The organism is Gardnerella sp. CCPDSM (genome assembly GCF_056754715.1).
Genome location: NZ_JBQEQO010000002.1, coordinates 57,672 through 115,342, shown reverse-complemented (window position 1 = coordinate 115,342; position 57,671 = coordinate 57,672). Strand labels below are relative to the sequence as shown.

Here is a 57,671-nt window from a genome sequence, read left to right as displayed (position 1 = left end):
TTATGCGACGACCCTGTTGAAGCAGCTGCAGCATTAGACGCAACCGGCTGCTGGGATGACGAACTGGATTAAATAACGAAAGGATGCGAAATGGCTGGCGAACCTGTACGTAGACATACTAAGCAAAAAGAAATAGTGCTCTCACATTTGCGCGAGTCTCGCAATTTTGTTTCAGCGCAAGAGTTACATAGGCTTTTGGCACAAGATGGCGAAATTATTGGCTTGGCTACAGTGTATCGTCAGCTTAATTCGCTTACTCAAAGCGGCGAAGTAGACACAGTGCGTTTTAACGGTCAGCAATTATTCCGTATTTGTGACGAGAATACGCACCACCATCATTTAGTTTGCGAACGTTGCGGAAAAACTGTTGATATTGAGCCGCCTGACGACGAAGGCTGGATTCATAACGTTGCGCAAGCGCACGGATACACAGTTGTTGACCACACGCTGGAAGTATTCGGCTTATGCGAAAACTGCCGCGAGAAAGATAAGTAATCTCTGCTACATTTGCCGGAGATTTTCCGGCAAATGTTCCTCTGTAGCTTTGCAGTATTGCTCCGCGGACGTTGAGTATTTATTGTCTAGAGAACGCTAGCGTTATTGCTGCTGCACACATCACGCCAAGCACTCCTACCACACCACAAAACACTAGCGGTTTAATTGCGCGTCATTCATTAGCGTAGATATTCGTGAGGTGAGATTTGAGATTTTTCGCACTGAGCGCGGCGAACGTCAGAGCCGCAGGCTGCTGATTCGCCAAGCGAAGAAGAAAAATCGAAAAATCTCTGCGATAAAGCACGGTTATTAATGGTTAGCACGCAGAGTTTGGGGGATTTCTCTACGAGTACTAAAAGAGGACTGAGAAGCTACATTCTTTAAAGATAGGCGAACACACTAAACTCTTTTAGCAGCCAGAGCGCACGAAGGACGGGACGTACGAGGAGAGAAATCCCCCAAAACTCGCGCCACAGCAAGCAAGAGCTGAGCGCTGTCCTCACGGCTAATCGCCATTCGGCTGAGCTTGCGTTGAAAGCACGCCGCGATTTCAAGATTTCATAGTGCCCCCGACGCGACTCGAACGCGCAACCAACGGATTAGAAGGCCGTTGCTCTATCCTTTGAGCTACAGAGGCAAACAAATGGCTATTATACCAAGACGGCACTATCAACGCGCCTTAAAAACAGAAAATAATAGAAATCACCCATAAAAGTCGCCTATAAAACTTACAAAAACCCTATTTACAAAACGTCGCATACAAAACTTACAAAAGCACTACTCAATAATGCAAGCAAGCGACATAAGCACAGCAAGGAAGAACACGTTCACAATCGTGTACGTAAGCAAATAACGTCCCCTATGCTCAGGATATTGATGCGTAATGCCCTTGTATGAAATAAGCGAAGCCATAGAAGCAATAAGCGTACCCATTCCGCCAAGATTCGTACCAATAATCAGCATCTTCCACTGATCACAGAATCCCGAAAGCAAAATCGTCGTCGGCACATTGCTAATAAACTGGCTCGATGCCACAGAAACTTCCATAGGATGCGACCCAACCCACATTTGTGCAAGATCGCTAAATCCTGGAACTCTGCGCATATTGCCAATAAAAATAAAGAACATAATAAACGTAAGCGGCAATGCCCAGTCAAGTACGCGGAACACGTGGCGATCGCAAAGAATAAAAGCAACCACCATAATCGCAAGCATAAGCCAGTCTGGAATCCAACCGCTTACGCCGCACAAGCAAACCACAAAAAGCAAGCTATAAACAATAACTCGCCAACGAGTAAAACTCATGCCGTAACCCATAACGCGAATCTCATCCGGCTGCGGATGGCCATGAGACGGAGCAAGCACACTTTGCTCAATATCGTCACCATGCAAGCCAGCAAACTGATCAACCTTACGAGACTTAAAGAACACAAAAGCAAACGCAACCATAAGCACCGCAGCAGTAACAGTATACGGTGCCATAATCTTCAAAAAGTCTTTAGTAGACATATGCGTTAAGGCTTTTAAGTACAAGTTATGCGCGTTTCCAATAGGGGTTAGCATACTGCCAACATTCGCGCCGATTGTCATAAGCGTAATTACAAGAATCGAACGTTTTTCAGCATTCGCCATAACAAGCACGGAAAGCGCAAAAGGCACAAAAGTTACGAGAGCAACGTCGTTCGTAATCCACATTGACGAAAAGAATGTTAGCGACATAAGCACTAACACAAGCCCACGCTCAGTCCTAACATGCCTTAAAAGACGCGCACCAATCGCACGAAATACACCAATTCGCTGGAATCCACACACAACCATCATTAAGCAAACAAGCTGCGAAATAGTATTTACGTGAATATAACCCCAATATTGAGAATCAGGAGGCACGAAAAAACACGAAATAATTGCCAAAATCGCCGCAACAATAAGAATGGTTTCACACTTGACCAAATTTAACAGCCAGCGCTTCATCATTCCTCCGTAAGGCAGCAAATACAACTCATTTAATTGTACTAGAAACCCATTCCCATAAAGCGTCCAAATTCCCGACAAAATCATTGAAATAGCAAGGTATTAGCAACTATTAAGAGCCAGATTTAGCCGCAAATACAAGGGTTAAAAATCCGCCCTTTTTTGTGACACGCGCAATAGTTAGGCATGTCAAAAAGTAAGAATACGTATATTATGTAAAAAGAATTTGTTGGCTACACAACTACATAACTACACAACTACATAAGAAGCGGAATATGTTTGAAACACAAGAAACAGAAAATAAGAAGATTGAACAAAAACTCGCTCGTCAAAAGCATCTTCGCGAAAACCATAAGCGCAACACTGCAGATTTAGTTGTTGAATGCTTAGTAAATGAAGGCGTTGAAGTAGTTTTCGGCATTCCAGGCGAGGAAAATATTCCACTTCTTGAAGCGATTGAGCGCGACGGCCGCATTCGTTTCGTGCTTACTCGCCACGAGCAGGGTGCTGGTTTTATGGCAGCAACTTACGCTCATATTACGGGAAAGCCGGGCGTATGCTTAGCAACTTTAGGCCCTGGTGCTCTAAATCTTACGCTTCCTGTAGCTCAAGCAAACGCAAGCACTACGCCGCTTGTGGCAATTTGCGCACAAGGTAATGTTTCAAGGCTTTATAAGGAATCTCACCAAATTATTGATTTGGTTGCACTTTTCCAGCCGATTACGCAATGGTCTTCTATGATGCTTGCTCCAGAATCTGCGCCAGAAATGGTTCGAAAAGCGTTCTCTATTGCGGGCCACAACCGCCCAGGAGCAACCTGCCTTGTTATTCCGGAAGATATTAGCGAAATGCCAGCGCCTGCCGACGCGAAGCCGCTTCCATTGCCGCATCCGCTACACATTATGCCAGCTCCGGACACTATTGAAGAAGCTGCTCAAATTATTAGTAAAGCAAAGCAGCCTATTATTTTGGCTGGAAATGGCGTTGCGCGCTCTCACGCTGAGGATCAGCTTCTTGCTTTTGCTGAGCAGCTTAACGTGCCAGTTGCAACTACTTTTGAAGGTAAGGGAGTTTTCCCGGATAATCATCCGAATGCGCTTGGAGTCGTTGGTTTTATGCATCGCGACTACGAAAACTTCGCTTTTGACACTGCTGATTTGATTATTGCCGTAGGTTTTTCGATTCAGCAGTTTGATCCGAAGAAAATCAACCCGAATATTGATAAAACTATTATTCACATCAATACTTTTGTGGAAGACACTGACGCGCACTACCCTACTGCGCTGAACATTATGGCAAATATTGGCCAAACGCTTAAAACTCTTACAGAAGTACTAAATAAACGCAACATTACTTTCGACGTAAGTCATCCTCGTATTCGACAACTGCTTACGGAAGAATTACATTCTTGCGAAAACGACGAAAGTATGCCAATGAAACCGCAGCGAGTAGTTTACGATATTCGCCGCGCTGTTCCTGAAGGCACGAAGGTGCTTGTAGATACGGGCGCTTTGAAAATGTGGATGGCTCGCTTGTACCCAACTATGCACCCGAATACTTGCATAATCGACAACAGTCTTTCTACTATGGCTTGGACGCTTCCGGGCGCTGTTGGAGCTTCGTTTATTCGAGATAATTCCGGCAAAATGAACACGAAACCAGTTTTGGCTGTGATGGGCGACGGCAGCTTTATGATGAACGTTCAAGAGATTGAAACTGCTGTGCGCGTTGGAAGCCGAATGGTGGTTCTTGTTTGGGAAGATAACGCGTACGGCTTAATCAAGTGGAAGATGGAGCTTCACGCTGGCGAGCACGAGTACGTTGATTTCCATAATCCGGATGTGCCAAAACTGGCTGAAAGCTTTGGCGCGCGCGGACATGCTGTTAAGAAGCCAGAAGATTTATACAATATGCTTCGTGCGGCTTTGGAGCAGGAAAGCGGAGTGGACGTGATTTCTTGCCCAGTTGATTACAGCGAGAATATGAAGCTTATTGAAAAGCTCGGCGATATTGACTTTAGCAACTGACGCACAGCTCCAAACGTGGGCGCGACGACCTGCCTGCGTTGAAAGCACACCGTGCTTAACGCTCGCGCGGATAACGCGCTCGCTACTGAGCTTGCGTTGAAAGCACACCGTGCTTTCAACTTGAGCAAGCTCACGCTCCGAGTTGCTTTCGCGCGCTAAATCGCTGCGCTCAAGCAGGTCGTCGCGCACGTTTGGAGCGTTTATGGCTGTACTACATGATTTGCGACTGCAAGTTTTTGCGAGCCGCTTCCATTGAAGTAATTTGCCCAAGAAGCGCAATTTTTTCTTGACCGTCGGGAAGTTTAGTCATTCGCGCTCTAGCCGCTCCGATTCTACGCATAAAACCAACATCTAAAAGCTTAATAAGCAACTCATTCGCATACTTGCTTTCCGCAACAGTAGCTTTTCGTAAAAGATCCGAGGGAGATCCGTTAGAAGCTTGCTGATTTTGGTGATTGCCGGCATTACCATCTTCTAACGAGTCGGATGGCACAGGAAGAGGCAAAGGCATAACGGAAAGTTCCGTAATAACAGGCTCCAGCAAAGGGCCTGCTGCCTTAGTCATCATGTGCAGCCACAATCCTTGCGTAACGTTGCCAGTCGGCAATCCTCCAGCTGCAACAAAAGCTTGGAATAGCGTTCGAAATACTGGAGTAATAAAATTATTCAACGTAAGTTGCGCAAATAATTTCTCATTAAAAGCAAGAGGAACTTGCAGCAACAAAGCCATACATTGCTGCTCACACATGAATACAACATCATCGACTCTATAATAATGCTGATTTTTAGCAGACGAGCGCGCAATTTGCATGCGCGAAACAGGCGAATCTGCAGAACGAGAATCGCTTACTTGCTGTCCAAATAAAGCAGAACTACGCTTAGACGCGTACGCATCTTCGTCATGAACTTGCAAGCGACGACGTGAGACTTCAACTTCGCGGCGCATAACAGCCAAATCAACACCGATTGCGCGAACAGCTTTACGCGCATACAAGTCAAGCAGAGAACGGTCACGAATTTGCGCAATAAGAGGCGCCACAGCCTTAACAGCACCCATTTGGCCGGTTGTGAACGAAGTATCAAAACGGTTAATTACAGTGTCGATAACGAAATCGTAAAGCGGACTTGCGTGAGAAACAAGCGAGCGCACAGCTTCGTCACCGCGCTGAATGCGCAAATCGCAAGGATCGAGATTATTGTCAGCTACAGCAACAAAAGTTTGAGTTAAAAACGCAGAATCCAAACCAAAAGCGTGTAACGCAGCCTTCTGACCTGCAGCATCACCATCAAAAGTAAATACAATGCGCGAGCTTACAGACTGACCATCTACTTTTATAGGCCCCACAAGCTGGATTGCACCCAAAGAATCATCCGAAATAAGCCTTCGCACGATTTTTGCATGCTCAACGCCGAAAGCAGTTCCGCAAGTTGCAACAGCAGTGTCGACTCCAGCTAAATGGCATGCCATAACGTCCGTGTAACCCTCAACTATTACGACTTGGCGCTTTTTTACAATATTTTCTTTAGCTAAATCAATTCCGTACAAAACTTGCGTTTTGCGGTACAGTGCAGTGTCGGGAGTGTTAATATATTTCGCACTAATAGAATCGTCGTCGTAAAGTTTTCTAGCACCAAAGCCAAGAGTTCTGCCAGTCGAATCGCGAATAGGCCAAGTCAATCTTCCGCGGAAGTAATCGTATATTCCGCGCTGACCTAGTCTAGCAAGTCCTGCGTCGAGAAGCTCTTGACGCGTAAAGCCTTTATTTGATAAATATCTAACTAAATTATCCCAACCTTTAGGAGCGTAGCCACAAGAAAAACGCGCGCTTTGTTGAGGAGTAAAGTTTCGTCCGGCAAGAAGATTTCGCGCTGCAGCAGCTTCTTCAGTATTAAGATTTGCAACAAAGAATTTTTGCGCTTCTTCGTTTGCTTCTAAAAGCCTTGCTCGCTTAGAACCGGCGTGAGCTTGAGCATCACCATTTTGAGCCTGCTTGTAGTGCATTTCAATGTGATAGCGGTCTGCTAAAAGCTCTACTGCTTCACGAAAATCAATATTTTCTTTTTGCTCAACATATTTGAACACATCTCCGCCGGCACCGCACCCAAAGCAATGCCACACGCCTAGGCTTGGGCGCACACTAAAGCTTGGCGTTTTTTCGTCGTGGAATGGGCAAAGTCCAACAAAAGTGCCAGTTCCAGAAGGCTTAAGCGTCACTGTTGCAGACACAATATCGTATAAGTCTGCTACGGCGCGCACGCGCTCAATGTCTTCTTTTGCAATCATTCCAACCATGGTATCTAGCTTATCGCAAACCTGCGGCGAGCGGTAATGAAGAAAAACATGCTGTGAATTTTTTGCGCGTGTTGCGAATTTGATTTTGTATACGGGGGTATGGTATAAGTAAATTATGATGCGAAACATGCATCGCGGTTAGTAACCGCAAAACAGAAATGTTAATGCAGTATTCCTTCACAAAAAAATGAAGGAAATTACACAAGGAAAAATATGAATACCAAGTTTACTAAAACTGTTGCCGTCACCGGTCTGACTGTTTCAGCTTTTGTTGCTGTATGCGGTTTTGCCAATACTGCGTTTGCTGACGAAGCGCCAGCAGTAGTTAACACTCCTGTTGAGACTCCTGCTCCTGGTTCTTTTAGGGCACGTCTTCTTAAGAATAAGGCTGTTGTGGATGCTTTAGACAAGAAGAAAAGCCAGGCAGAAGTTTCAAAGTTAATTGAAGCTGCTAAAGAAGAATCTAAAAAAGCTAATCAAGAAACTAATAAGCCACAGGCAGAAGAGCGAGCTGAAGATCAAACAGCTCAAGATCAAGACTTAGAACCTGTTGATGATAGTGCTGTTACAGGTGCAGCAACCTTAGCCGTGAAAACATTAGAAGAGTACGAAGCAGCTCTTAAAGCAAATAAGAAGAAACTTTCTGAAGAACAGCGCACTTTATATAGAAAAACTTTAAAAACTAAGATTGAAACTCTTGAAAAAACTTATTCAGAAGCATTAGATTACGCAGAAACAATCGTTAGGTACGGAGTTCAAGGCGCTGACGGAAATCTTAAAGCTGCTGCAGAAGAATTCCTTAAGAATAGAGATAAGCTTAAGGGTAATTCTTTTGAAGATTCTGACTTAGCAACCGTTAACGAAGTCTATAAATCTTCAAACGAATTTAACACTAAGATTACGCCAAGCCTTAAGAGTGCAATTACTCAAGCTAAGAAAAAAGCTTCTGAAGCTGCTCAGCGCGGCACAGAAGGTTCACAGGTAGAATCTCCTGCACCTGCGTATCCTGCACCTGCGTCTCCTCAGGCTCCAAATCCTGCAGATTCTGAAAAGAATGAGGCTCCATCTTCTCAAGATGCACCTTCCGCAAGCGCACCTTCCGCAGATGCACCTTCCGCAGGAGCACCTTCCGCAGGAGCACCTTCCGCAGGAGCACCTTCTGAAGACGAAATTTCAGATCTTGATATTGAAGATGATTGGTTGAAGGAAATTTCCGACTACTTAGAATCTCCTGAGTTCGATGATTTAATGAAGTCTTATAACTTTGACAACTCAAATTCGAATAACTCAAATTCGAATAACTCAAATTCGAATAACTCAAATTCGAATAACTCAAATTCGGACGACTTCAATTTGGACGATTTCAATTTGGACGATTTCAATTTTGATGACTTCAATTTGGACGACTTTGATTTAAGCGACTTTGATTTTAGCGATATCGATTTTAGCGACGTCGATTTAAACGCTTAAATATTAACTTAACTTTTTTAAAGTAAATTTAGTTAGTTAATTTACATAAAATAGTTATTTTACAAAAAATAGGTATTGTTTTGCTAAACGCACAAGCAATGCCTATTTTTTTTATAAACCTAGCAAAGAGCTGCGTGAAGAGCTGCTGCAGAACCGTCAGTTAGGCTTGCTACTTGGTCAATAACAACGCGAAGACGCTCATCGTCGTTAGTGCACTCGTTCCAGTCTCCAACGAACACTGCTTCCATAGCATCGTGCGAGCGCGGAGACTTACTCATAAACACTTCCACCAAATCCGTCAACATCTTCTGCTCTCGCCTATAAAACTCGTGTTCGCGCGGCTCAATAACAAAATGCACTGCCAAACTTTTTAGCATCACAATCTCGTACGAAGTATCTTCCGGAATCACAACATTCGCACGGTAGCGCACAAGCGGACCGTCACCGTAGCAAGCGCGAGTAGCATGCTCAACAGATCTTGCAAAACGTCCAATAAGAGCGCTAGTAATATTCTTCAACTGCGCCAAAGCTTTGCGTGAACCATCAAAAGAATCAGGGAACATGTGAAGAGAGCGCAAACGCCCCAAAGCCTCCAAAAGCTTGTCCGCATCCCACTGATTCCCATACCATGCGTGCATTTCGCTAATAACTTGATCCACTACGTGAGAATCTGCAACCAAAGCAGGGTTAAAAGCACCGGTTACAATCGCATCTTCAATATCGTGAACGCTGTAAGCAATATCGTCAGAAAGATCCATTATTTGGCATTCCATTGGTTTTGCTTCGTGCGGCGCTCCAATTTTCAGCCATTCAAATACGTCTCGATCATCCGGATAAACGCAGAATTTTAAGTCTCGTTCGCCTTTGTCGTGAGCTTGAGCTTCTTCTAATCCCCACGGGTATTTTACGGAAGCATCAAGTGCCGCGCGCGTAAGATTTACTCCTGCGCTTCGGCCGTTTTGCCGAAAAACTTTCGGCTCTAAGCGCGTAAGTAGGCGAAGAGTTTGCGCGTTTCCTTCAAATCCGCCAATATTTTTCGCCAATTCTGCAAGTGCGCGCTCACCGTTGTGCCCAAAAGGTGGGTGACCTAAGTCGTGCGATAAGCAAGCACAATCAACAACGTCCGGATCGCAACCAAGCATTGCTGCAATCTGTCTACCAATTTGCGCAACTTCCAGCGTATGCGTTAAGCGAGTACGAGCAAAATCGTCAGAACCTGCTACTAAAACTTGACTTTTTGCACCCAGTCTACGAAGCGCAGATGAATGTATGATTCGCGCGCGGTCACGCTCAAAAGGTGTGCGCGCACGCGTGTGATGAGGCTCGCTCGCCCAACGCTCAGTGTCGTGCAAATCGTATTCGCCAACGACTTCGTTATCTGAAGCAATTACTTCGTCACACATTGAATACCTCTTTTATTTGCGATTTATATAAGGCTTTCTATATAAGACTTTCTATATAAGACTTTTCGCGTCTAGTTTTGCAATATCGCTAGAAGATAGCACTTCGTAAGCGTTACGGTAAAGACGCGGCACACGAGCGCCAATTCCAGTCATAATTTCGTAGCTGATTGTTCCTGCAGCCTCCGCCCAATCGTCTGCAGTAGGCTCAGCATACGCCACACCCCTACCAGGTCCAAAAAGCGTTACGGTGCTACCTTCTTTAACGCCAAGCTCGTAAGCGTCGCCTTTAAGATCAACAATGAACTGATCCATGCACACTCGCCCAGAAACGTTCAAAACTCGCGCACCCTTATTTGTTTCTACGCGCACAGGTCCGCCAGTCTTATCTACGTGACGCGTACCTTGCATGTCAAATCCTGAAGCTGAGCGCAAAATGCCGTCAGCGTAGCCAAGCGGCACAATAGCAGTGCTCGTATTATTTGGAGTCAAATACGTGCGTCCGTACGATATTCCGTGCCCCGCTTCCACAGTTTTTACAGTTCCAAGTTGAGCTTGAAGAGTCATTGCAGGCTTAAGCCCGTAAGTTTTAGAAGTTCCCATTGAAGGATCCGGCTCGTAACCGTACAATCCAATTCCTGGGCGAACAAGCTCGAAGTGAATTTCTGGACGGTTAAGAGTTGCTGCAGTATTTGCTAAATGGCGAATTTTAGGAGCTAAACCAGCTTCACTCATTCGCTTTGTAAACTCGTGGAACTGCTGTATTTGACGCTCAGTTGCGTCCACAAATTCTGGAACATCCGGCGAATCTGCCACTGCCAAGTGGCTCCACTGGCCAATAACCTCAATTACGCCTTCGCTCGCATACTGCTTTAACTTTTCAAGAGCCGCCCCAAAGCCTTCTGGAGTAAAACCGTTTCTGCCAAAACCAGTATCAACTTTTACGTGCACGCGAGCAGGCTTTCCTAAATTACGCGCAGCAAAAGCCACAGCATCAAGAGAGTCAACAGAGCCTACAGAAATATCAATATCTTCGGAAATAAGCTCAGAAAATCTAGTAGTTGGAGCGCTAGTAAGCCAAGTAAGAATATGGCAGCGGCTTGAATCAATGCCAGCTTCACGCAAACGAAGAGCCTCGTAAGGCTGAGCTGTGCCAAGCCATGTGGCTCCCCCAGCTAATGCTGCTAGCGCGCTAGGAATAAGCCCATGCCCGTAGCCGTTTGCTTTTACGACTCCCATAACTTCCGGCGCATTTTGGCCAGGCTGCAAATCCTGACCAACTCGCGCAACCAAAGCGCGCATATTGTCGCGCAAAGCTTTCAAATCAACGATTACCTGACCCGGGTATGTACTTAATGCGCGAGCATAATTTTCCGCAAATATTGCATTACCAGCAGACTCATTTTGCTGCATATTTTCGCTCATGCCAATCCCTTCATTTACGCACATTCGTTGACGCATATATAACTGTATTTATAGTTTATATTACTATTTGTTTAATGTTGCGCGAGTTTTGGGGGATTTCTCTCCTCGCAAGTTCCCGTCCTTCGTCGCTCTGGCTGTTAAAGACTTTACTGTCTGCTTTGTTCTTTAAAGAATGTTGCTTCCTCAGTCCTCTTTTATTGCTCGTAGAGAAATCCCCCAAACTCTGCGTGTTTAATCTTTAATAACCGTGTTTTATCGCAGAGATTTTTCGATTTTTCTTCTTCGCTCGGCTTGTCAGCAGCCTGCGGCTCTGCGCGACGACCTGCTTTCGCGCTCAGAGCGTAGCGCGCGAAAGCAACTCGGAGCGTGAGCTTGCTCAGACGGAAAGTCCAGTGGACTTTCCGTGCAAGCTCAGCAGCGAGCGCTTATAGTGCGAGCGTCCTTCGTTCAGTGCAAAAAATCTCAAATCTCTACCACACGAATATCCACACGAATGAATGGCAACGCAATCAAGATATAAGCGCAAAAAGTTACTTAAAATATTTGTTTTACATGATTGCGGCGTTAAGTAGTGCTTTAGTATATGCGTGATGCGGATTACTTAATACGTTTTTTACGCTTCCAGATTCCACAATTTCCCCATTATTAAGAACGATTACGCGCGTTGCTAAATGCTGAATCATGCCTAAATCGTGGCTTACAAAAATACACGACATATTTGGACGCTCTGCTCGAATTGCAGCAAACGCGTCAAGAATACGCGTTCGTTCAGCAACATCTATTGCGCTCATTGGCTCATCCGCAACCAAAACGCGCGGATTGTTTACTAAAGCGCGCGCAATAGCAACGCACTGAGCTTGGCCGCCAGAAAGCTCATGCGGATATCTTTCAGCAAAATCATAAGGATTTAAACCAACCAATTTTAAAACGTCGTCAACTCGCTTATTAATAGTTTCGTCGTCTAGCTGAAGCGACTTTTTCCAAATATTAAGCGGCTCTGCAACGCTTTTTCGAACGCTCCATCGCGGATCTAAAGCTGCAAACGGATGCTGAAAAACAAGAGAAGTTTCTTTACGAAGAGCGTTATATTCGTCACTATATTTTTCGGAAGAATTTACTATTTGCGAATTATAAGTAACAATTCCATCCGAAATTTTTTGAAGACCTAACATTGCGCGAATAAGCGTTGTTTTGCCGCTTCCAGAACCTCCAATAATAGCTAGAGATTCTGCTTTAAAGAGACTCGCGTCAACGCCCTTTAGAACTTCTGCGCGAGATTTTCCGCGACCTAAACTAACGTGAATATTTTTCGCTTCTATAAGCGCGCTATTTTCGCTACTTGTATTTTCGCTGATTACTTTTTGCGAATCAACTTTCGTAGAATCAACTTTCGTAGAATCTAATTTTTCCGCTCGCAAAGTCAACTTTTTAGCAGCATCAACCAACTGCTTAGTCGAATTAACGCGCGGATTTTCTAACAAATCTTGAACATCCGCACTATCGACTAATTCCCCAGAATCAAGCACGTAGCAACGCTTAGCAGCTTTTGAAAGCACAGAAAAATCGTGAGTTACAAAAAGCATCGAAGCGCCCATGTCGTCAACAAGCGAAGTAAGAAGATTCACAACCTCTTTTTGAGTCACACTGTCAAGAGCAGTAGTTGGCTCATCTGCCAAAATCAAACGCGGAGACGTAATCAAAGCGGTTGCAATACCAACTCTCTGCTGCTGCCCGCCGGAAAGCTCAAACGTGCGCTTAGAAGCAAAATTAACCGGCAAACCAACTTTTTCAAGCATTACGCAAACGCGATTATGAATATCGCTGCGATTAAGCCCATAATGCATACGCAAAGGAAGCGAAATCTGCTCCTCAACGCTTAAAACTGGGTTAAGCGCGCGATTCGCTTGCTGAAATACCACGCCAACGTATTTTCCACGAATGCGCGCAAGATCCTCATCACTAGCTCCCACACTTTGAAAGTCACCAAGCGTGCAAGATCCGGAAACTTTTGCATTATATGGCAACAAGCCTGTAATAGCGCGAATAAGCATAGATTTGCCAGATCCAGAAGAACCAACTAAGCCGACGCGCTCGCCATCTGAAATTTGAAGCGACACGTTGCTAAGAATGCGCTTTTCGCCAAGATTTAGCGTGAGATTTTGAATATTTAAGCTCATTTTGTGCCAACTTCGTTATTTACTTGCGATTTTACTTGCGATTTTACTTGCGATTTTTCAGAAGAATTTATAGTCGACTTTGCAGAAGGATTTAGCACTGTGCTAAACACGTCTCCAAGCAAATTAAGAGCCACAACAACTATAGTTACGATTAATCCCGGCCACACAACAGCCAAAGGATTTACGTGAATAAGCGTTACGGAAGTAGTAAGCACACGGCCCCAACTAGGAACCCCCGAAGGCACTCCAACACCCAAATAAGTTAAACCACTTTCTGCCAAAATCACCGTTCCTGCAGAAAGCGAAAGTTGCACTACAGCTATAGGCATAATATTCGGCAAAACATGACGAAATAGCACGTATCGTCTTGAAGCACCATTAGAAATCGCAGAATTTACGTAATCAGATTGCAAAACAAGCAATGCACTTGGACGAATAATACGAGCCAAATTTAAGCCGTAACCTATGCCACAAGCCAATACTATTACCAAAACACTTGCTGAAAGCGGAACAGCAAGCATAAGCGCAATTAGCACAGTTGGAATAGAAATCAGCGCATCAACAGCCATAACACTTACGCCACGAATTGCATTGGATTTAGAAATCATAAGACCCAAAAGCAGCATTCCAACGCTTGAAGCAAGCATTATTGTGCAAATAACAAGCAATAATTCAACTCGAGAACCGGCCATAAGCCAGCTAAGAATATCTGCTCCTGTGCCATCTGTGCCAAGCAGATGCGCAAACGACGGCTTTTGCCATACTTCGTATCCGTTTGTTTGTAAAAGCGAATAAGGCGTCCAAAAGAACGAAACAATCGCCACAAAAAGCCATATTGTAAGAGTTGTGCATACGAATTTTCCAAAAGCGGCAGACCATATGCGTTTTAGAATACTAAATTTTAGTTTATGCACAAACTCACCTCACTTAAATTATTAATCTTCAACCGCATTTTCATCCAACCTGGCATCAAGCAAACGATGCGTAATATCAACAGCTAAGCCGATTAGCAAGAACAGTGCAGCCAGCATAAAAAGCTCACCTTGAGCTGCAATTAAATCACGCAATCCAACGTCACGAACCATTCCCATACCTATACCAGGTAAAGAAAATAGGTTTTCAATAACCATAACGCCCATAACCATATGAGCAAAAGTCAATCCAATTACAGACACAAGCTGCGGAAGAGCAAGACGCAAAGCAACGCGCCATATAGCCTGTTTACGAGTAAGCCCACAAGCCATAGATTGAGCAATTACTTCACTTTGCGCAATATTTTCAAGCGTTGCGGAAGTGTATCGCATAAAACTAGAGCCAACAATAATGCCAACCGTAATAGCAGGAAGAAGAAGAGAAGCAAAAGCTTCTGAAAAATCACTCCAACCTTCTGTTGGAAAACCTTGAGTTGGGAGCAAATTAAAAACGCCAATACCCCTGCCAAAAAGCAAAATAAGCAACATAGCACCCCACAAAGCTGGCACAGAACCAGAAGCAAGAGCTACGAAACGCAAAATTGATTGAGTAAGCTTCCCCTCATGAGTTACCTTAAAGCAGCCGAGAGGAATACCTATTGCGAGCGCAACCGCAAGGCCAAGAATAATAAGCGGAAAAGTAATAGTGGCGCGAGTTGCAATCATACTTGCCACGGGCCTTCCAGTAAGAATTGAAATGCCAAAATCTCCGCGAAGCAGCCCCAAAAGCCAATCTACATATTGCGTAAAAAGCGACTTATTTAAGCCAAGCTCAGCACGCAACTGCTCAACTTTGCCGCGAGGGGAGTTAAGACCAGCCATAACTTGCGCAACATCGCCCGGAAGGACGCGAAGCGCAAGAAAAACTGCCGCAGAAATGCAAAACAAAGCTGCAATAAAAAGCAGCATGCGCTGGCATATCATGCGAAACATTAATCGCCTCCTTTTTATGGACTTTCAGCCCAAGTGCATCCCAGTACAGCGCAAGTACAGCGCAAGCACAGCGCAAGTACAGCGCAAGTACAGCGCAAGTATACAAATTCGGACACGCACGCAGATTGCATTATGCGTTAGTGTCTCATTATGTCTATTTTGGGACACTAGCGCAGCCGTCGCACTGCGCCAGTGTCTCATTTCGCCTGTTTTCGGACACGCACGCAGATTGCGTACTGCGTTAATGTCTCATTCCACCTATTTTCAGACACTCACGCAGATTGCATTATGCGTTAGTGTCTCATTCTGTCTATTTTGGGACACTAGCGCAGCCGTCGCGCTGCGCCAGTGTCTCTAGATTGCGACTAGCAAATCCAACATTAGCTAAGTCGCAAATTGTAAAGCGGCAAAATTTCCTGATTCATGTCAAACGGCATTCCTTCAAGATTCTTCACCTTCGCAGTTACAACGCGGTAGTTAAACAGCCAATCGGCAGGCGCATCCTTGCTAATAATGCGCGCAGCTTTCTTAAGCATCTCGTACGACTCATGCTCATTCGCACAAAGCATAGCCTTCGCGTACAAGTCTTGCACTTGCTTATTGTTATAACCGTAGTAGTAAGTAGGATCCGCCCACTGGCCAAAATCGTGGCTTTCGTTGTGGTCAACCATCGACAAATCGTACTGCTTATTCTTATACACGTCCTGAAGCCAGGTTGTAAACTCAACAACATTCACCTTTAGATCAATTCCTGCAGCTTTAAGTTGCGAGCGCAATTGATCGCCAAGTTGAGTGCCGTAAATATTTGGGTAAGTAAGCGAAAGTTGCAACGGATGCGACTCGTCGAAGCCGGCTTCTTTCATAAGTTGCTTCGCGCGCTGAATATTATGCGGATAAAGCTTAGTTAAATCCTCATAACCTGGGTCGAGAGATGGAATTGGGCCGCCAAGTGGAATATCCGTGCCGCCTCGAGACGCAATAATTTGCTTGTGATCAATCGCGTAACGAATAGCTTTTCGCACGCGAGCATCCTTCGTGCGCTCGCCGTTCATATTCATAGCAAGCACAAACTTATCTGTGCCATTTCCAGCTCGCACAACGTAACGCTTGGAATCATCCTTAAACGGCTTAGCAAGCTGGCCGTAAATTGGAGCAAGAGCTTCAACCGCGCCTGAAGAAAGTGCGTCAACAGCAGCGTTGTCATCAACAAAGTATCGCACAACAACTTTTTCGGTTTTCGCAGGATGAATGCCCTTATAGCGCTTATTTGCTTTCAAAACAACGCGATCGGACGGCACAAACTTTTCGATTACGTACGGTCCAGAGCCAACAGCTTGCGTTTTAGCATCGTAGTTGGCAGTTTTGTCGAATACTAAGCCCGCACGAGAGCACAAAGCCCACAAAAGCTTGGAATTTGGCTCTTTAAGCGTAATTTCAAAAGTGTAATCGTCCTTCGCTTTTGCAGACTCAACTTTTCCAACCATGTTAGAGCCGCGATACTGCTTGGAAACAAGCTCGTTAAACGACCATTCTGCATCTTTTGCAGTGAGCTTGTGTCCGTTAGAAAACACAGCATTTTTACGAAGATGGAACGTGTAGCGCAAACCATCTTTGCTAATCTCCCAGCTTTTTGTCAAGGAAGGCGAAACTTGGTTTTTTGAATCGCGCGCAACCAAGCCCTCGTAAACGTTTCCAATAAGAAGCTGATCTAGCGCAGAGCCAGACTGGTTTCGAATATCGAGATTTGTAGGAGCAAGTTTTAGGCCAATCGTCACAGTTTTGTGTGACATTTCGCTTACAGCGCTTTTTGAATTAAACAGATTTTTGTCGGTTACTGTAGCAAAAATCGCGCTTATTACAACAATCGCAACAATTGCTATAGTAATGAACCACGGCTTGCTTAATTTGCGATTGCGCGGTGCGTTTGACGCTGCATCGTTAAGTGACTCGTCTGTACTTGCTTTAGCTGCGCTCGCTTTAGCTGCGCTTGCTTTAGCGCTTTCATTAGACTTACTTTCGTAAGTTTTCCCTGGGAATTCCTTGGTCGCGCCGGTTACTTCGTGCGCGCCTTCTTCGGGTTTTGTGTTACCCATACCATAGACCTTTCTAAATGGCATATAAATGGTACTAATTTTTATTTATTTATTTTTATAACTATTTTTTATTTACTTTTATTTATTTTGCTCAACGCTACAGCGCAATCGATTGCCAAGTTTGCAAGCAATTTACTAATTACGCTTAAAGTCGCCGGCTTTACTAATCGTAGCTTATTAATAAACCAGGCTCACCGTATGTTAATCCAAAAAAGTCACCAATAATTTGTATAAATAAGATTTTAATAGCGCACAGGGTTGTAATATTTATTAGGCATATATCCTACGAATGTGGTTAAATTCCAACAGAACGTAAACTTGCAAACGTGCGCAAACGCGCATAATACATCTAATAAAGCGAGGAATGATGACTGAGAACTTGAATACTGCAGCAACCGTGAACGAATCCTCAGATCCGCAGAATAAAAGTGGCGAAGACCGCACGGCATTAAACCGCCAGCTGGCTCAAATGCTTAAGGGCGGCGTGATTATGGATGTAACCACTCCAGAGCAGGCAAAGATTGCTCAGGATTCTGGAGCTTGCGCAGTTATGGCATTGGAGCGCATTCCTGCAGATATTCGCGCAGCCGGCGGCGTTTCTCGCATGAGCGATCCAGCAATGATTCACGGCATTCAGGAAGCTGTGTCTATTCCTGTGATGGCAAAGTGCCGAATTGGCCACTTTGTTGAGGCTCAGGTGCTTGAAGCTATTGAAATTGACTACATTGACGAAAGCGAAGTGCTTTCCCCAGCTGACGACGTTTACCATATTAATAAGCGCGATTTTGCTGTGCCTTTCGTGTGCGGTGCTAAGGATTTGGGTGAAGCTTTGCGCAGGATTAACGAAGGCGCTTCTATGATTCGAACTAAGGGCGAGCCAGGCACTGGCGACGTGATTCAGGCTGTGCGTCACATGCGTATGATGAATTCCGCTATTCGCAAGCTCACCAGCATGCGCGAGGATGAGCTTTTTGAGGAAGCTAAGAATTTGCGCGTGCCTTTCGAACTCGTAAAGTACGTTGCGCAAAACGGCAAGCTTCCTGTTGTGAACTTCGCAGCCGGCGGTGTTGCTACCCCAGCTGATGCTGCTTTGATGATGCAGCTTGGCGCTGAAGGCGTGTTCGTTGGCTCCGGCATCTTTAAGTCGGGCGACCCAGCAAAGCGCGCAGCCGCAATTGTGAAGGCTGTGACTAATTACAAGGATGCCAAGATGATTGCTAAGCTTTCCGAGAATTTGGGCGAAGCAATGGTTGGCATTAACGAGCAGGAAATCAAGCTTTTGATGGCTGAGCGCGGCGAGTGATTAAGACGAATAATTGAGGCGAATGACTTTGACAGACTCACCTATTAATACTGGTAACTCCGATACTGGTAACTCAGCTCATACTGTAGCTGTTTTAGCTGTTCAAGGAGCTTTTCTTGAGCATCGTTTGATGCTTGAAAAGCTTGGCGCGCGCGTGATTGAGCTTCGTCAAGCACGCGACTTGGAGCAGTCTTTTGACCGTTTGGTGTTGCCTGGCGGCGAAAGCACCGTGCAAGCTAAGCTTCTTAAAGAGCAGAATATGCTCGAGCCTTTGCGCGAGAGGATTGCTGGCGGCATGCCAGTTCTTGGCACTTGCGCAGGGTTGATTTTGCTTGCAAAGAACGTTGAAGGTAACGAAGTAAACGGATTTGGCACGCTGGACGTGACTGTTAAGCGCAACGCTTATGGCCGCCAGCTGGGTAGCTTCCACTGCGAGGCTGATTTTGGCGAGCTTGGAGCAGTTCCAATGACGTTTATTCGCGCGCCTTATATTGCAGAAGTCGGCTCTAATGCTGAGGTTCTTGCAAGTGTGGATGGTAACGTGGTGGCCGCGCGCCAAGGCAACCAAATCGGCACATCCTTCCACCCGGAACTTGACGACGATACGCGAATTCACCAGCTTTTCCTGAATCTGTAAGCGGATTCGTAATCTTTCGTAAATACAAATAGCCTTCGCAAGTAGAAATATTTGCGGAGGCTTTTTATTACAGACCCTCGCGCAAATGTGGACATACACACACCAAGTAACGCTCGCGCGGGTAACGCGCTCGCTTACGAAACTCGCGTTGGAAGTCCACTGGACTTCCAACCTAAGCGAGTTTCCGCTCCGAATTGCCTTCGCGCGCTAAATCGCAGCGCTCAGGCAGGTCGTCAGCGCACACCAGTCACAACCTAGTTTCTAAAGCACAGCCACACGAACCTACCCTGCCTTCGTCTTTATTGACGAAGGCAGACCTCGCTTGCGTGGAAAGCCCACCGGGCTTTCCACATTGAGCAAGCTCGGCGCTCCGAATTGCTTTCGCGCGCTACGCTCTGAGCGCGAAAGCAGGTCGTCGCGCTACACCAATGTCTCAAAACAAGCAAAATGAGACACTAACGCAGAACGCAATCTGCAATAACAACACACTTTTTAACGCGGAAGTCAAAAAGTCATCAAAATACAAAAGTTTTTAACGCCGAATTCAAAAACTTTCCAAAATTCAAAGTTTTTAACGCGGACGTCAAAAACTTTGAATTTTATGTAAGTTGCACAGCAAAAGCATACAGGCGACAAACATAAACGCACAGCAAATATAATATAATTGCAATACAATGTAAAACATTTATTGTGCATTGTAAAACTGTGCAACACATTGTAGAATGTAATAACAAACGTATTTAGCGTCTACTTAAGCGCTAAATACTAAGTGCAAAATACTGAAATACTAAACACTAAGTACTAAGCAATACGAATAATCCGAGTACATATAACTAAACACTAGTAAGGAAGCATATTATGGCAATCAGCGCAACAGCAACGAAATCAAACGCTACAGCGAAAACCGCAAGCATCAATGTGCGCGTCACCAAAGATGTTAAAGCGCAGGCAGAAGAATTATTCGCTAGCTTCGGCATAACTCTTAGCGACGCAATCAACATGTTCTTGCACAAATCGCTTATGGTAGAAGGACTCCCCTTCGACTTAAAGCAGCCAAAATACAATAAAGAAACAATCGCCGCGTTTAAGGAATACGACTACATGAAAGCTCATCCAGAAGAATACAAGCGCTACGACAATGTTACAGAAGCATTGGAGGACGCACTAAAATGAGCCTAAAAGTCGTATTATTAAACTCATTCAAAAGAGATCTTAAGCGTATAAAAAAGCGTGGCTACGACATAAAACTCTTAGATAGTGTCGTGCGAATGATTGCATCGCAAGAGAAACTCGCTGAAAGATACTGTGACCACGCACTTACAGGCAACTATTTAGGATTCCGCGAATGCCATGTAAAACCAAATTGGCTTCTTATATATCGCATAGATAACGATGATGTGGTACTTGTGCTTTCTCGCACAGGAACACACTCAGACGTGTTCAACGAATAGCGCTCCGAGTTGCTTAGGTTTGAAAGTCCAGTGGACTTTCAACGCAAGCGAGGTCTGCCTTCGTCAATAAAGACGAAGGCAGGGCAGATTTGTGTGCGAGAGTTTGTGGACTTACACCCCACTTAAGTCCACAAACTCGCGGAAGGATGCGCGGAAATGGGGACATACACATGCCGCTAGTCCACAAACGCGGGGCAAAGTGCGAGAGTTTGGGGACTTACGCCACCCTAAGTACACAAAAACTCCAGAAAGTGTGCGCGCGGAAGTCTACTGTACGCAGTATTGCGATTTAGCGCTGTTTAGCGTGCTTGCCGAAAGTGGAATCGTCAGTTCTTAACCGAGCAAAGAAGCTGGTTGCCGCACTTACAACAGGTTTAAGCATAGAGCCACTTACAACAGAATGCGCGAAGCAGTGTTTAAAGCCAGCAGCAATATCGAGCGCGCCGCATCTAAAAGCCTTCGCAAACCCAGCTAAAGCAGTGCCAGAGAGCACAGACGCAACCCATCCATGACGACCAAACGCTCCAGCAACAGCGAACATTGAGAACAGTCCAATAGACAAGAACGTGAACATAACAGCCGACTGGCCGCCAGTATGCGGCAAAGGCACTGGCTTAACAAAAGTCTCCAAATAGTACGTTGTAGTGAAGAATATTAAAGGCGACTTTGGATTACTAATAGGCACATCACCATTTTCACCTTCGCCAAGTTCTGTCCACGTGCAGCTAGTTCCTGTTCCAGGCTTCTTAAACATTATTTTATAAGTATTGCCCTGTTCTTCTTCATCTCCTTCACCTCCTTCATCTCCTTCACCTCCTTCACCTTCTTCACCTTCTTCATCCTCGCTATCTCTTGCGGATCGCAATTCCTTTACACGCGATTTCTTTATAGATCGCAACTTCTTTACACGCGATTTCAACTTTGCACTGCGCGATTCAGTATTGGAAGGATTATCAGGATTAACAGGATTATCAGCACCCTCGTCCTCTTGAGAATCATCTATAGCACTTCGCAAATTTGAAGCGAAACTACTTTTAACAATTTTGTACGCATAATCTTGCAAAGATTCGCCTTCAGCTCTCAATATACTGTTAGGTTCTTCACCCTCTTCCTCATCACCACTACTCTTTTCTTTTGAACTATACAACGCAGGAACATAGTAAGTATAAGTAGTGCCACCAGAATCACCGCTACCATCACACTTACACGAATCCATATCGCCAGGCTCCATCAGCTTGGCTTTAACAGGAATGTAGTATTTAGATAAATGAGCGTTTACAATGTCATAATTATCAGTTATGACTATGCTGCTACTATAGTCATCATCATCATTTACAGTAGTCTTTGAGAATATTTCACCACTAGCAAAATGAGCTGCAATAGGATCATCATCATCCCAACCTTCAGTAAATTTTTCAGACTTCAATTTATTCGCAATCAGCGTGCCTTTAAAACCACTGAACATATCTTTAACAGAAAAGTAATGCTGCTTCCCTTCGTCATCTGTGTATACAGGCTTATCCGATTTTGTAAAAGTCTTATTGCTGAAATCTAATACGAAGTTGTTGCCACTTTCTGCCCCCGCATTGGAAAACATTGAACTAAGATCCGTAACTTTTGAAATATCCCACTTGCTCAAATCCGCAGTGCCAGTAAGCGATTTGCAATCCGAAAACATGCTAGACATATCCGTAACATTGCGGACATCCCATCCACTCAACGCACTTATATCAGTCAACTTATCAGTACCTTCAACAAAGCTGTGGCTGAACATTTCATGCATATTCGTAACATTACCAACATTCCAATTTTGTAGACCTGAAAGATTACTTAATCCGATGCACTCCTCGAACATGTTATGCATATCTGTAACATTGTTAACCTTCCAACCTTTCAAATCTGAAAGGCTACTTAAACTCTTACACCAGCCGAACATGCTATTCATATCCGTAACATTGTCAACCTTCCAGTCTTTCAAATCACTAATACTATTCAACAATTCACAACCGCTAAACAGGCTAGACATGTTAGTAACATTGCCAACCTTTGTTGCCCACTCACTCAGCTTCTCTGCACTAGTAAGCTTTTTACAATCAGAAAACATGCCAGACATGTTCTTAACTTTGTTAACATTCCAGTCTTTTAAATCTGAAAGGCTACTTAAGCTCTTGCACCTGCTGAACATGTTATTCATATCCGTAACATTACCAACATTCCACTCTTTCAAATCACTAATACTCTTCAAAAATTCACAACCACTGAACATGCCATGCATATCCGTTACATTATTAACTTTCTTTGCCCAATTACTCAATGCACTTATATCAGTCAATCCTGTTTTAGGGTCAGAATCTGGATCAGCACAACCGCTGAACATGCTATTCATATCCTTAACATTGCCAACATTCCAGTTTTCTAGACCAGAAAGATTACTCAAGCCACTACAACTGTTGAACATGTCATGCATGTCAGTAACATTGTCAACCTTCCAGTTTTCTAAATCTGAAAGGCTATTTAAGCCACTACAACCTTTGAACATGCCATACATATTCGTAACATTGCCAACATTCCAATCTTTTATATATGAAAGACTCGTTAAGCCACTACAACCGTTGAACATATCACGCATATTCGTAACATTGCCAACATTCCAATCTTTCAAAGGCTCAATGCTACTAATAATGTTGCATCCATAGAACATTCTAAACGTGCTAGTTAATCTGTTTGTGCTGCTCTTACCTTTTGTATTCCAACTAGCTAATCCATTGATATTGTTAAGCTTAAAGCAATTTGCAAACATGTCATCCATTGCCGTAACGTTACTGACATTCCAATCTTCTATGCCAACAGTATTTTGAATCTGCGTCACCGCAAACATTGCCCTCATGCCTGTAACCTTACTTACATCCCACTTTTTAAACGCATTCAAAGATTTATCTTCTTTACCAATATTCATACAGTATCTGAACATGCTGTTCATTGACTCGAGTTTTTTAGTTTTCCAGTTTTCCAAACCAGTAAAATCTTCTAGACTGCCGCATCCCTCGAACATGCTATCCATATTCGTAACGTTACTAACATTCCAATTAGCCAAAGGTTCAAGCGAAGTAATATTCATCAGACCTGCATATCCGGCTTTATCAAAACTTTCACGTTTATCTTCGTCCGCAATAACAGCCGAGAACATGTTTTTCATGTTCGTAACACTGCCAACATTCCAATTTTTCAAACCACCAAGTTCTTCAATACCAGTGCACCCCTCGAACATGCCCTCCATATTCGCAACCTTGCTCACATCCCAACTGCTCAAAGAACTAGTATAACTGAATGATGAATCCTTAAACAGATAAGACATGTCTGTAACATGACTTACATCAAAGTTCTTATTACCAATGGAACCAACTGTTCCACCTGAAAAAAGACCTACACCTTTCTTTGACAAACTACCGTATCCGTACACTGTGCCATTTCCAAAATTAACCGCGGCTCCAGATGCTAAAGCTGTAATTTTAGTACGAATCGCATCAAACGCATTACTGCGTTTATTGGCACTAATAACACAGTTGTTCTTACCATATGGAGGGCTTATTACTATACCCCTCATTTCGCCATCTACAACAATCCCATCATTAGCCACGCAATCAGGAAGTTTATCAAGTTGTTCATCTGTTAAAACAGCGCTACGATCTTGATCCTTAGCTTTTTTATCTTTGGCATCTTTTTTGCCATCTTTTTTGCCATCTTTTTTGGCAGCTTTGTCTTTACCTTTGTCGGCATCTTTGCCAGATTTGCTATCTTTTTTGTCAGATTTTTTGTCAGATTTGTCGGAGTTTTTGTCAGCTTTGCCAGATTTTCCAGCATCTTTTCCAGCGTCTTTGCCAGATTTTCCAGCGTCTTTGCCAGCAGTTTTCCCAGCACCTTTTCTGGCGTCTTTGCCAACTTTGCTGTTATCTACAGACCCCCCCCATTAGGATTTTGACTATCTGCTTTTTTGCCTTTATTGTCTGTTACTTTATCGCCTGTTACTTTATTGCCTTCTTTACTATCTTTACCAGCTTCCCCCTTAGCTGTACCAACATTTTCTTTTTTATCCCCCTTTTTATCTACTTCTTCAGTCTTCTTATCCCCTTTATCTTCCTTTTTAGCAGTCTCCCCTTTAGCCCCATTAGCATTCTCTTTACCAGCTCCCCCTTTAGCCTCTTTACCAGCTCCCCCTTCACCCGACTTACTTTGGCCATTATTATTCTCGGTAACAGCGGCTAAGGCAGCAGCAAACAATGGATTCCTCGTTACGTTGGCATAAGCCACCCCCGGCAGCACCGCCACGCTTACAATCATAGAAATTACGCATGAAACGGCTCCAATTGCCGAAAGGATACGACGTTTCCTACTATCTTTCATCAATCTTCCTCTCAAATGTGAACGAATCCACAGCCAGCGCATAAACAGTATGCAAAACAAATACATACCTAAGACGGTTCACCGGCGAACGCAATCTTTACACATAACTACTCACCACTGTACACCTAAACGAGAAAGAATAATATAACAAATTTATATAACAACCTGCAGCGCTACCGCAGGTTGCGCTTATAAATTTCCGCCATACCTTTGAAAATCAAGTCGGGATCGTAAAAATCAATTGTTTTCACGTCTTTTTCAAACAATCTTCCCAATCCGCCAGTAGCAATCACTTTAAACGGCTCGTCAATTTCAATTTTGAACTGCTCAATCGTGCGCTCAATTCCACCAAGGAAGCTGTAGTATAAGCCAGCTTGCATAGCAGGTCTAGTTGATTTTGCAAGAACAGACTTCGGTCGCGCAATTTCAACTTCAGGAAGCTGAGCCGTGTTATCCCATAATGCTGCAGCCGCAGTTCGAATACCCGTGCAAATCAAACCGCATGTAATAGCGCCACTTTTATCAACATAGTTGTAAGTGGTTGCTGTGCCGAAATCTATTACAAGCGCTGGCCCACCGTACTCATTAAACGCACCAACGCAATCAGCCAAGCAATCAGCTCCAAGAGAACGCGGCTCGTCAATGCGAATATTCATGCCTGTTTTAACGCCAGGACCAACAATCATAGGATCAACATGCAAAAACTTTATAATACTTGCGCGGAATGAGTGCATAACTTTCGGCACTACGGACGCAACAATAACATCTTCAACATCACTTACGCTGAATCCGCTTAAATTAAGGAATTGCGTAATCATAATTCCGTATTCGTCGGAAGTGCGGTTTGATTTAGTTGTCATACGATATGTGCCAACAATGCGATTGTTTTCCAAAAAACCGAGCACAATATTCGTGTTACCAATGTCGACTGCTAACAGCATAAGAACTCTCTTTCTACGTAATTTTTCGCGCTACGTAAGTTTCGCGCTACGTAAGTTTCGCACGCAATTATCGCACTACAAAACCTTGATTATACCCGTATTCTTGCAAATCCTTACTCCACAGCTTAAGCCCGTCTTTTAAAGAAATTCTAGGGCCCGGATCGTCCGGAAGCCACAACTGACTGCCATCATCTTGCGTAATTCCGGCATCAATCATCGCTTGCACATTCAAACGCGCACGCGATTTTCTACTCCAATCGTACGCTTGACCCATAGTTGCTCGAAAATCACTACGAGAATACACTTCAAACGGCAAATACCTGTATCCGGTATCAACTTGATTTGCAGCAGCAGCAAATACGCGATTAAACTTTTGCCCACCAAAAAACGGTATGTCGATTCCTCTAGAATCACGAACTGTTGTGCGGTTCAAAAATGCCGAATCTCTAAGCGTCACAACATCTGCAGGAAAAGCTCCACCATGCACTCGCGCGTTAATTCCATCCATATCGTGGCACACAAAATTCACAAAACGTAATGCAGCTTCTGGTTTTCTACTTGATTTAAGAACAGATAGAGCAGATCCGCCCATTTCTGCGTTACGTTTTTCGCCATGTAAAGTTGGCACATTCGTAACTTTCCACAATCCTGCCGTACCTGGCACATTCTCAAGTAGCAGCGAAGGCATCCAAGCTCCCGCAAAAACAGAAGCAATTTTGCCGGAGCCAACACCGTTCTTCCAACGTTGAGTCCAAGTTGTAGTGCGGGTATCAATCAACCCTTCGTCAATCATTGACTGCCAAAACTTAGTAAAAGCTCTGGTTCCTTTATCGTATTCCAATCGCACAGTAACAGTTTTTCCATCATGCGATGTAATAAAAGGCCGTCCGCCTGCAAGCCAAATCATAGCGTTATAAAAGCTCGCATCACCCGAATCTGCCGCAATATACACTCCAATATCTTTAAGCTTTCTTGCAGCGTGACGGTAGTCTTCCCAAGTGTGTATTTGCGTTGCATCCACACCAGCTTGCTTAAAAACGTCGTCATTGTAGAACCACGCCATTGGGCCTGAATCCATTGGAAGCCCGTACACTCTTCCGCCTAATTGCACAGAAGACCATGTGCCAGGAGTGTAGAAAGTTCGCGTATCTTGCACACGATCTGTAATATCCAACAGTTGGCCGCTTACAGCGTATTGCGGTAGCGCAAAATACTCAAGTTGAGCAACATCTGGCATTCCGTAGCCATCTTGTATAGCGCTATTTAGATTGCTGTATCCGCTAGTATCTTTTACTGTTACGCGAACGTCCGGATTGCGTTTTTCAAATTCTTCCGCAATCAGTTTCATGCTTGGTTCCCAGGACCACACAGTTATATGCGTTCTAGCATCCGCATTAGTGCATCCGGAAAATAGCAATAAAGCAAAAACGCACAATATTGACATCACTAATTGCTTCAAACGATTGCGCGTATGCAATATTTTCGCTAGTGCAAGCATGATATATCTGTCCACTACTATTTACCGATATTCCGCAAGCGTTCCGCTATTCCACGGTTACGGATTTGGCAAGATTTCGCGGCTTGTCAACATCGTAGCCTTTTAGCTTCGCCATATCCATTGCAAATAATTGCAACGCAACTACGTCAACAAGCGGGCTTAAAAGCGTTGGACACTCAGGCCTCCAGAACACAATATCTGCATATCTTGCAGCATCCGGATCCCCTTCTTCCGCAACAGCTATGGTAAAAGCTCCGCGCGCTTTTACTTCTTCAATTCCAGAAATTACTTTCGCGTGCAAAACGTCTCGTCCGCGAGAAGACGGCACAATTACAACCACCGGCTCACCTGCGTCAACAAGCGCAATCGGACCATGCTTAAGCTCGCCAGCTGCGAAACCTTCCGTAAAAGTATATGCAATTTCCTTAAGTTTAAGCGCACCTTCTAGCGCAACAGGATATCCTACGTGACGACCTAAGAATAGGAAAGATTTGGCTTCAAGAGTATGCTCAGCCGCTTTCATAATTGTTTCAGATTGAGTGTCTAAAACATTTTGAATTTTATTCGGCATAGTTTTTAATTGCGATACGATTTGTTGAATTTCGTCGCGATACATTGTGCCTTTTACTTGCGCTAAATAAAGACCAAGCATATAAGCTGCCACGATTTGCGCTACAAAAGCTTTCGTAGAAGCAACAGCAATTTCCGGACCTGCGTGCGTGTAAAGCACTGCGTCAGATTCTCGCGGAATACTAGATCCTTGCGTATTGCATATTGCAAGAACGCGACTACCCTGCTCGCGCGCGTGACGCAAAGCCATAAGCGTATCCATTGTTTCGCCAGATTGTGAAATAGCAACTACCAGAGTGCGGTGCGTCAAAATAGGGTCGCGATATCTAAACTCGTGAGCAAGCTCCACTTCTACTGGAACGCGCACCCAATGCTCAATCGCATATTTTGCAACCAAACCTGCGTAGCTTGCAGTTCCGCAAGCAACAACAATAATCTTGTCAATTGCTCGCAAAACATCCTGACCAATATGCACTTCGTCAAGAACAATATTTCCTTGCGCATCAAAGCGGCCGCGCAAAGTGTCTGCAACAGCGTGCGGATCCTCATGAATTTCCTTATCCATAAAGGAATCCCAGCCGCCTTTTTCTACGGCAGACGCATCCCAATCAACTTTAAAGCAAGTAGGATTTTCAACAATATTGCCGTCAAAATCAGTAAGAAGCAAGCTAGCTTTGCTGCTTTCGTCAACATTTCCAATGCAAACAGCTTGATCTTGACCAACTTCTAAAACGCGGTCCGTATAAGCCACAAAAGCTGCAACATCCGAACCCAAGAAATACTCGCCTTCGCCAAGACCAACAACAAGAGGCGAATCGTGACGAACAGCAGCAACAATACCCGGCTGGCGAACGTCTACTGCCAGCAGCGTAAAAGCACCCTTAAGCATTTTTGCAGTTTTACGAAGAGCTGCAAACAAGTCCGGCTTACCAGTTTCTTCTACTATTTCGTTTGCGATTTTACCAAGTAATTTTGCTGCAACTTCCGTGTCGGTTTGGGAAGAAAATTCGTAGCCTTCTTCGTGAAGTTGCTCTTTTAGCAAAACAGCGTTTTCAATAATTCCGTTGTGAATAAGGGCGATTTTTCCGTCTGCGCTTGTGTGAGGATGTGCGTTTATATCGCAAGGAGCGCCGTTAGTTGCCCAACGAGTATGCCCGATTGCAGCACTCGCTTCCGGCATAGGATTCGCTTTAATATCCTCGCGCAATACTGCAAGACGACCTGCTTTTTTGCGCACAGCAACGCAATCCATTCCAGGTGCCACCAGTGCCACGCCTGAAGAATCATATCCGCGATACTCTAAACGCTCTAATCCGCCTAAACAAACTTCCAAAGGTTTTGCGCAAACTTTTCCAAAACCTGCGTATCCCACAATTCCACACATAATCTTTTATTATACGTCAACCTCAAGGCTTGTGTAGTATTTCTTTCGCGTCAAATTTCTTGCTTCGAAGCCTTTGCCGAAATGCTTTTCCAACATAGACTGCAAAACCATCAACACAGAAGTAATAACCAAATACCAAATACTAGCAACAAGAAGAAGAGGAATCGGCTTATAAATACGATTCGCAATAGCATTCGTAGCAAACTGAAGCTCAAGAGTAAAAGGCACAGCCAAAACCAAAGAAGTAGTCTTCAACATACCAATAGTCTCATTACCCAAAGGAGGAACAATAATACGCATAGCCTGAGGAAGAACCACACGACGCATCATCAAAGACCTACCCATACCCAAAGCCTGAGCAGCCTCAACCTGGCCAACATCCACAGCCTCCAAACCAGCACGAACAATCTCCGACAAATACGCAGCCTCATTAAGAGACAAACCAACAACAGCAGCCGTAAGAGAAGACATAACAACATTAGAATCAATAGACCAAAACTCTAAAGAAGTAAAAGGAATACCAACACTAATCTTCGGCACAAGAACAGCAAACATACCCCAAAACACAAGCTGCGTATAAACAGGAGTACCACGGAAAAACCAAATAAAGAACCAACTCACACCACGCAAAACCGGATTAACACTCTTACGCATCATCGCCAAACCAACAGCCAACACAATCGCAATAACCATAGCAAGCAAAGTCAGCCACAAAGTCCAGCCAATACCCGTAAGAACATTCTCGTCAATAATATATTTTGCGACTATATTCCATTCGAATCTGCGATTTGTTGCTATAGAATACAGCAAAGAGCAGGCCACTAGCGCAACTATTATTCCTGCAACAATAGGTCCCGGCTTTTTAACAGGCAAAATACGTTCGTCGTCGTTCTTTTTAGAAAACATATTCACAATACTACTCTAAACTCAATCAAAATCAGAAGTTACCGAAAGCTCAACCGCAAGCTAAACCGAAATCTCACACTTTTGGATTTATTTCAGGATGCTGAATCATAATATCTTCCACACCCCAAGCTTTCATAATTTTTTCATACGCGCCTGTTTGTATAAGCTTTTCAATACCAGCTTTAATAGCTTCAACAAGCTGCTTATCGCCTTTTTGCATAATAATGCCCATAAGAGCCTTATCTTTGCTCACTCCCAACGGCTCAAGCTGCTTATCGGTTTGCTCAATTGCAAAGCTAGAAACTGGAGTATCAGCATACATAACATCCACGCGCCCTGCTACAACAGCAGTCGTAGCGTCGGTTTGTTCTTTAAAAGCTAGAACATCTAAAGGCTGATCGTTTCGCGCTTTACACAAATCTCTAGCACTATACATTTGAGATTCGCTTGTGGTTCCAACTTGAACGGATACTTTTTTGCCACACAAATTATTAAGACTTACGTTAGTTGGGTTTCCTTTACGCACTACAAAAAGCAAGCCAGCATTTGCGTAAGTTACAAAATCAACTGCTTTTTCACGTTCTTGATTTACTGTAAAACCAGAAACGCCTATGTCGAACTTGCTTCCAACAGAAGGCAAAATAGCATCAAACGGAGCGTTAACAATATTAAGTTTTAATCCCATTAATTTTGCTAACGCTTTATTTAAATCAATTTCGTAGCCAACTACTGTTCTTCCGTCTCTTGCGTAGAATCCAGCCGGAGCGTAGCCAACATTCGTTCCCATAACTATTTCGCCTTTTTCCAGCAATTTTTTGGGAAGAAGAGAAGCAATTTTTTCGTCTTTTTTAATGCTGTTAATATTGTAGCTACGCTCAAGCAACGGGTCGCGCCCTACGGCATCAGTTGTGCCGCAAGCTCCAGAAATTCCTATGAGAGTTGCAGAAACAAGCGCGGCAATAGAACGCATCCATCTAGGAGATCCTAAAAAAGCCCACTTGTTTTTGCATCTCTTATGATACACATCAGCCTTCGTAATATCCTGGCATGCTTGAATCATAGAATCCCTTAATAACTAGCTATTAGAACAAGCACAACTGTACCACTAGTACTCAAGTAATACGAAATCTTATTTCTAATAATTTTTAATAATTTTCGACAATTTTTTACGATATTCGCAAAATTTTTAGTATTTTCGTAAAAATTTGGCAAAAAATATTTTTATAGCACGTGATGCAGGAAATCTTGGAAACGCTCAGTTTGCGGATTGTCAATAATATCAGCAGTTCCGCACTCAACAACTTTGCCATCGTCCATAAAAACAACCTGATCCGCAACTTCTTTAGCGAAACCAATTTCGTGCGTTACTACAATCATTGTCATTCCGTCTTTTGCAAGATTGCGCATAACGTTTAATACTTCACCAACAAGTTCTGGATCAAGCGCAGAAGTTGGCTCATCAAACAGCATAATTTCCGGCTTCATTGCAAGAGCGCGCGCAATTGCCACACGCTGCTGCTGGCCGCCAGAAAGCTCAGCAGGATAATGATTCATTCGCTCAGCCATACCAACTCGCTTAAGCTCTTCAATCGCCAACTTGCGCGCTTCTTGAACATTCATATGCAAAACGTGAACAGGCGCTTCCATAACGTTTTCTAACGCAGTCATATGAGGGAATAAATTGAAACGCTGGAATACCATGCCAAGTTTCGCACGCTGCTGCGCTATTTCTTTATCCGTAAGAGCTTGTAAGCATTTTTCGCCTTTATGCGTTACTGGTTTTACTCCAATGCGCTCGCCATAAATGCTTATGCTTCCAGCGCTAAGAGTTTCAAGCTGGTTAATTAAACGCAATAATGTTGATTTTCCGGATCCAGAAGGACCTAAAATAACAGTTACGGTACCAGGATTAACAGTAATATTAATATCTTTTAAAACAGTAAGACTGCCGAAAGATTTCTGCACGTTTTTTAAGCTTACTGCAGGAAGATTGCTTTCATCGTTTTGAATAGTCATATTCACGCCCTCATTGTAAATATTTTCCAAAGTATTACTCATATTATTAAGTTACGTATATAGCAATGTTACAACGCTACAATGCTACCACTATGCATTAAAGCCTAGCATAGCTGCATCGTTACGCCCTTTAACATTCTTCTGCTTTGCATGCAAAGAGTCGTCTCCGCGCTGATCGGAATCAGTGTTCAGCTGAGCATGCTTCACAATATCTCTTGCTTCGAAGCCTTTGCCGAAATGCTTTTCCAACATAGACTGCAAAACCATCAACACAGAAGTAATAACCAAATACCAAATACTAGCAACAAGAAGAAGAGGAATCGGCTTATAAATACGATTCGCAATAGCATTCGTAGCAAACTGAAGCTCAAGAGTAAAAGGCACAGCCAAAACCAAAGAAGTAGTCTTCAACATACCAATAGTCTCATTACCCAAAGGAGGAACAATAATACGCATAGCCTGAGGAAGAACCACACGACGCATCATCAAAGACCTACCCATACCCAAAGCCTGAGCAGCCTCAACCTGCCCAACATCCACAGCCTCCAAGCCAGCACGAACAATCTCCGACAAATACGCAGCCTCATTAAGAGACAAACCAACAACAGCAGCAGTAAGAGAAGACATAACAACATTAGAATCAATAGACCAAAACTCTACAGAAGTAAAAGGAATACCAACACTAATCTTCGGCACAAGAACAGCAAACATACCCCAAAACACAAGCTGCGTATAAACAGGAGTACCACGGAAAAACCAAATAAAGAACCAACTCACACCACGCAAAACCGGATTAACACTCTTACGCATCATCGCCAAACCAACAGCCAACACAATCGCAATAACCATAGCAAGCAAAGTCAGCAGCAGCGTCCAACCGATTCCAGCAAGAACATTATTGCTAATAAGATATACGCCAACTACATCCCACTCAAAGCGAGGGTTAGTAACAATTCCGTAAATAAGCGAAAGTGCGACTATTGCTACAATTACTCCTGCAACAATAGGCCCCGGCTTTTTAACAGGCAAAATGCGCTCGGATTGAGTTGCATTAGCGTTAGTTTTTGAAGAATGTGAGATTGCAGAATTCAACTTATTCTCCCTAAAAGTTACGTGTACAAATTGCGTTTACAAACTGCGTTTACAAATTGCGTTTATAAATTGCGTTTATTTGAATATTTATAAAGTAATGCAAATTTACCATTTAATGCCATAAACAGTAAATTTGCATATAAAAAGCTAGATAAGGCTACTCAATTTAAGAAGCATTTTAAGCAAGATTAAAGCTTTGGATTAACTACAGCTTGCTTAATAGCAACGTCTTCAACGCCCCACTTCTTTAGAATATCCTTGTAAATTCCGGACTTCATAAGCTTATCGATACCAGCTTTAACAGCCTTAAGCATTGCAGAATCGCCCTTCTTAACTGCAGCACCCATAGGCTCAGCGTCCTGGCTTTCTCCAATAATCTCAAGCTTTCCAGGATTCTTAACTGCAGCATAACCAGCTACAGGAGTATCTGCATACATAACGTCTGCGCGTCCGGAAAGAAGTGCGGTTGTGGCATCCGTTTGCTCTTTGAAGCTCATGATTTCAAGTGGCTTATCGTTATTTGCAGCGCACTGCTTCTTGGCTTCTTCCATAATTGGTTCGCCAACAGTGCCGGTTTCCAACGTTACCTTTTTGCCGCAAAGATTCTTTGTGTCTACCTTAGTTGGGTTTCCCTTGCGCACTTCAAAAGACAAGCCAGCATTTGCGTAAGTTACGAAATCCACGGACTTCATACGCTCTGCGTTTACAGTAAAGCCAGAAATACCAACGTTATACTTACTTCCGATTGCTGGAATAATCGAATCGAACTGTGCGTGAACGATTTTTGCATTCAAGCCCATAACCTTCGCAAGTGCCTTCGAGAAGTCGATTTCATAGCCTACTGGAGTTTTGCCATCTGCAGCAAAGAATTCTGCAGGAGCGTAGCTAACGTTTACGCCAACAACAAGCTCGCCTGTTTTCGCAACTTTTTCTGGCACAAGTGACGCAACGGAATCGTCTTTTTGAACGTGGCTCACATCGTAGCTGCGAGCAACGTCTGGATCAGCGTTCTGCTGGGAATCGGCAGGTCCGCAAGCTGCAAGAGTTGCAAGCAATGCTAAGGAAGCAACAGCAGCAGTTGATTTAATTGAATTAATCGAGTTAATTGACTTGAGTGACTTAAACATTTTTTCTTCTCCTAATTTAAGTATTCAAAAACAATAATTTGCATTGATGTGTATAACTATACATGACATCCCTACTATTTCAACAGCACTTTATGCAGATTATTGAATATAGCGAAATACTCATACAACATATTTGCGTAATATTTGCACTTTTTGTAAATAAGTACTGTATATTATTCGCAATATTGTATATTATGCGGCGTGTCGCATTTTTGCTTTTTAGTCAATACTTCTAGAACGCAAGTTTCTGTAGCGCATTTCGCGCAAAGCTTCGCGCTTATCCTGCTCCTCGCGCAAAGCCTGACGCTTATCAAACTCTTTTTTACCTCGAGCTAAAGCAATTTCGACTTTTACGTAACTTCCCTTAAAATACAAGCGCAACGGAACTACAGTATATCCTTTTGCTTCAGTCTGCCTAGAAAGTTTATCAATTTGAATAGCGTGCAGAAGAAGCTTACGCTTGCGTTTAGGAGCGTGATTATTCCACGTGCCATTTAAATATTCAGGGATATTAGCTCCCTCAAGCCACATTTCACCGCGTCGATCAATACTAACGAAAGATTCCGCTAAAGACGCGCGCCCTTCGCGCAAAGACTTAACTTCCGTTCCAGTAAGAGCCAGACCAGCTTCGTAGCAATCTTCAATAACGTAGTCATGATGCGCTTTACGGTTTTGAGCTACCGTAACTGTACCATCTTGTGCAGGTTTATTCGCCATAAATCCTCTCCAATACGCATCACTTAAAAACAAAACTTGCCATAAAACATTACTATTTTATGGCAAGTGCGCGAGTTAGCAAATTAGTAGTGTACGTACTCGTAGTTTGCGGAATTTTGAATAGTTTCGTAAGCAGGGAAGGTTGAGAAACCAGTTCCGCCTTCGGAAACAAGCACGGAGCCGTCCGCATTTACGCGCTCAACAACAGCAACGTGACCGTATTGAGAGCTTGCATTCCAATTATTCACGCGCTGACCCCTAGCAAACACCATCACAGCACCCACGTGCGGAGTACGATTCACAAGATACCCCAAGCGCCTTGCGGTATTTGCCCAATCTCCACCATTGCCCATAAACGAGCCAACTGGAAGACCCAGCTGCGAGCGCCTCAAATATGCCCACAAAGTGCATTGACGAGGAGGATACGCGGATCCGCCAGCAGTATTTCCAGTATTATGGCCGTAGCAGTTGCCGGATCCTTCGGCGCAATTACCTGGAACCTCATAGCTCATGCCGTTAGCTGCTCCGTTAGATAATTTCATTGGAGGAAGTTCGATTCTAGAATAAGAATTTCCACCGCTTACTTGCTGACGGTTTCCGGCTCTAGGATCCGCTCGTGCAACCGCCTTATTTGCAAGAGCGCGAGCTTGAGCGTCGATTGCCGACTTCATTGCAATAATTTCTGCAGCTTCGCGCGCAGATTGCGAAGTTAATTCACTCTTTTGAGATTCGAGCTGCTTGCGAATGTTTTCGCCTTGGTTACGCAAGTCTTGTAAAGCTTGACGCTTGTCGTTAGCAGCTTTAGCTGCAGCTTGTGCGCTTTGAGATTGAATATCTGCTTGCTGCTTTAGTTTAGCAATTTCTTCCTCAATAGCAGCCAAACGTTGACGGCGATTCATAGAAGTATTGAGTTTTACAGCAGCATCGTTAGCAGCATTCGCTTCACTTCTAGCAACAGCGGCTTCGGATTGCAATTTGCCAACAAATTGTTCTGTAGTTGTTGACTTCATAACAATATCCATTACGTCGGATGCTTGAGATCCGTGGAAGCTTTTACGCGCAATTTGCGCTACAGCAGCTTTTGCATCGTCAAAATCGATACCTGTTTTTTTAATTTTTTCTTCCAAATCTTGCTTATCTTTTTGAGCAGATTGCAAACGCTGTTGAGTTGATTCAACAAGGCTTCTCGCTTGAGAAGCTTGATCATCTGCTTGCTGAGCTGCACGTACTTGATTCGGAATTTGATGCTCAGTTAAATCGTTTAATTCAAGAATTTTGTTTGCAAGCTGCTTATTAACGCCCGCAAGTTTACGCTTTAAAGTTTCGCTATGCTTTATTTTTTGCCTGTACTCTTTCATACTGACTGCATTCGCAGTAGAAACAGTTATTAGCGCCCCAACGCTACCTGCAACAAGCATTGAAAAAGCAACAACTAAGCTCACTATTATATGAGTGCGTCGAATGGCAAGCATGCTACGTCGATCCTCGCTCATATCACTTCCCTTTCCACATAACTAATGCGAATTATAGCGTGACACAAGGAATCACGCGAGCTATATGTTATAAATCTTACATTTATTATTAAATTTAGTATTAAATTTAGTATTACTTTTAGTATTCATTTAACTAAACGTAACGCTAAAATTTAAGCCTTTAAGTAGCGTCTTAAAGCAATTGCAGAAGCGATTACGGATAACACTACAGCACCAGCAACAAGCATCGGCACGCACAACCAAACTGTTGATTGCGTCACAAACGGCATCCAACGCACATTTTGCGCAAGCCAATCTGTTACGAAGAACTTAACAACTAAGCTTAAAGCGCCGCCTGCAAGTAAAGATCCTGCAAACGAAGCAAAAGCTCCTTCGAGAATAAACGGCATTCGAATAGTCCAGTTAGACGCGCCAACTAAACGCATAATTTCTGTTTCTTGACGTCTACTTGCTGCCGACATGCGAATTGTAGTGCCGGTAAGCATGATTGCAACCAATACCATAACCGCAGCAAGCACAATCGTAACTACTGTAGCTCTATTAAGCACGCTGAAAACTGGGTCAAATATTTGACGCTGATCAACAACTTCTTCCACACCGTCTCGCCCGGAAAGAACTTCCGAAACAACTTGGTATTTCATAGGATTCGTAAGCTTTAAGCGAAGCGAATCCTGCATATCTGCGGCAGTAAGCGTACGGCCTTGATACATTCCGTTAGGATACTGTTTTAAGAAAGTATTTTTGTAGAACTCGTTACGACTTACGTAAGTAATATTTGAAACATCGTCTCCAAGCTCTTGGTAAATAACATGCTCTAATTTAACGATTTCGGAGTTAGTTGGAGCTTTACCAGAAGCACACGAAGGCGCTTGGCTTGTGCCATCCGGGCAAAGCCACGCAACCACTTCCACTTTGTCGTACCAGTCACCTTTTGCTTTAGTAATCTGCGCTTGCATAAGCACGGATGCGCCAATAAATAGGAAGGAAATGAACGTTACTAGCATTACTGAAAGAATCATAGAAACGTTACGGCGTAAACTAATGCAAGTTTCGGAAAAAATAAATCGCAAACGCATTATTTCACTCCTTCATTTGAATTTTTATCGTCGCTATGATTATCGTCACTGTGATTATTTGAAGCGAAAATTGGCGGCTTAGGAGGAGCCGGAGGCATTGCGGAAATTGAGGATGCATGATTATTTTCTGCAATTTCTGCATTTTCTGCATTCTCTTCAGATTCAGCGAATTCTTCAGATTCTTCAGATTCTGCAGATTCAGTATTTTCTTCAGATTCTGCAGATTCTACATTCTCTGCATTTTCATATGATTCTGCATTCTCTTCAGATTCAGAATTTTCTGTATTTTCTGCATTTTCTGCTATTTCTTCAGATTTATTAGCATCATCTTCCGAATTATTTTCGGTATACGCATTATTTTCAGCTACATAATTTTCAGAATCTGCATTCTCAGCTTCAGCATTTTCAGCTTCATTAGTAGTTTCGTTAACTTCAAGATTTTCTAAATCTTTAGAATCTTTCGAAACAGAAGTATCTTCCAAAGCAACATTATCGTCTGAATCAATCGAATCAACAGAATCAACAGAATCAACAGCGCCTTCAGAAGTAGCAGAAACAAGTCCGCGACCCCACGTCATAGTTGTTTCCAACGACTGGAACACTTCGCCGTATCTACCAGTTCGACCCGAATGCACGGATTGAGCGAGTCTAGCAATACCATCGTTAACAGCATTGTCACTTTGCAAAGACTTAGTTACCATATCAACTGCTTCGCGAGCTTGTGCCGCGCGCTGAGCTTTTTTAGAAAGTCTCCTATGACGTTCAGTATGCTCAAGCGTAGAAGATTCAGACAAAGCAGAATCAGCATTTTGATTATTTGCATTTTCAACAGTTTGCTGAGCTTTAGACTTCTGCTCAACGTCGGAATCTGGGAAGTAAAGCGCAGAATCGTAAGAACCTTCGCGCTCATCTCGCACAATCTTTCCAGCATGAAGTTCAACCACGCGCTTACGCATTGAGTTCACGATTTCCTCATTATGCGTAGCCATAACAATCGTTGTGCCTGTGCGGTTAATAGCATCCAAAACTTCCATAATTCCAAGAGAAGTTGTAGGGTCCAAGTTGCCAGTAGGCTCATCGGCAAGAAGAATTTGCGGATGGTTCACATACGCGCGAGCAATAGCCACACGCTGAGCTTCACCACCAGAAAGCTCATGAGGATAATTATGCTCTTTGCCAGTTAAACCAACTGTTTCCAAAACGCGCGGCACAAGCGAACGAATAGTCGCCCTGCTTGTACCAATCACTTCCAAAGCAAAAGCAACATTTTGATACACGGTTTTGTTATTAAGTAACTTATAATCCTGGAAAATAAAGCCAAGAGATCTGCGATACTGAGGCACCTGACGGTTAGAAAGTCTGCGCAAATCGTTACCAGCAACGTGAATTTCACCACCATTTGCTTCTTCTTCGCGAAGAAGCAAACTCAGCAATGTAGTTTTTCCGGATCCGGAAGCACCAACAAGAAACACAAAATCGCCGCGATTAACTTGCAATGATACATTATCCAATGCTGGTCGTGTGCCTCGCGGATATATTTTCGACACATGCTCTAATGAAATCAGCGACATTGTTTTTCTGTTTCCTTCCAGAGGATTTATTTAGTATTTACTTTTTAAGATTAGTTAATAGCTATCTTACTTTTTAAGCTTCCGCCTCAGCTTCTTTTTGAGCTTCAACTCGCTGCTCGTGCCTCCAACGAATACCAGCCTCAATAAAGCCGTCAATATCGCCGTCGAAAACAGCTTGAGTTTGTGAAGTTTCGTAGCCAGTGCGCAAATCCTTCACCATTTGATACGGGTGAAGCACGTATGAGCGCATCTGGTCTCCCCAACTTGCCTTAATATCTCCAGCAAGCTCCTTCTTTTTCGCTGCTTCCTCAGCATGCTTAAGCACAAGCAAACGCGATTGCAAAACAGCCATTGCAGCAGCACGATTCTGAATCTGACTGCGCTCATCCTGCATAGAAACAACCAAGCCGGTTGGCAAATGCGTAATACGAACAGCAGAATACGTAGTGTTCACGCCCTGACCGCCAGGACCAGACGCTTGGAAAGTATCAACGCGAATGTCGGAATCTGGAATATCAATATGATCCGTAGCTTCAACTAAAGGAATTACTTCCACTGCACTAAAGCCAGTTTGACGACGGCCTTGATTATCGAATGGCGAAATACGAACCATTCTGTGCGTGCCACCTTCTACAGAAAGACGACCATACGCGTAAGGAGCATCCACTTGGAAAGTTGCGGATTTAATACCAGCTTCTTCTGCATAAGACGTGTCCATCATCTTAGTTTTGTAGCCGTTTCGCTCAGCCCAACGCAAGTACATACGTAGCAACATTTGCGCAAAATCAGCAGCATCAACGCCGCCCGCACCAGAACGAATCGTAACAACTGCGGAACGAGCGTCGTATTCGCCGTCAAGAAGAGTCTGAACTTCCATATCATCAAGCTCGTGTGCAATAGATGAAAGCTCTTCTTGAGCTTCGCTCATGGAATCAGAATCCCCTTCTTCCTGCCCAAGCTCAAACAAAGTTTTAGTATCTTCAATGCGCTGATCTACAGCTTGCAAACGCTTCAACTGAGACTGAGCTGCAGAAAGCTTACTAGTAACTTGCTGAGCATGCTCAGAATCATCCCAAAGTCCAGGCTCAGCAGCCTGCTTTTCTAAATCCGCAATCGTAGACTTCAACGAATCAACGTCTATTGCTTTAGAAATCGAAGAATACTTTGCTTCAACATCATTTAACGCTTGGGCAAAATCAAATTCCGCCATTTATCTAAAGTACCTCTTTATATACTTGTTTTACGTCTTACGCAATTACTACTCGCAAAACTTTTACCAAATAAACTATTTATAAAGTATTTATAAAGCATTTATAAAGTATTTATAAACTATTTATAAACTATCTATAAGTTTAGCGTACAGTCAAAATTTCCGGACCATTCTCCGTAATTGCAATAGTATGCTCGCTGTGAGCGCCGCGAGAACCATCAGCAGAACGAAGAGTCCAACCATCCTTAGGATCCTGGTAAATTTCGTCAGTAGTCTTTAAGAACCATGGCTCAATTGCAATAACTAAACCTGGGCGAAGCTTGTAGCCGTGGTGAGCAGTGCCATCGTTAGGAACGTGCGGATCGCCATGCATAATATGGCCAACTCCGTGACCGCCAAACTCAAGATTCACGCTGTAACCATACTCGTGAGCAACGCAACCAACAGCTGCAGAAATATCACCAAGACGGTTGCCAGGCTGAGCCATATTAATACCAGCCTCAAGAGCTTCCTCAGTGCACTTAATTAAGCGCAAATCCTCAGGATCAGCATGCTCTCCAACCACGAAACTAATAGCAGAATCACCAACCCAACCGTCGACGTTAATTGCCAAATCAAGAGTTAGCAAATCGCCATCCTTAAGGTTGTAATCGTAAGGAACACCATGAAGCACGGCATCGTTTACAGAAGTGCAAATGTAGTGCGCAAAAGGACCGGTTCCAAAATCAGGAGCATAGTCAACATAGCAAGAAGACGCACCTTTACGGCTCACAATACGCTGGCGAACGAAGTCATCAATTTCAAGAAGATTCGTACCAACTTTGGTCATTGCTTTCAAATCTTTAAGAATACTACCTACGAAGCGACCTGCAGGTTTCATCGCTTCAATTTCAGCTGGAGTTTTCAGTTCAATCATGCTTCAAGACTAACGCGCAGGCACGAAAATAGCGCAAAATATGGCGAAAATACGGCGAAAATATGAAGAAAATATTGCGAAAATATTGTGAAAATACTAGCTAATAGTGTCGCTTAATACTTGTAAGCTAGGTTCATGCTTAATAACAATGAAAATAATAATAAAGAATCGCAGAAAGAAATTTCTGCTGTAGATTTCGACCCTGCTTCCTTCTCGTCAGTTACTCGTCCACAAGACGACTTGTTCCGTTACGTAAACGGCCCTTGGATTGACACTTACACTCTTCCAGACGACCGCCCAATGTACGGCGCATTCCACAAGCTTGCAGAAGATGCAGAAAAGCAAATTCGAGATATTTTAGAAAGCGAAGATTGCTCAGCTAAAAAATCTCAAGCTTTATACCGTAACTATTTGGATACTGCAGCTATTGAAAAAGCTGGAATTACGCCAATTAAAAGCGATTTAGACGCTGTAGATAAAGCTTGCAGCAAGGAAGATTTGGTTCGCACTCTCGGCACGCTTAACCCTTACGGCGGACCGGATGCAATGTTCTATTTTGGCGTTTACGGAGATCCTAAGGATCCTAAGACGAATATTATGCATATTGAGCAGTCGGGATTGGGCTTGCCAGACGAAGCGTACTATCGTGAAGACAATTACGCTCCAATTCGCGATGAATACGTAAAAATGGTGGCTTCTTTGCTGCGCTTAGCAGGCTACGGAGACGCAACTACTACACAAGCGCAAGCCGAGCGTTTCTTGAATGTTGAAACTAAAATCGCGAAGCACCATTGGGATAACGTAGCAACTCGCGATTCTCAAAAAACCTATAATCCTTGCGATTATGCTGATTTGGCAAAAACTCTTGAAGCGCTTAATCTCGACGCTTTCTTAGACGCTACTCAAAAAGCGTACGATAATTGCGAAGAAGCAAAGCTTCAGCCAATCAACCTTCGTGAAGCTTTTAACAAAGTTGTAGTTCACGAGCCAAGCTTTATGGAAGGTTTGAATAAGATTTGGCAAGAATCCGACTTAGAAGATTTAAAGCTTTGGACGCGCGTGCACGTTATTTTGCGCTGGGCAAGCTTACTTAGTGAAGATTTTGCACAAGCGCGATTCGACTTCTACGGCAAGGTGCTTTCTGGTGCTACAAAGCAGCGCGACCGTTGGAAGCGCGCAGTAGGAGTTGTTGACGATTCTTGCGGTGAAGAAATTGGCTTAGAATACGTGCGCTTGCACTTCCCTGAGTCTTCTAAAAAGTATATGCAAGAATTAGTTAACAATCTTATTAACGCTTATCGCGAGTCGATTTCGCACAGCAGCTGGCTTGGCGAGGAGACTAAAGCGAAGGCTTTGGAAAAGCTTAGCAAGTTTGAGCCGAATATTGGTTACACGAATCATTGGGTTGACTATTCTGCGTTAAATATTAAGGAAGACGCTGGTTTAGTTGAGAATATGCGCGAAGTTTATCGATTTGGCTTTGGTAAGAATACTGCGAAAGCTGGAAAGCCTGTGGATCGCGAAGAATGGCAGATGACTCCGCAAACTGTGAACGCTTACTACGATCCGTTGCTTAACGTAATCGTGTTCCCTGCTGCAATTTTGCAACCACCATTCTTTAACCCGAGCGCTCCAGACGCAGCAAATTATGGCGCTATTGGTGCCGTGATTGGCCACGAAATCGGTCACGGTTTTGACGACCAAGGTTGCGAATACGACGGCGACGGCATGCTTAACAATTGGTGGACTGAAGAAGATAAAGCCAACTTTGCTGAGCGCACTAAGAAGCTTATTGAACAATACAATGCTTTTACACCAACGCAACTTATTGTTAAATACTCTCACTTAAAGAGCAAAGCTGAGCGAGACGCAATGCCTCACGTAAACGGCGCTTTAACAATCGGCGAAAATATTGGCGATTTAAGCGGCGTAACTATTGCGCTTAAAGCTTACGCTTTCGCTTTGCAAAAGAGCGAAGGACGAGAGATTGACGGAAGCGACGACGCAATTCGCGAAACTTTGCTGAACGCTCCTGAAGTAGAAGGTTTCACTGCTTTGCAACGATTCTTCTTAAGCTACGCGTTGGTATGGCGTTCCAAAGCTCGTAACGAGATTGCGGAGCAGCTGCTTCAAATCGACCCGCACTCCCCAGCCGAATGCCGCACTAACGGAATCGCTCGAAACGTGGACTTGTTCTACGATGCTTTCAGCGTTAAAGAAGGCGACGAAATGTGGCTCGACCCTGCAGAGCGCGTACACATTTGGTAAAGCATAATAACTGCATATAAATTGCATATAAATAAGCCTGCACGCGTTTTATTAAACGTTCGCAGGCTTATTTTGTGTGCGTATACTTTACCACACTGGAAATAAGTATTTTTTTTCTTCTTTAAATATTTAAATATCGGCATCACCTCCGTATTCTTCGTCTGTATCGTTTGAATCACTTTCGGTATGTTCTGTTTGCGATTGCTTACTATTTTTTGCGCGCTCATTTTTAGCGGAATCAGCATTTCGCTTCGTAAATTGCGTAGTTCCACGATTTAAATCGTGACCAATAGCAGAAGCTTCCAAAATTATGCGATTATAATCATTCCCGTCTTTCGTCCAACTTTCGGTACTTAAATTGCCGTATACCATAATCGCATCGCCTTTATGCACGCTTTTTAACACGTTTGAAGCCAATGTGCGATACGCTTTTACTGTCATCCAAGTAGTAGGACGCTCATGCCATTGCTGCTCGTCGTTTCGGTAATAAGATTGCGTGCTTGCAATTCGAAGAGAGCATGCCGGAGAATTTTCGTTACGACCAAAACTCACCGGTTCTGCGCCTACATATCCGTTTATTGTAACGGTTGACTGTTGTTGTGCCATTTTCTATCCTTTCACAAATTGGACTGCAGCCATTTCAGCCCCGAAATCAGAGCCACCATTGCCCCTGAGCTTCGCAGCCGCGAGGAAATGCCGCAGTAATATCAACTATGAACTCAGCGCAACTTTTTTGCCAGAAAATTCTTCCATTGTGGTTAAAACCTATGTTTTATCCACAATATTTAAAAACTGTTGATTATTAAATAAAACTGTTGTAACGATGCGCGACGCTACCTGTATTTGTTAACAATTCCTTATAACAAGGTATTATTAAGCAATCGTATTGTAAAAAGAAATGACTTTAGAGTAGTGAAGAAGAGATTTATGATGCAAAAAAGTTCACGCAGTATAGTATGTGCGGTTATTGTAACGGCGTTTTTGTGCGGTTTATCGTGTGCATTTTTGCATAATTATTCGCATAATTTTTCACATAATTATTCGCATACTTATTCGCAAGCTAATTCAGCATCTTCAAATCTTAGCTACGAAAATCGTATAAAAAGTCGTATTAAAAGTCGTATTAAAAATCCTATTCTTCCGCAAAAAAATACAGCGGTTCGCACTTCTTGGATTAAGTCAGATAGCATTGCAAGTTATGTTATGTCGGAAATAAGAAACGCTAGGTCGCGACTTTACGATGATCGAAGCATGTATTTTGAGGGCGTTCCTTTGCAAGATTATGTGCGACGTTTTGGGCTTACGAAACAAGCGTATGTGAATAATATTCAGTACGATTCGGAGAATGAAGAAGATGCGTATCGTCGTGCGCAAGAAACGGCTCAGCATGGTAAGCTTGGTCATTTTGCTCCAGATGGTGTTAGTGATCCTAATTATTCGGGTCGTAAGGCTTGGGGTGAAAATTTAAGCTGGGGTCTCGATTTTTACGGCTCTATGAAGGGTTGGATTGGCGACGAGGAAGCTCCATTGCGTTCTGCTCGCGGATACTTTACTGAAGAAGACAGCCATTTGTATCAAATTTTGAATCCAAGCAATCTGTCTTTTGCTTACGGAGAAGCTCCAGGCGGTCCATATGGAATTGTTGGCGTGATGACTTTGTCGGAGTATCACGGAAACATTGACTATTCTGTTGGCAAGATTGGCTATTCTGGCCCTTCTGAGGACGAAAGGCGTCGTGCTGCCGAAGAAGAGGCAGCGCGAAAGAAGAAGGAAGAGGAAGAGCGTAAGGCTCGCGAAGAAGAGGAAGAAAAGCTTCGTCTGGCGCGTAAAGCTCATAAAGCGCATAAGAAGCATCACAAAGTTGTTAAATCTTTGAAAAAAATTAGTGCGTTTAATTGGATTTTGGCTACTACTATTGCATCTGTTGCGATTGTTGTGATTGCGGCGGTAGCATGCGGCATTTGGTACTTCTTGTTGCGCAAGAAGAAGCGAGCTGAGCTTGAAGCTTCGGAAGATGTTGCAAAAGAGCTTTCCGAAAAGCTTTCCGAAGATAGTGCTGAAGAAAAATCGGAAGATAGTACTGAAGAAACTTCTGAAGAAAAGTCGGAAGAAAAATCTGAAGATACTCCTGAAGAAAAGTCGGAAGATACTCCTGAAGAAAAGTCGGAAGATACTCCCGAAAAACCAACAGAAGATAGCGCTGAATCTGATTCTTCTGAAGATAGTACTGAAGAAAAGTCGGAAGAAAAGTCGGAAGAAAATACCGACGAACCTTCCGAGGAATAAGAATTTTAGGCTATTTTACGATTTGTTTACTGTGTCGCTAGTTTCTGGAGATTTATCTCCTCACTAACGCGACGACCTGCGTAATTCGACCTTCCCGCATATAGCTTACTGCGTTAGAGCCTCTAGTTGGTGGTTATGAGACCTTCGCGCAGATGGCGTTCTGCGCGCGGGCCTGATGACCTACGTAATTCGACATTCATGCAGTTTGCGTTCTGCGTTAGAGCCTCTAGTTGGTGGTTTGGAGACATTCGCGCAGAAGAGTTACTGCGCTACGGTCGGAAGATGCGCGAAATGAGGCTCTAGTGCAGTACGGTTCTGCGCGAGTGTCTCATTTAGCTTGTTTTAAGACATTCGTGCAGTACGTTTCTGCGTTAGGGTCGGAAGATATGCGAAATGAGGCTCTAGTGCAGTACGATTCTGCGCGAGTGTCTCATTTAGCTTGTTTTGAGACATTCGTGCAGCGCGACGACCTGCTTTCGCGCTTGTTCCTCACGGCATAGCCGTTCGGCTGATTTGCGAATCGACGACTTCGAGCTGCATAATGCGCGAGAAGTCACTTCGATTCGCTGAGCTTGCTCAGAGTTGAAAGCACGGTGTGCTTTCAACGCAAGCGAGGTCTGCCTTCGTCAATAAAGACGAAGGCAGAGCAGGCTGGTGTGGTTGTTCATTGGGATTTTGGTTGTGTTTTGTGTGCGCTGACGACGTGCCTGAGCGCTCAGGCAGGTCGTCGCGTTACGCAAGTAAAGCGTTTACACGCTCTGCGATGCGGCTTGCAGCTTCGTCAACTGGTACTGCTTCAACGTCAGAACCATCGCGATTGCGGATTTCAATCGTGCCGTTGTTCACGGTATCGCGACCGGCAACTGCAATCAGAGGCACACCAACAAGCTCAGCATCCTTAAACTTTACGCCTGGAGAAACCTTCGGACGATCGTCGAAGATTACTTCGATGCCCTGCTTGCTAAGCTCCTCAACAACCTTTTCTGCAGCGTCGAAAGCAACTTGATCTTTGCCGGTTGCAACCACGTGAACTTGAGCTGGAGCAATTGCCATAGGCCATGCGAGACCAGCGTCGTCGTGATGCGTTTCTGCGAGGCATGCGAGCACGCGGCTAACGCCAATACCGTAGCAGCCCATCCACACTGGCACAGCCTTGCCGTTTTCGTTAAGAACACTTAAGCCCAAAGCTTTGGAATACTTTAAGCCGAGCTGGAACACCTGGCCGATTTCCACGCCACGTTCGAAGCTCAACGGACCGGAACCGTCTGGGCTCATGTCGCCGTCGCGCACTTGCGCTGCTTCAACAACGCCGTCCGCTTCAAAATCGCGGCCGTAAACAGCGTTATAAACGTGCTTTCCTTCTTCGTCAGCTCCTGTAATCCAGGCGCTTCCCTTTGCAACGTGAGCATCCATCAAGTAACGAACAGGATTTGCAATTCCTCTTCCATCCTGGCGAGCTTGAGGACCTAATACGCTAAAGCCAATGTATCCCTTAACAAACTCAGGATGCGACTTCAAATCTTCCTCAGTTGCTTCTTCAATTTCTGCAGGAGCAAACTGAGCCTCGAGACGCTTCATATCTACCTGGCGGTCTCCCGGAATACCAATAGCAACGATTTCGCGCCATGGCTCCTCATGCTCTCCGCCTTCAGCATCTGCCGGATGCTTAACAGCAATAATAAGGTTCTTCAAAGTATCGCTTGCTTGCCATTCGCGTCCATCTTCGCGAGGATGCAAATCGTTAGAAACCTTAACCAAAGCTTCAATCGTCTTAGCATCTGGAGTTTCGAGAGCTTCTGCTGCAGGAGTTGCTGAGTAATCAACATCCGCAACTTCTGGAGTTGTTAAAGCCTCAACATTCCAAGCTTTTCCGGAAGGTGCGAGCGCAAAAGTATCTTCGCCAATTGGCATTGGAGCCAAGAACTCTTCGGAATCAGAGCCACCCATTGGGCCGGAAACAGCGTGAACAATCACGTATTTAATGCCTAAACGGTCGAAAATACGAGAGTAAGCGGCGCGCTCTTCAACGTAAGCAGACTTCAAACCATCTTCGTCAATCGAGAACGAGTAACCATCTTGCATAATAAACTCGCGGCCGCGAATAAGGCCAGCGCGAGGACGGAATTCGTCGCGGTACTTAGTCTGAATCTGGTACAAAGTAACAGGCAAATCCTTGTAAGAAGAATACATATCTTTAACAAGTAGTGTGAAAACTTCTTCGTGCGTTGGAGCAAGAAGGTAGTCAGCCTCATGGCGATCCTTAAGTCGGAATATGTTGTCGCCGTACTCTTCCCAACGGTTTGTAGCCTCGTAAGGCTCGCGCGGAAGAAGCGCTGGGAAGTGAACTTCCTGCGCACCGATGCCGTTGATTTCGTCGCGAATAATTGCCTGGACTTTGTTCAAAACCTTAAGTCCGAGCGGAAGCCAGGTCCACACACCTGGAGCAGATTTGCGAATATAGCCTGCGCGCTGCATAAGTTTTGCGGAAGTCACGTCCGCGTCTGCAGGATCCTCGCGCAGCGTACGAAGGAACAGCTGAGACATACGAAGTACATTGGAATTCATGCGTTCCAATCTATTTGCGCATGAGGACATAAACACTTGTTTACGCTACTAAACAAACAAGCGAGCGCAGCTACAAATGCCAAGTAAATTTCCGGCGAATGTTCCTGAAGCTTTGCAGTAATGCTTCTGCTGATACTGATTACTTGTTGATTAGAGAACACTAGCATCTGCGCTGATGCACACACCACACCGGACACACATACCACACACCCACACACAGATTGGTTTCGCGACTTTAGTTGCAGGAATATTCGTGTGGTAGAGATTTGAGATTTTTCGCACTGAACGAAGGCGGACGTCAGAGCCGAAGGCTGCTGACAAGCCGAGCGAAGAAGAAAAATCGAAAAATCTCTGCGATAAAACACGGTTATTAACGATTAAACACGCAGAGTTTGGGGGATTTCTCTACGAGTACTAAAAGAGGACTGAGGAAGCTACATTCTTTAAAGAACAAAGCAGACAGTAAAGTCTTTAACAGCCAAAGCGACGAAGGACGGGAACGTACGAGGAGAGAAATCCCCCAAAACTCGCGCCACAGCAAACGGGAGCTCACACTCCTGCAGGTCGTCGCGCTCAAAAATCAAGCTCCTGCTGATTTGCAGAATCATCTTCCGCATTATTTGTTACGAAAGCAGCTGCACCGTCGTTAGCAAGCATCTCACTCGCACGCTTTGAAGCCTCACGCAAGGACCCATCAAGAAGCACAGCATCCGCCGAAACACTAAATGCACGCTCGCTAATCCCCTCTAAGTAAAGCCCACCCAGATTTTCCACGCGCGAAAGCGCTACGTATCCCATTCCAGGCGCGAAAGTTCTACGCAAATCCATTACTGCAGCATCAAGCGTCATACCTTGCGACTTATGAATCGTAATTCCCCACGCGCACCGAAGCGGCACTTGATTTACGCTAGCAAGCACAGTTTCTCCGTCCGTCATCTCCCACGCAGCAGGCTTAAGAGTGACAATATTGCCATTTTCAAACTCAACAATCGGCCAGCCGCCCTTAGATTCAGGAACAAAACGCAACACGCGTCCAACCGAGCCGTTTACGTACTGCTTTTCCTGATCGTTTCGCAACGCCATCACAGCAGCTCCGGCCTTCAAAACTAAACGCTCCGGAGCAAGCATATTCTTCTTTAAGCGATCAACAAGATTTTTAGGCCCAGCTTCCGTTGCCACAAACTCGTGAGACTCTGCATCAATTGCTGCAAGCTGCATATTATTTAATCCGTCAGCTTGCGCATTCGTTGGGAAAAGATGCACTGCAACTTCGTCGTCTTCCGGATATTCGCCAATCCTGCCGAAAAGCACTTGCTTATCGTCGTCACTTACAAGGCCGCTGCGAATATCCGTTAAAACTTCAAGCAACTTTCCGTCGTCCTGACGATGCTGCTCAGTTAAGTAGCATACAGTAGGTTTTAAAGCGTCCCATGCGAAAGATTCTGTAATATAGCCTTCCGGATTTTTGCCGGCTGCAGCATATTTTTCGCGCGACTCAATAAATTCCTGACTCGGCTCGAATACGTCGCGATTTCGCATAGAAGTGCTAACAGGCGGAAGTTGGAAAAAGTCGCCTGAAATAACTACTTGAAGCCCGCCGAAAGGAGCGGGATTTTTGCGCACCTTCCGGCAGACTTCGTCAACCATGTCAAAAAGCCACGCGTGTATCATTGAAACTTCGTCCAACACGAGCACGTCCGTGGCTTTTATGCGCTTTCCTCGCCTAGCTCTAATTGTTTTAAGAAGCGTATCCGTAAGCGCGTTTGCAACTCCGACTCCACTCCAAGAGTGAATTGTTTGACCGTTTAAATGAGTTGCCGCGATTCCGGTAGAAGCCGTTACAGCCACGCTTAAACCGTTTTTTCGCATTTCGCGAATAGCAGCGTTTAATACGTAGGTTTTACCTGCACCCGGAGCGCCGGTAATGAACGCGCTCGCGCCAGCGTCGATTATGGTTAAGGCTTCGGATTGCTTCATCGGCAGTACCTTTTTATTTGCGTTTATTGCGTTTAATACGTTTAATACGTTTAATACGTTTATTGCGTTTAGTAGTCGCGCTTTTTAATAGTCGCGCTTTTCCGCGGAATTTACGTCTTCTAGCGCTTCTCCGCGACGCTCGTACTCGCGAAGTAAGCTCGTGCTTTCAATGTGCTGCGCACCAGCTTTTGCTTGGGATTCGTTTGGACCTGGAGCTGGAACGAACATCATGTCACGGTAGTAACGAAGCTCGTCAATCGACTCAATAATATCCGCGAGCGCGCGGTGACCGCCGTGTTTTGCCGGCTTATTGCGGTAAACGTCCGGGTAAAGTCTGCGCGAAATCTCTTTCAACGTACTTACGTCGATTACGCGATAGTGCAGATTTGCCATTAAATCTGGCATGTAGCGGTCGAGGAACTTTTTGTCGGAGCCGACAGAGTTTCCAGCAAGATGCGCTTTTCCGCGAGCCGGCAGGAAGCGCTTTACGTACTCAACTACCTGCTTTTGCGCTTCTTCCAACGGTAAACCGTTCTTATTCCACTCGTCAACGAGTCCAGAAGAAGTGTGCATATTGCGCACAAAATCGTTCATATGAGCCACAGCAGCATCGCTTGGCTTAATCACTAAATCAATTCCGTCGTCCAAAACTTTCAGATTAAAGTCGGTTGGAACTACAGATACTTCGCATAATTCGTCGTGGAAAATATCAAGTCCCGTCATCTCGCAATCAATCCAAATTAAGCGCGATTCTTCCGGCGTAAACGTAAGATCTTCCTTAGCTTCAGCCATTTTCGTTCCTTTCCTAATATTTTTTTCGAACCCATTAGCCTACATCTTTGTACCGACTATTAACCGCTAAAATCACATCTCTGGCATATCAGAAAGCGAAATTCTAGAATATGCCCCATTTTTCTTATCTTCAGGGTGAGGTTCTAAACCGATAATAGTTATTGACATATGATCCGGACCATAAACCCAATACATTCTCATCGCACTACTTGTTTTATTCTCCAAGTAGGATTGCCAGACTTTAACACCATATCTATTTGTCAATTCTTCAATATCATGAGTGCGCAATCCTGGATGCCTTGGATTTTCAGATAAGAGTTTCAGAGACTTTCCCCATTTCTTATAAAGAGAAAGATCTTTTTTACTTATACTGCCTTCTCGAAACTCTTTCTGCAATCTCCCCCACATATTAGACATTTCTGGAGTACCCATTCTAATATTGAAGTTCATTTACTTACTCCTAGAAGTCAGAAAGATCAACTGGTTCAGAGACTTTGCCAATTTTAAAATTGCGAATTGCTTCATCCATACTTTTAAGAGTTCGAGAAGATATACTCTTTGGAACAGTAAGCTCACGAGGCTCTAATAAAATACAACCATTATCGCATTCTTTAACATTGTAATAAGGGTATTTAGCACCGCGCAGCGTTACACGCTTTTTACTATCAAGACGAACGTCATAATCTTTCACTACTTCCACAAAATCACCTCATTTTTAGTGGGATATCCCACTAACTATATAATAATTTTATCCGTCTTGTCAAAACAAAAAACGACGAAAAGCAGGCAAGTTGTGAAGAACTTACGTAACTTTTCGCCGTTTAAAATAGTTGCGATTTATACGCGATTTATACGCGATTTATACGCGCGCCACGCGATTTAGTTGTGGAAACCGCTGTAGTTTGGCGCTTCTGCAGTCATCACAATATCGTGAGGATGAGATTCGCGAAGGCCAGCATCCGTAATGCGAATAAAGCGGCCACGCTCCTGCAATTCCTTAATATTGTGCGCACCAACGTAGAACATGGACTGGTGCAAACCGCCGAGAAGCTGGTAGAGAACAGCGTTAAGCGGTCCGCGATATGGAACTTCGCCTTCAACGCCTTCTGGAACCACCTTGTCGGAGCTTGTGACGTCTGCCTGGAAGTAGCGATCCTTCGAATAAGACTTCTTACCACGAGGAGCCATTGCGCCAAGCGAGCCCATGCCGCGGTAAAGCTTGTACTGCTTGCCGTGAAGAAGAACCTTTTCGCCTGGAGCTTCCTCGCAGCCAGCCAAAGTGCCGCCGAGCATAACGGTGTCTGCACCTGCAACCAAAGCCTTAGCAATATCGCCGGAATAGTGAATACCACCATCTGCAATGCATGGAATTCCAGCAGCCTTGCAAGCCTGAGCCGCGTCGTAAACTGCGGTAAGCTGAGGCACTCCAACGCCTGCAACAACGCGCGTAGTGCAAATAGAGCCTGGACCAACGCCAACCTTTACAGCGTCAACGCCAGCGTCAATCATAGCTTGTGCGCCTTGGCGAGTTGCAATATTTCCGCCAATAATTTGCACGCCGTCGAAGGCTTTATCTGCCTTAATGCGGCGAATCATGTCGAGAGCTAAGCGAGCTTCGCCGTTTGCGGTATCAACCACAAGAACGTCAACTCCAGCTTCCATAAGCGCGCACGCACGCTGCCAAGCATCCCCAAGGAAACCAATGCCAGCAGCAACGCGCAAGCGACCCTGATCATCCTTAGTAGCATCCGGATACTGCTCAGTCTTCACAAAGTCCTTAACAGTAATCAAGCCTGTAAGCTTACCTTCGGCATCAACCAAAGGTAACTTTTCAACCTTGTTATCCGCAAGCAAGCGGTGAGCATCTTCCTTAGAAATATTTGAAGGACCGGTGACGAGATTTTCGCGCGTCATCACGTCCTTAACTTTCAAGCGATCGTAATCTTCGGAAGCAATAAAACGCATATCGCGGTTGGTAATAATACCAACTAAACGATTTTCGCTATCTACTACCGGCAAGCCAGAAATATGGAAACGCCCGCACAATTTATCTAAATCTGCGAGCGTTGCGTCTGGGTGAACGGTAAGTGGGTCGGTAATCATGCCCGACTCGCTGCGCTTAACAATATCAACCTGCGCAGCTTGATCATCAATAGAAAGATTGCGGTGAAGTACGCCAATACCACCGTTACGCGCCATGGCAATAGCCATATCGGACTCGGTAACAGTATCCATAGCTGCCGAAATAGCCGGCACCTTCATGGTAATTTCGCGAGTCAGATGAGTGGAAGTGTCCACTTCGGACGGAATAACATCAGTTTCGTTTGGAAGCAACAGCACGTCGTCATAAGCGAGACCGAGCTTCTCGAAAACTGGAGGGACAGGGGCATACACGGATTCCGCGTTAATATCAGTTGTAGCCATAGAGTTACTATACGTTTTTGCTATGACGTTTGCCGAAACGCACCCTCCAAACGCGAGAACACTACCCCACGTTTGGAGCGATACACCAGTCCAAACGCTCCAAACGCGAGACAAATTCCCCACATTTGGAGCGCCAGACAACAGATAACCCTCCAAACGCGAGAAAAGTTGCGCACGTTTGGAGCGATAAGCCAGACCAAACGCTCCAAACACGAGAAAACGCTACGAATTGCGCAGTTCGGGCAGGCGGCGGCGCAGGTACGGAAGCATTGTGAGCACAGTAAGCAGCGCAGCAGCAATAACCATGCCAATCAAAACGTACACAGCTTTAAAGAACAGAATCATAATAGAGCCAAACGCAATCAGCGCCGCCCATCCCCACAAAATCAGCACCGCGCCTTGCACAGAATGCCCAATGCGCAGCATGCGGTGATGCAAGTGCATGCGATCTGGGTGCATTGGCGACTGCCCCTTAGCAACGCGCCTGAAAATCGCCAAGCACATGTCGAGAACCGGCAGGAACAGCACAAGGATCGGCAGCAAAATCGGCATAAACACAGGCAAATAAATACTGGTATGCACGGCGGAAGGGTCCAAATGGCCGGTCATAATAATCGACGCGCAAGTAATTAAGTAGCCGATTAGCATGGAGCCGGAATCGCCCATAAAAAGTTTCGCAGGATGCCAGTTGTGCAAAATAAAGCCGACGCACATTCCCACCATTGCAACGTCAATAAGAGTTGCCATTGATGCGTAGGATGGCGACGTGCGCGCGAGCATGTAGGAGTAGGTTGCGAAGGCGATTCCGCCGATTGCAACGATTCCGGAAGCGAGTCCGTCAAGTCCGTCTACGAAATTTACTGCGTTAATTGAAGCCACAATAAGTATGGCGGTTATTGCGATTGATACGCTTGGTGACGCCGTTACGAGGGAGCCGAGCGGCAAAGTTACGATTTGCAACCCTCCCCACGCAACAAACACGGCTATAAGCAGCTGACCGGCAAGCTTTAGCATCCAATCTAAATCCCAAATATCGTCGCATACCCCAAGCAGGCATATCATGACTGCTCCGGCAAGCACAACCCACGGCTGGTGAGTTCCAGCAAAAAGCCCGGAAATAAACGGCATTGAGCTTGCGAAAGCCATGGCGACTGCGAAACCAAAAAGCATACCCACACCGCCCATGCGAGGGGTCGGAATCGTATGCACGTCGCGCGCGCGAACTTTGCCGACGGCTCCCACTTGAATCGCAAGATGGCGCACAAGCGGCGTAATCAGCCACGTTGCTCCACCTGCAATTGCTGCAATAAATAGGTATACCCTCATCGGCTACGTCTTTCTGCTATTTTTAATATTTTTTGATATTCGCTTGGCTTATATATTTGCTTATTTGATTGTAACGATTCGGCAGTATAGCAAAAATTAGTAAATACTTTCGCTACTTTCGCTACTTTCGCTACTTTCGTCACTTTCGCTACTTTCGCTACTTTCGTCACTTTCGCTACTTTCGCAAAGCCTCGCGAATTTCGCGCTCCGAAATCACGCCTTCGCGCAAAATCACAATGCCGTCCGCGTCGTTTGAATCCGCACCAACTACCGTGCTTGCCACGTGCGAGCGAGTCGGGCCTGCGTTCAAATACAGCGGAATTTCGTTGCCAAAAGCCGCAAACGCTTCTTCAACACTGTCTGCACTTTCGTTACCGCTGCGATTCGCGCTAGAAGCAGCAAGCGGGCCGGTAACTCGCAAAATTTGCATTAATTCCGGGCAATCCGGCACGCGCACGCCTTGAGTTGCTTCAGTTGCGCAAGTTGCTTCAGCTTGTGCATCGTTTCCCGCAACTTTGCACAACGTTGCAAGATTTGAAGCAACTGAATCCTTCTTCGCGCGCGCAATCGGAGAATATCCGCCCGGAAGGAACTTTTTACCCAAAATATCCAGCGGAGAAGGCAAATAAAGCCCAAGTTTTTCTAAATCTCCCACTCCGCTCATTAAAATTTGCAGTGCCTTTGTGCGCGGCCTGCGCTTAAGCTCGTAAATTTTGGCAACCGCGGCTTCATTGAACGGATCGCATGCAACGCCATACACGGTGTCTGTTGGCACTACGATTACGCCGCCTTCGTTAATAATTTGCGCTGCCATTTGCAGTGATTCTTCGCTGATATTGCAAATTTTGCTCATTTTTTCCTCTTTTATTGCTTATTTTTGCTTATTTTGCTTATTTTGCTTATTTTCTTCTGTTTGAGTCAAGTTTTATTTTTGATTAAAATCCTACTTTTCCGCAAAAGTGTATCGCGGTCTGCCAGTTAAGTCGTTTCCAACTCGAGCACGCGCAAAACCTACGCTTTCCGCATACTTTTTAAGCACATCCCCTTGCGAAATATCGTGCTCCATCACCATCGCTCCCCCAGGCTTAAGCAGCGCAAAAGCCGCGCGCATAATCTGCTCCGGAATAAGCAATCCGTCCGCAGAGCCACCATAAAGCGCAAGCGGCGGATCATACTCGCGCACTTCAACCTGTTCTGGCACTTGACTTTCCGGCACATATGGCGGATTCGTTATTACTAAATCTACTTTGCCACAAATTGCTTGAAGCTCCGGCGTGCAATCTGCAATATGCGCTTTGGTTGCGTCTGCAAGAACAGCATGATATCGACTGGAAATCTGCATATTTTCGTGATTTTTTGCAGTTTCTTCAAAATTTTTTCGCAAATATTGGAAAGCTTCAGGAGATTTTTCTACAGCCCATACTTGCGCGTCTGCAACTTCAGTTACAACAGACAATCCGATTGCTCCCGAACCTGCGCATAAATCGACTACCGTAGGCTTGCTAACATGCGATTCTCTAAGCCAATCCAATCCCGCTTCAACAACAACTTCTGTTTCCGGACGCGGCACAAAAACGCCTTTGCCAACGCACAAATCTAAGTAGCGAAAAGGCGCGCGACCAACAATATGCTGCAACGGCTCTCTCGACGCACGCCTAGCCACAAAATCGCTATATTTTCTAGCATAATCGGGCGAAAAATCAGTTAAATCGCCAAGTATTAGCGCTTTATTTAGCTCAGCTAAGCTTACGCCGCAAGCTTTAGACAGCAGCAAACGCGCGTCGTATTCCGCAGACTCCACGCCTGCTTTACGAAGACGCGCAATAGCATTTTGCAAAAGTTCGCGCATTTTAAGAACCGTTTAGAAATTTTACTTAGCTTACTTAAGTTACTTACTTAACGTACTTACTTGACTTACTTGGCTTACTCAGCTACTTACTTGGCTTGCACTAAGCGGTCTGCTTCATCCGCCTGAATATCACTGTCGATAACAGGCTGCAAGTCGCCGTCAAGAACCTGGTCAAGATTGTAAGCTTTGTAGTTCGTGCGATGATCCACAATACGATTTTCTGGGAAATTGTACGTGCGGATTCGCTCGGAACGGTCGAGCGAGCGCACTTGCGAGTGACGCATATCTGCCGCTTCTGCCGCTTCCTGCTCGTGCTTCATGGCAAGCAAACGCGACTTTAACACGCGAAGAGCTGCCGCACGGTTTTGAATCTGCGACTTTTCATCCTGCATGCTAACGACAATTCCAGTTGGAATATGCGTCATACGGACCGCGGAATAAGTAGTGTTAACGGACTGTCCACCAGGGCCAGAGCTCATGAAAATGTCGATTTTCAAGTCTTTTGGATCGATTTCGATTTCGTCGTCGTCTTCGTCTGCTTCTGGGAACACGATTACGCCGGCTGCGGAAGTTTGAATACGCCCCTGCGATTCCGTAACTGGGATTCGCTGCACGCGATG

Annotated in this window: 47 protein-coding genes and 1 tRNA gene (2 of these 48 cut by a window edge); 10 read left to right on the top strand and 38 right to left on the bottom strand. The window is 44.6% G+C overall.

The window, feature by feature from the left end; translation table 11 throughout:
* A protein-coding gene (gene purK, locus ACTJLE_RS01730) for a 5-(carboxyamino)imidazole ribonucleotide synthase (protein ID WP_481267168.1) crosses the window boundary here: on the top strand, window positions 1-72 show its end. It extends 1,101 nt beyond the left edge of the window; the window shows 72 of its 1,173 coding nt (coding positions 1,102-1,173); the start codon falls outside the window, past its left edge; its stop codon occupies window positions 70-72.
* Between the two features lie 18 nt (window positions 73-90).
* Complete coding sequence (locus tag ACTJLE_RS01725; RefSeq protein WP_481267167.1) at window positions 91-495, top strand: Fur family transcriptional regulator; 405 nt, start codon at window positions 91-93, stop codon at window positions 493-495.
* 564 nt (window positions 496-1,059) lie between these two features.
* On the opposite strand, the gene ACTJLE_RS01720 is transcribed toward ACTJLE_RS01725, so the two are convergent.
* A tRNA-Arg gene (locus ACTJLE_RS01720) sits at window positions 1,060-1,132 on the bottom strand.
* 140 nt (window positions 1,133-1,272) lie between these two features.
* Window positions 1,273-2,466, bottom strand: a complete 1,194-nt coding sequence (locus ACTJLE_RS01715) for an SLC13 family permease (protein WP_481267166.1) — start codon at window positions 2,464-2,466, stop codon at window positions 1,273-1,275.
* A gap of 275 nt (window positions 2,467-2,741) precedes the next feature.
* Here ACTJLE_RS01715 and ACTJLE_RS01710 point away from each other — a divergent pair, with 275 nt between their 5' ends.
* The gene (locus ACTJLE_RS01710) at window positions 2,742-4,493 is read left to right on the top strand and encodes an acetolactate synthase large subunit (protein ID WP_481267165.1); all 1,752 of its coding nucleotides are present in this window, start codon (window positions 2,742-2,744) and stop codon (window positions 4,491-4,493) included.
* 211 nt (window positions 4,494-4,704) lie between these two features.
* On the opposite strand, the gene dnaG is transcribed toward ACTJLE_RS01710, so the two are convergent.
* Window positions 4,705-6,786: a DNA primase gene (dnaG, locus tag ACTJLE_RS01705; RefSeq protein WP_481267164.1), complete on the bottom strand. Its 2,082-nt coding sequence runs from the start codon at window positions 6,784-6,786 to the stop codon at window positions 4,705-4,707.
* A 213-nt stretch (window positions 6,787-6,999) separates the two neighbouring features.
* Between dnaG and ACTJLE_RS01700 the strand changes: the two genes are divergently transcribed.
* Window positions 7,000-8,256, top strand: a complete 1,257-nt coding sequence (locus ACTJLE_RS01700; RefSeq protein ID WP_481267163.1) for a hypothetical protein — start codon at window positions 7,000-7,002, stop codon at window positions 8,254-8,256.
* Between the two features lie 119 nt (window positions 8,257-8,375).
* Here ACTJLE_RS01700 and ACTJLE_RS01695 read toward each other — a convergent pair whose 3' ends face one another.
* The 6 genes from ACTJLE_RS01695 to ACTJLE_RS01670 form a co-directional block, all read right to left on the bottom strand.
* Window positions 8,376-9,659: a deoxyguanosinetriphosphate triphosphohydrolase gene (locus ACTJLE_RS01695; protein WP_481267162.1), complete on the bottom strand. Its 1,284-nt coding sequence runs from the start codon at window positions 9,657-9,659 to the stop codon at window positions 8,376-8,378.
* Between the two features lie 51 nt (window positions 9,660-9,710).
* Window positions 9,711-11,081 carry an alanine racemase gene (gene alr, locus ACTJLE_RS01690; protein ID WP_481267161.1) on the bottom strand — a complete coding sequence of 457 codons (1,371 nt, stop codon included), beginning with the start codon at window positions 11,079-11,081 and terminating at the stop codon, window positions 9,711-9,713.
* 548 nt (window positions 11,082-11,629) lie between these two features.
* Window positions 11,630-13,258, bottom strand: a complete 1,629-nt coding sequence (locus ACTJLE_RS01685; RefSeq protein WP_481267160.1) for an ABC transporter ATP-binding protein — start codon at window positions 13,256-13,258, stop codon at window positions 11,630-11,632.
* Entirely contained in the window at window positions 13,255-14,172 is a 918-nt protein-coding gene (locus ACTJLE_RS01680) for an ABC transporter permease (RefSeq protein ID WP_481267159.1), read from the bottom strand. The genes ACTJLE_RS01685 and ACTJLE_RS01680 overlap by 4 nt, the downstream gene beginning before the upstream one ends.
* 21 nt (window positions 14,173-14,193) lie before the next feature.
* The gene (locus tag ACTJLE_RS01675) at window positions 14,194-15,162 is read right to left on the bottom strand and encodes an ABC transporter permease (protein ID WP_481267158.1); all 969 of its coding nucleotides are present in this window, start codon (window positions 15,160-15,162) and stop codon (window positions 14,194-14,196) included.
* Between the two features lie 380 nt (window positions 15,163-15,542).
* Window positions 15,543-17,255 carry an ABC transporter substrate-binding protein gene (locus ACTJLE_RS01670; protein ID WP_481267157.1) on the bottom strand — a complete coding sequence of 571 codons (1,713 nt, stop codon included), beginning with the start codon at window positions 17,253-17,255 and terminating at the stop codon, window positions 15,543-15,545.
* Window positions 17,256-17,724: 469 nt separating this feature from the next.
* On the opposite strand from ACTJLE_RS01670, the gene pdxS reads away from it, so the two are divergent.
* The 4 genes from pdxS to ACTJLE_RS01650 all read left to right on the top strand — a co-directional run bounded on the left by pdxS (window position 17,725) and on the right by ACTJLE_RS01650 (window position 20,646).
* Window positions 17,725-18,558 (top strand): pyridoxal 5'-phosphate synthase lyase subunit PdxS, encoded by an 834-nt coding sequence (pdxS, locus tag ACTJLE_RS01665; RefSeq protein WP_050543671.1) that lies wholly within the window; start codon window positions 17,725-17,727, stop codon window positions 18,556-18,558.
* A 22-nt stretch (window positions 18,559-18,580) separates the two neighbouring features.
* On the top strand, window positions 18,581-19,195 hold the full coding sequence (gene pdxT / locus ACTJLE_RS01660) for a pyridoxal 5'-phosphate synthase glutaminase subunit PdxT (protein ID WP_481267156.1): 615 nt from the start codon (window positions 18,581-18,583) through the stop codon (window positions 19,193-19,195).
* 858 nt (window positions 19,196-20,053) lie between these two features.
* Window positions 20,054-20,368: a type II toxin-antitoxin system RelB/DinJ family antitoxin gene (locus tag ACTJLE_RS01655; RefSeq protein ID WP_481267155.1), complete on the top strand. Its 315-nt coding sequence runs from the start codon at window positions 20,054-20,056 to the stop codon at window positions 20,366-20,368.
* Window positions 20,365-20,646 (top strand): type II toxin-antitoxin system YafQ family toxin, encoded by a 282-nt coding sequence (locus ACTJLE_RS01650; RefSeq protein ID WP_480011441.1) that lies wholly within the window; start codon window positions 20,365-20,367, stop codon window positions 20,644-20,646. The genes ACTJLE_RS01655 and ACTJLE_RS01650 overlap by 4 nt, the downstream gene beginning before the upstream one ends.
* A 289-nt stretch (window positions 20,647-20,935) precedes the next feature.
* Here the strand turns inward: ACTJLE_RS01650 and ACTJLE_RS01645 are convergent, their stop codons facing one another.
* The 17 genes from ACTJLE_RS01645 to map all read right to left on the bottom strand — a co-directional run bounded on the left by ACTJLE_RS01645 (window position 20,936) and on the right by map (window position 41,564).
* Window positions 20,936-24,283 (bottom strand): BspA family leucine-rich repeat surface protein, encoded by a 3,348-nt coding sequence (locus tag ACTJLE_RS01645; RefSeq protein ID WP_481267154.1) that lies wholly within the window; start codon window positions 24,281-24,283, stop codon window positions 20,936-20,938.
* Between the two features lie 32 nt (window positions 24,284-24,315).
* Window positions 24,316-24,585: a hypothetical protein gene (locus ACTJLE_RS01640; RefSeq protein WP_481267153.1), complete on the bottom strand. Its 270-nt coding sequence runs from the start codon at window positions 24,583-24,585 to the stop codon at window positions 24,316-24,318.
* A gap of 12 nt (window positions 24,586-24,597) precedes the next feature.
* The gene (locus tag ACTJLE_RS01635) at window positions 24,598-25,047 is read right to left on the bottom strand and encodes a hypothetical protein (RefSeq protein WP_481267152.1); all 450 of its coding nucleotides are present in this window, start codon (window positions 25,045-25,047) and stop codon (window positions 24,598-24,600) included.
* Window positions 25,048-25,220: 173 nt separating this feature from the next.
* The gene (locus ACTJLE_RS01630; RefSeq protein WP_481267151.1) at window positions 25,221-25,988 is read right to left on the bottom strand and encodes a type III pantothenate kinase; all 768 of its coding nucleotides are present in this window, start codon (window positions 25,986-25,988) and stop codon (window positions 25,221-25,223) included.
* A 67-nt stretch (window positions 25,989-26,055) separates the two neighbouring features.
* Complete coding sequence (locus ACTJLE_RS01625) at window positions 26,056-27,486, bottom strand: ABC transporter substrate-binding protein (protein ID WP_481267265.1); 1,431 nt, start codon at window positions 27,484-27,486, stop codon at window positions 26,056-26,058.
* Window positions 27,487-27,532: 46 nt separating this feature from the next.
* Window positions 27,533-29,440, bottom strand: coding sequence for a glutamine--fructose-6-phosphate transaminase (isomerizing) (gene glmS / locus ACTJLE_RS01620; protein ID WP_481267150.1), 1,908 nt, complete (start codon window positions 29,438-29,440; stop codon window positions 27,533-27,535).
* A gap of 9 nt (window positions 29,441-29,449) precedes the next feature.
* Window positions 29,450-30,346 (bottom strand): amino acid ABC transporter permease, encoded by an 897-nt coding sequence (locus tag ACTJLE_RS01615; protein ID WP_481267264.1) that lies wholly within the window; start codon window positions 30,344-30,346, stop codon window positions 29,450-29,452.
* Window positions 30,347-30,419: 73 nt separating this feature from the next.
* Window positions 30,420-31,406 carry an ABC transporter substrate-binding protein gene (locus tag ACTJLE_RS01610; protein ID WP_481267149.1) on the bottom strand — a complete coding sequence of 329 codons (987 nt, stop codon included), beginning with the start codon at window positions 31,404-31,406 and terminating at the stop codon, window positions 30,420-30,422.
* A gap of 161 nt (window positions 31,407-31,567) precedes the next feature.
* Window positions 31,568-32,362, bottom strand: a complete 795-nt coding sequence (locus tag ACTJLE_RS01605; protein ID WP_481267263.1) for an amino acid ABC transporter ATP-binding protein — start codon at window positions 32,360-32,362, stop codon at window positions 31,568-31,570.
* Window positions 32,363-32,452: 90 nt separating this feature from the next.
* Complete coding sequence (locus ACTJLE_RS01600) at window positions 32,453-33,442, bottom strand: amino acid ABC transporter permease (RefSeq protein WP_481267262.1); 990 nt, start codon at window positions 33,440-33,442, stop codon at window positions 32,453-32,455.
* A 200-nt stretch (window positions 33,443-33,642) separates the two neighbouring features.
* Window positions 33,643-34,581 (bottom strand): ABC transporter substrate-binding protein, encoded by a 939-nt coding sequence (locus ACTJLE_RS01595; RefSeq protein ID WP_481267148.1) that lies wholly within the window; start codon window positions 34,579-34,581, stop codon window positions 33,643-33,645.
* A 219-nt stretch (window positions 34,582-34,800) separates the two neighbouring features.
* Complete coding sequence (gene smpB / locus ACTJLE_RS01590; RefSeq protein WP_481267147.1) at window positions 34,801-35,298, bottom strand: SsrA-binding protein SmpB; 498 nt, start codon at window positions 35,296-35,298, stop codon at window positions 34,801-34,803.
* A gap of 83 nt (window positions 35,299-35,381) precedes the next feature.
* Window positions 35,382-36,770: a CHAP domain-containing protein gene (locus ACTJLE_RS01585; protein WP_481267261.1), complete on the bottom strand. Its 1,389-nt coding sequence runs from the start codon at window positions 36,768-36,770 to the stop codon at window positions 35,382-35,384.
* A gap of 173 nt (window positions 36,771-36,943) precedes the next feature.
* Window positions 36,944-37,867, bottom strand: a complete 924-nt coding sequence (gene ftsX, locus ACTJLE_RS01580) for a permease-like cell division protein FtsX (protein WP_481267146.1) — start codon at window positions 37,865-37,867, stop codon at window positions 36,944-36,946.
* Window positions 37,867-39,438 carry a cell division ATP-binding protein FtsE gene (gene ftsE, locus ACTJLE_RS01575; protein WP_481267145.1) on the bottom strand — a complete coding sequence of 524 codons (1,572 nt, stop codon included), beginning with the start codon at window positions 39,436-39,438 and terminating at the stop codon, window positions 37,867-37,869. The genes ftsX and ftsE overlap by 1 nt, the downstream gene beginning before the upstream one ends.
* Before the next feature lie 73 nt (window positions 39,439-39,511).
* On the bottom strand, window positions 39,512-40,648 hold the full coding sequence (gene prfB / locus ACTJLE_RS01570) for a peptide chain release factor 2 (RefSeq protein ID WP_481267144.1): 1,137 nt from the start codon (window positions 40,646-40,648) through the stop codon (window positions 39,512-39,514).
* Window positions 40,649-40,790: 142 nt separating this feature from the next.
* A complete protein-coding gene (map, locus tag ACTJLE_RS01565) occupies window positions 40,791-41,564 on the bottom strand; it encodes a type I methionyl aminopeptidase (protein WP_481267143.1) in 774 nt (257 codons plus the stop codon).
* A gap of 135 nt (window positions 41,565-41,699) precedes the next feature.
* Here map and ACTJLE_RS01560 point away from each other — a divergent pair, with 135 nt between their 5' ends.
* Window positions 41,700-43,832 (top strand): M13 family metallopeptidase, encoded by a 2,133-nt coding sequence (locus tag ACTJLE_RS01560; RefSeq protein ID WP_481267142.1) that lies wholly within the window; start codon window positions 41,700-41,702, stop codon window positions 43,830-43,832.
* A 129-nt stretch (window positions 43,833-43,961) separates the two neighbouring features.
* On the opposite strand, the gene ACTJLE_RS01555 is transcribed toward ACTJLE_RS01560, so the two are convergent.
* The gene (locus ACTJLE_RS01555) at window positions 43,962-44,438 is read right to left on the bottom strand and encodes a single-stranded DNA-binding protein (RefSeq protein ID WP_481267141.1); all 477 of its coding nucleotides are present in this window, start codon (window positions 44,436-44,438) and stop codon (window positions 43,962-43,964) included.
* 321 nt (window positions 44,439-44,759) lie between these two features.
* Between ACTJLE_RS01555 and ACTJLE_RS01550 the strand changes: the two genes are divergently transcribed.
* Window positions 44,760-46,118 carry a CAP domain-containing protein gene (locus tag ACTJLE_RS01550; protein WP_481267140.1) on the top strand — a complete coding sequence of 453 codons (1,359 nt, stop codon included), beginning with the start codon at window positions 44,760-44,762 and terminating at the stop codon, window positions 46,116-46,118.
* Between the two features lie 732 nt (window positions 46,119-46,850).
* Here ACTJLE_RS01550 and ACTJLE_RS01545 read toward each other — a convergent pair.
* The 11 genes from ACTJLE_RS01545 to prfA all read right to left on the bottom strand — a co-directional run.
* Window positions 46,851-48,683 carry a proline--tRNA ligase gene (locus ACTJLE_RS01545; RefSeq protein WP_481267139.1) on the bottom strand — a complete coding sequence of 611 codons (1,833 nt, stop codon included), beginning with the start codon at window positions 48,681-48,683 and terminating at the stop codon, window positions 46,851-46,853.
* A gap of 573 nt (window positions 48,684-49,256) precedes the next feature.
* The gene (locus ACTJLE_RS01540; protein ID WP_481267138.1) at window positions 49,257-50,660 is read right to left on the bottom strand and encodes a PIF1 family DEAD/DEAH box helicase; all 1,404 of its coding nucleotides are present in this window, start codon (window positions 50,658-50,660) and stop codon (window positions 49,257-49,259) included.
* A gap of 84 nt (window positions 50,661-50,744) precedes the next feature.
* Complete coding sequence (gene orn, locus ACTJLE_RS01535) at window positions 50,745-51,452, bottom strand: oligoribonuclease (protein WP_481267137.1); 708 nt, start codon at window positions 51,450-51,452, stop codon at window positions 50,745-50,747.
* A 72-nt stretch (window positions 51,453-51,524) separates the two neighbouring features.
* Window positions 51,525-51,902, bottom strand: a complete 378-nt coding sequence (locus ACTJLE_RS01530) for a hypothetical protein (protein WP_479691554.1) — start codon at window positions 51,900-51,902, stop codon at window positions 51,525-51,527.
* Window positions 51,903-51,912: 10 nt separating this feature from the next.
* The gene (locus tag ACTJLE_RS01525; protein ID WP_048729923.1) at window positions 51,913-52,152 is read right to left on the bottom strand and encodes a hypothetical protein; all 240 of its coding nucleotides are present in this window, start codon (window positions 52,150-52,152) and stop codon (window positions 51,913-51,915) included.
* A 179-nt stretch (window positions 52,153-52,331) separates the two neighbouring features.
* On the bottom strand, window positions 52,332-53,876 hold the full coding sequence (gene guaB / locus ACTJLE_RS01520) for an IMP dehydrogenase (RefSeq protein WP_479856510.1): 1,545 nt from the start codon (window positions 53,874-53,876) through the stop codon (window positions 52,332-52,334).
* A gap of 222 nt (window positions 53,877-54,098) precedes the next feature.
* On the bottom strand, window positions 54,099-55,202 hold the full coding sequence (locus ACTJLE_RS01515; protein WP_481267136.1) for an MraY family glycosyltransferase: 1,104 nt from the start codon (window positions 55,200-55,202) through the stop codon (window positions 54,099-54,101).
* The gene (locus ACTJLE_RS01510) at window positions 55,199-55,372 is read right to left on the bottom strand and encodes a hypothetical protein (RefSeq protein ID WP_481267135.1); all 174 of its coding nucleotides are present in this window, start codon (window positions 55,370-55,372) and stop codon (window positions 55,199-55,201) included. Before ACTJLE_RS01510 ends, ACTJLE_RS01515 begins: the two co-directional genes overlap by 4 nt.
* A gap of 5 nt (window positions 55,373-55,377) precedes the next feature.
* Window positions 55,378-56,055, bottom strand: coding sequence for an L-threonylcarbamoyladenylate synthase (locus tag ACTJLE_RS01505; RefSeq protein ID WP_481267134.1), 678 nt, complete (start codon window positions 56,053-56,055; stop codon window positions 55,378-55,380).
* A 90-nt stretch (window positions 56,056-56,145) separates the two neighbouring features.
* Window positions 56,146-57,051, bottom strand: coding sequence for a peptide chain release factor N(5)-glutamine methyltransferase (gene prmC, locus ACTJLE_RS01500; protein ID WP_481267133.1), 906 nt, complete (start codon window positions 57,049-57,051; stop codon window positions 56,146-56,148).
* Window positions 57,052-57,137: 86 nt separating this feature from the next.
* A protein-coding gene (prfA, locus tag ACTJLE_RS01495; RefSeq protein ID WP_481267132.1) for a peptide chain release factor 1 crosses the window boundary here: on the bottom strand, window positions 57,138-57,671 show its end. 564 nt of this gene lie beyond the right edge of the window; only the last 534 of its 1,098 coding nucleotides appear in the window; the start codon falls outside the window, past its right edge; it ends in the stop codon at window positions 57,138-57,140.

Excerpts from the sequence above, each read along its gene's own strand:
- guaB (WP_479856510.1), bottom strand. The coding sequence starts at position 53,876 with ATGGCTACAACTGATATTAACGCGGAATCCGTGTATGCCCCTGTCCCT.
- ACTJLE_RS01670 (WP_481267157.1), bottom strand. The coding sequence starts at position 17,255 with ATGGGTAACACAAAACCCGAAGAAGGCGCGCACGAAGTAACCGGCGCG.
- prfB (WP_481267144.1), bottom strand. The coding sequence starts at position 40,648 with ATGGCGGAATTTGATTTTGCCCAAGCGTTAAATGATGTTGAAGCAAAG.
- ftsX (WP_481267146.1), bottom strand. The coding sequence starts at position 37,867 with ATGCGTTTGCGATTTATTTTTTCCGAAACTTGCATTAGTTTACGCCGT.
- alr (WP_481267161.1), bottom strand. The coding sequence starts at position 11,081 with ATGAGCGAAAATATGCAGCAAAATGAGTCTGCTGGTAATGCAATATTT.
- smpB (WP_481267147.1), bottom strand. The coding sequence starts at position 35,298 with ATGGCGAATAAACCTGCACAAGATGGTACAGTTACGGTAGCTCAAAAC.
- ACTJLE_RS01635 (WP_481267152.1), bottom strand. The coding sequence starts at position 25,047 with ATGAAAGATAGTAGGAAACGTCGTATCCTTTCGGCAATTGGAGCCGTT.
- ACTJLE_RS01650 (WP_480011441.1), top strand. The coding sequence starts at position 20,365 with ATGAGCCTAAAAGTCGTATTATTAAACTCATTCAAAAGAGATCTTAAG.
- ACTJLE_RS01710 (WP_481267165.1), top strand. The coding sequence starts at position 2,742 with ATGTTTGAAACACAAGAAACAGAAAATAAGAAGATTGAACAAAAACTC.
- dnaG (WP_481267164.1), bottom strand. The coding sequence starts at position 6,786 with ATGGTTGGAATGATTGCAAAAGAAGACATTGAGCGCGTGCGCGCCGTA.
- ACTJLE_RS01560 (WP_481267142.1), top strand. The coding sequence starts at position 41,700 with ATGCTTAATAACAATGAAAATAATAATAAAGAATCGCAGAAAGAAATT.
- glmS (WP_481267150.1), bottom strand. The coding sequence starts at position 29,440 with ATGTGTGGAATTGTGGGATACGCAGGTTTTGGAAAAGTTTGCGCAAAA.
- ACTJLE_RS01530 (WP_479691554.1), bottom strand. The coding sequence starts at position 51,902 with ATGAACTTCAATATTAGAATGGGTACTCCAGAAATGTCTAATATGTGG.
- ACTJLE_RS01540 (WP_481267138.1), bottom strand. The coding sequence starts at position 50,660 with ATGAAGCAATCCGAAGCCTTAACCATAATCGACGCTGGCGCGAGCGCG.
- ACTJLE_RS01615 (WP_481267264.1), bottom strand. The coding sequence starts at position 30,346 with ATGTTTTCTAAAAAGAACGACGACGAACGTATTTTGCCTGTTAAAAAG.
- ACTJLE_RS01630 (WP_481267151.1), bottom strand. The coding sequence starts at position 25,988 with ATGCTGTTAGCAGTCGACATTGGTAACACGAATATTGTGCTCGGTTTT.
- pdxS (WP_050543671.1), top strand. The coding sequence starts at position 17,725 with ATGCTTAAGGGCGGCGTGATTATGGATGTAACCACTCCAGAGCAGGCA.
- ACTJLE_RS01625 (WP_481267265.1), bottom strand. The coding sequence starts at position 27,486 with ATGCTTGCACTAGCGAAAATATTGCATACGCGCAATCGTTTGAAGCAA.
- ACTJLE_RS01545 (WP_481267139.1), bottom strand. The coding sequence starts at position 48,683 with ATGAATTCCAATGTACTTCGTATGTCTCAGCTGTTCCTTCGTACGCTG.
- map (WP_481267143.1), bottom strand. The coding sequence starts at position 41,564 with ATGATTGAACTGAAAACTCCAGCTGAAATTGAAGCGATGAAACCTGCA.
- pdxT (WP_481267156.1), top strand. The coding sequence starts at position 18,581 with ATGACTTTGACAGACTCACCTATTAATACTGGTAACTCCGATACTGGT.
- ACTJLE_RS01515 (WP_481267136.1), bottom strand. The coding sequence starts at position 55,202 with ATGAGGGTATACCTATTTATTGCAGCAATTGCAGGTGGAGCAACGTGG.
- ACTJLE_RS01700 (WP_481267163.1), top strand. The coding sequence starts at position 7,000 with ATGAATACCAAGTTTACTAAAACTGTTGCCGTCACCGGTCTGACTGTT.
- prmC (WP_481267133.1), bottom strand. The coding sequence starts at position 57,051 with ATGCGCGAACTTTTGCAAAATGCTATTGCGCGTCTTCGTAAAGCAGGC.
- ACTJLE_RS01675 (WP_481267158.1), bottom strand. The coding sequence starts at position 15,162 with ATGTTTCGCATGATATGCCAGCGCATGCTGCTTTTTATTGCAGCTTTG.
- ftsE (WP_481267145.1), bottom strand. The coding sequence starts at position 39,438 with ATGTCGCTGATTTCATTAGAGCATGTGTCGAAAATATATCCGCGAGGC.
- ACTJLE_RS01715 (WP_481267166.1), bottom strand. The coding sequence starts at position 2,466 with ATGAAGCGCTGGCTGTTAAATTTGGTCAAGTGTGAAACCATTCTTATT.
- ACTJLE_RS01555 (WP_481267141.1), bottom strand. The coding sequence starts at position 44,438 with ATGGCACAACAACAGTCAACCGTTACAATAAACGGATATGTAGGCGCA.
- ACTJLE_RS01610 (WP_481267149.1), bottom strand. The coding sequence starts at position 31,406 with ATGATTCAAGCATGCCAGGATATTACGAAGGCTGATGTGTATCATAAG.
- orn (WP_481267137.1), bottom strand. The coding sequence starts at position 51,452 with ATGGCTGAAGCTAAGGAAGATCTTACGTTTACGCCGGAAGAATCGCGC.
- ACTJLE_RS01595 (WP_481267148.1), bottom strand. The coding sequence starts at position 34,581 with ATGTTTAAGTCACTCAAGTCAATTAACTCGATTAATTCAATTAAATCA.
- ACTJLE_RS01655 (WP_481267155.1), top strand. The coding sequence starts at position 20,054 with ATGGCAATCAGCGCAACAGCAACGAAATCAAACGCTACAGCGAAAACC.
- ACTJLE_RS01725 (WP_481267167.1), top strand. The coding sequence starts at position 91 with ATGGCTGGCGAACCTGTACGTAGACATACTAAGCAAAAAGAAATAGTG.
- ACTJLE_RS01505 (WP_481267134.1), bottom strand. The coding sequence starts at position 56,055 with ATGAGCAAAATTTGCAATATCAGCGAAGAATCACTGCAAATGGCAGCG.
- ACTJLE_RS01605 (WP_481267263.1), bottom strand. The coding sequence starts at position 32,362 with ATGACTATTCAAAACGATGAAAGCAATCTTCCTGCAGTAAGCTTAAAA.
- ACTJLE_RS01585 (WP_481267261.1), bottom strand. The coding sequence starts at position 36,770 with ATGCTTGCCATTCGACGCACTCATATAATAGTGAGCTTAGTTGTTGCT.
- ACTJLE_RS01550 (WP_481267140.1), top strand. The coding sequence starts at position 44,760 with ATGATGCAAAAAAGTTCACGCAGTATAGTATGTGCGGTTATTGTAACG.
- ACTJLE_RS01685 (WP_481267160.1), bottom strand. The coding sequence starts at position 13,258 with ATGAGCTTAAATATTCAAAATCTCACGCTAAATCTTGGCGAAAAGCGC.
- ACTJLE_RS01695 (WP_481267162.1), bottom strand. The coding sequence starts at position 9,659 with ATGTGTGACGAAGTAATTGCTTCAGATAACGAAGTCGTTGGCGAATAC.